Raw genomic sequence first — 57,671 nt, forward strand, 5'->3', positions numbered from 1 at the left:
ATCGAACACCAAATGAACTTAATGTATGAAACATTAGATATCCATCAGGATAACCTACCTTTAAAATCATCTTTAAATATATATCAAAAAAATGCCCTGAGGATAGATTGGAATGAAATTTTAAAACCTTCAAATGATGTTTATATATTGGGGAATCCTCCATTTGTAGGTAAACAAGAGCAAAATAATGAACAAAAAGATGATATGAATATTGTTTTCAGAGGATATGACAAAATAGGAACTTTGGATTATGTTTCAGCTTGGTATAAAAAAGCTTTGGATTATATTATTGGTACTGAAATTGAATGTGCTTTTGTTTCAACAAATAGTATCTGTCAAGGTGAGCAACCACCAATACTCTGGAGAATTCTTCAAGAAAATGGCATTATAATTAATTTTGCGCATCAGTCATTTAAATGGAGTAATGAAGCAAAAAATAATGCTGGTGTAAATGTAGTAATAATTGGTTTTAGCATGTTTGAATCTAATAAAAAAGAATTATTTACTTATGAGACTTTGAATTCTTCACCTAAATGTAATACTGTAAAAAATATTAATTGTTATTTAGTAGATTTTGATGATGTGATTATAGATAAAAGGAATAAACCATTATGCAACGTTCCTCCAATGGTTTTAGGTAGTATTCCAAGAGATGGTGGAAATTTAATTCTGAGTTCTAAAGAAAAAGAAGAATTAATTCAAAATGAACCATTGTCTAAAAAGTATGTTAAACGTCTAATAAGCACTAAAGAATATTTAAATAATGAAAAAAGATATTGTTTATGGTTAGTAGATGCTTTGCCTAGTGATTTAAAAAGCATGCCTACTGTTTTAGATAGAATTAATAAGGTTAAAGAATTTAGATTGAATAGTACTCGTGAACAAACTCGAAAATTAGCAGCATATCCTAGCAAATTTGCTGAAATAAGACAACCTAAAACAGATTATATCTTAATTCCTCTTACTACATCCGAAAATAGAGAATATTTACCAATTGGTTTTGTTGATAAGAATATTATTGCAAATAATTCTGCTTCATTTATAGAATCTGATGATAAATTTCTGTTTGGAGTAATAACCTCAAAGATGCATATGGTATGGATGGAATATGTTTGTGGTAGATTAGAAAGTAGATATAGATATTCAAACACATTAGTTTATAATAATTTTCCATTTCCGCATGAAGTTTCTGAGAAAGAAAAAAATAATGTTAAAAAACAGGTTGATAATATTTTAAATATTAGAAATTTTTATTCAGAAGAAACATTGGCTGATTTATATGATCCCATTTTAATGCCTGATGATTTAAAAAAAGCTCATCATGAATTAGATATTCTTATTGATAAATTATATCGAAAAAAACCTTTTTTAGATAATAATGAAAGGATGGTATTTTTATTAAAAGAATATCTTAGATTATCATAAAAATTTATATTCTTTTCATAACAGAATATTAACCAATTAACAATATTGTTAAAGGTTGATTAAATTGACTGATAATTCATTTAAAATTTTAGATAATAAAAACAATTTTGTTTTTAAAGAACTTGAAAACTCTATTAAAAAGGGTTCTAAACTATCAGTCATTTCTGCTTATTTTTCTATGTATGCGTATGATTATCTAAAAAAAAATTTGGATAAAATTGACAATATGCGCTTTATTTACACCAAACCTAGTTTTTTAAGAGACAATATTAAAGAATCAAGAGAATATTATATTGATAACAACAGTATTTTTGGTAATGAGTATGAAATTAAGCTTAGAAATGAAATGACTCAAGGATCAATTTCTAAAGAATGTGCTGAATGGATAAAAAATAAAGTTGACATTAAGTCTTTTAAGATTCCAAATGAAGCACAACCTCGTATGATTTGTGTTGATAATGGAAATGATTCAAGTATTGCTATTAATGGTAGTGTTGATTTTACTACTGCGGGTTTGGGAATCACTGATTCAAATAGGCAAGATATGAACCAATGTGCTTTTGGTCAAGCATTCACACAAATGTCTTCTATGACTTTTGAAGCTTTTTGGAACAATAGTGAACTTTTAGAAGATGTTAAAGATGAAGTTTTAGCTCAGATGCAAACTATGCATAAGGAAAATCCTGCAGAGTTCATTTACTTTTTATCCCTTTATAATATCTTTTCAAATGATTTGGATTCTCTGGATGAAGATAAAATCGTCCGTAAAGGCAATGATTTAAAAGATTCTCAGATTTGGAATAAATTATATAAATTCCAAAAAGATGCTGTAATTGGTATAATTGATAAAATTGAAAAATATAATGGCTGCATACTTGCTGATAGCGTTGGTTTGGGTAAGACTTTCACTGCACTTGCAGTAATTAAATATTATGAGTCAAGAAACGATAGGGTTTTAGTTTTAACACCTAAAAAATTAAGCGATAATTGGATTATATATACGCAAAATGATATGAGAAATATCTTTTTGGATGACAGGTTCAATTATGATGTTTTAAATCATACTGATTTGAGCCGTGAGGGAGGTTTATCAAATGGGATTAACCTTTCAACAATCAATTGGGGGAACTATGATTTAGTTGTTATTGATGAATCTCATAACTTTAGAAACAATCCTTCATTTAAAGGTCGCATTACTCGTTATCAAAAATTAATGAATGAAATTATTAAAGGAGGGCATAAAACACGTGTTTTAATGTTATCTGCAACTCCAGTTAACAATAAGATGAATGATATTAAAAATCAGATTAGTTTCATTACTGAAGATGATGACAATGCTTTAGTTGATGTGGGAATTAAAAGTATTTCTGAAACATTAAGAAAAGCGCAAGGTTCATTTAATCAGTGGACAAAACTTCCAGAGATTGAAAGAACGGGTGCTAGTTTTGTTGATTTAGTTGATTTGGAATATTTCAAATTACTGGATACATTAACAATTGCACGTTCTAGACGCCATATTGAAAAGTATTATGATTTATCTGAAATTGGTCATTTTCCCGAAAGAAAAACTCCAATTAATATTAAATCTGACATAGATTTAAAAGGGGAATTTCCTTCAATAGGTGACATTAACAAAGAAATTTCAAGACTAAAATTAGCAATTTATACTCCAATGAATTATATTGATGATGATGAAACATTGAAAAAATATGAGGATAAATATTCTACAATTGGTAAAGGTGGAGCTGTTTTTAAGCAAAGTGCAAAAGATAATGCGCTAGTTGGACTAATGACAATAAATCTCTTAAAAAGGATGGAAAGTTCGATTGAATCATTTAGGCTCACAACTAAAAAATTATTAGATAACATTAATAATATATTGGATAAGATTGATGATGTAAACTTTGATCCGAATATTGATATTGATTTGATTGACCCTGATGAAGATGAATACGAAAACTTGTTATTTGGTAAAAAAAGAAAGATTTTACTTCAAGATATGGATTTAGTTCAATGGAAACAGCATTTAAATATGGATAAGGAAAAACTTCAACATTTGCTTGATGAGTCTAAAGTGATTACTCCTGATAGAGATGCTAAATTAAGAGATTTAAAAGATAGAATTTCTCAAAAAATTACAAATCCAATAAATTCTGACAATAAAAAAGTTGTTGTATTTACTGCATTTGCTGATACTGCAGAATATTTATATGAAAATATCCATAAATGGGCATTAACTGAGTTTAATGTACATTCTGCATTGATAACAGGTAAAGGTACAAATCAGACAACATTAAAATCTGTAAAAAACAAACAAGACTTAAATGATTTATTGACTAATTTTTCACCTATTTCTAAGGAACGTTATAAAATTAATCCTAAGGCAACTGATGAAATTAATCTTTTGATTTGTACTGATTGTATTTCTGAAGGTCAAAACTTGCAGGACTGTGATTATTTAATTAATTATGACATCCATTGGAATCCTGTAAGAATTATTCAAAGATTTGGAAGGATTGATAGGATTGGATCTAAAAATGATGAAATTCAATTAGTTAACTTCTGGCCTAATTTGGAATTGAATGATTATATTAACCTTGAAGCAAGAGTAAAAGATCGTATGATTATGGTTGATGTATCTGCTACGGGTGAGGAAAACCCCATTAGTAAAAATCAAACAATGAATGATTTGGAATACCGTAAGAAACAATTAGAAGAATTGCAAGATAGAGTTCTTGATTTAGAGGATATTTCAAATTCTATTTCGATTACTGATTTAACATTCAACGATTTTAAAACTGAACTTATGGATTACATGAATGAACATTTGGAGGAACTTGAAAAAGCTCCTGCAGGTATTTACTCTATTGTTAATATTCCTGAAGATTTAAAAGATGAAATTGAACCCGGAGTTATATTTTTACTTAAACAAGTTTCAGGTTCAACGGAATCACATGAAAAAAATCCTTTAACTCCTTATTATTTGGTTTATATTAGTGAATTGGGTGAAGTTAAATTTTCATATATTCATTCTAAAAAGGTTTTAGATAATTATCAAAAATTATGTGTTGGTAAAAAAGGAATTTTTCCTGATTTAATTCAAAAATTTAATGAAAAAACTAATGATGGTAAGGATATGAAAAAATATTCAGAGCTTCTGGTAGAAACTATTGAAGATATTTTAGGTAAAAAACAAGATGTTGGTATTGATAGTTTATTTAGTGGAGAAGATTTCACTACTTTAGAAAAAATGGATATTGATGGTTTGGATGAATTTGAGTTAATAACTTTTTTAATTATGAATTAGGGGTTTTAAATGTCAAATAATAGAGAAATTCTTTTCAATGATTTTTTAAATATTTCTGATGAATTTTTAATTGATTCATATATTTCTAAAGAAAAATTTTATAATTTTGGTTCATTAAATTCATCTGATAAAAAACTTTTTAAAAATTATGTTCGCCAAGTAAAATGGTGTTATAGGTTTCATAATAGTAATATAAATATTCAACCTTATTTTGATGATAAAAAAAGATATGGTGAAGTAGAAGTTTGTAATATTATTCTAAAGGATGAAAATATTTCAAAATCTGCTAATGAAGATAAATTTTTTAATGAAGATAAAAAAATTGATAAAATAGTTGAAATAGTCTTAAGACTGATTACTTTTCCTCAAATTCTAGTTGTTCAATATCGGTCAATGATTAGAATATTTACTTCGCATATAACTGTAAATTTAGTAGATTCTAAAAAAAGAACTTTGGATAAGATAGTTTCTACTAATAATTGGATTGATACAAAAAATATAAATGATTTAGAATATACACTATTTAATAACATTCAAATTGAAAATTTGAATCATGAAAATTTTTATGAATTTTATAATAGTTTTATTGATAATGTTATTAAATACAATGCTTCATTAATGGTTGGGGAGGAAGTTGAATTACCTGTAGATGAACTTAAAGAAATAAATGATAGAATTGAAATTTTAAATAAAGAAATAAAATCTTTGAGAATTGATTTAAAAAATGCAACACAACCTCGTGATGAATCGAGGATAAATAACGATATACGAATTAGAAGAATTGAAATTAGAAATTTACAAAAAAAGTTAGAGGAATAGTATGAAATTAAATGGTGAAAGTTTTGATTTTGTTGAGGATAATATTCAAAAATTAAAGGATTTGTTTCCGGAAATTGTCACTGGGGATAATGAAATAAATTTTGATTATTTGAGAGATTTGTTAGTTAAATCTGATGAAACTGTAATTGATGATGGTGAAGAGCATTATAATTTTACTTGGTGGGGTAAAAAAGAAGCTAAACGTGTTGCTAAAGAAACTATTACTAAAACTTTAAGACCTTCTATTAAAGATAGTAAAAATTGGGATTCAACTGAAAATATCTATATTGAAGGAGATAACCTTGATGCTTTAAAAATTCTTTTAAAATCTTATCGTAATAGAATTAAAATGATTTATATTGATCCACCATATAATACAGGTCATGATTTTGTTTATAAAGATAATCTTCATGAAACAACTAAAGAACATCTTGAAAGCACGGGCCAGTTAAATGAGGAAGGATTTTTATTTGAAAATGCTAAAACGGATGGTAAATTCCATTCTAACTGGTTAAATATGATGTATCCAAGGTTGATTTTAGCTAAAAAACTTTTAACTGATGATGGAGTTATTTTTATTAGTATAGATGATAATGAAGTTGTAAACTTAAGGAAAATTTGTGATGAAATTTTTGGTGAAGAAAATTTTATTAATTGTATTGCTGTTAAAATGAGTGAACCTTCAGGCGTTAAGATGCAACATGAGAACTATAGATTTCCAAAAATTAAAGAATATTTATTATTATATTCTAAAAATAATTTTTCAGGATTTGTTAAAATTGATAAATATTTTGTAAAAGAGTGGGATAAAGAAAATAATTTAATTTTAAGAAATTTTTCTAAAGACGATAGAGATGTTCTTAAAGAAATAGAAAATAAATCTGAAAAAACTGATGAAGATTTACAAATAGTTCAGAAAATATTCAATAAAGTAAAAGTTGAAACTATTACAAATTTCATCAAAAAAGAAAATATTAAAAAAGAAAATCTAAATGATTGGAAATTTGATAATAGTTATAGAATTTTTAAAACAGCAGGTTCATCTAGCTTATTTAATTTAGTTAAAACATTTGATGAGATTCCAAATTCAGATTTGGCCGTAGCTAAATCCCCTAATGGGGTTATGTTTTATTACATTACTAAATTTAATCGTAACACAAAACAGCCTCGTTTACAAGTAATTTTTGCTGATGAAAATATGTATAAAAATCCGTGTGATTTTTGGCAAGATATTAAAACCACAGGGGGTATTGCTTTAGAGGGTGGAGTAAAATTTACGAATGGAAAAAAACCATTGAAATTATTAAAGAGAGCTATTTCTATGACTACTGAGAAGGATGACATAATTTTAGATTTCTTTGCGGGTTCTTCTTCAACAGCCCATGCAGTTATGGATCTTAATAACTCTGATTCTAATAAACGTAGATTTATTATGATGCAATTAAATTCAGATTTAGTCAAGTCTTTTAATGAAGCTACGGATTCGAATACCAAAAAAAGTTTAAAAGAATCTATTGATTTTCTAAAAGAAATTAATAAACCATTGATTTTATCAGAATTAGGTAAAGAACGTATTAGAAGATCTGGAGATAAGATTGTTGAAGAAACAGGAAATAAAGATTTAGATATTGGTTTTAAAGTGTTTAAGGTTGATGAGTCTAATTTTATTCCTTGGAATTCTGATTTAAATTCAGATACTATTGAACAAGCGATTATATCTACTGGTAATGAGTTAGTTGAAGGTAGATCTGAATTAGATTTTATCTATGAATTATTATTAAAGAGGAATTTGGATTTAAATTGTCCAATTGATGAAAAAGAGGTAAATGGTCATAAAGTTTATGTTGTGGATAATGGTGGTTTATTAGTTTGTTTAGAATCAAATATTGATGAAACTATAGCCTCTGATTTAATAGACCTTAAAGATGAATTATTCATTGAAAAATCCGAAGTAATTTTAAGAGATAAAGCCTTAAATGACACATCATCAATAAACATTTACGAAAAATTAAAAACAAACAACATAGACTTCAACACAATTTAGGAGGTCTAGGTATGGAAATTAAATTTAAAGATAAATTACAATATCAAACTGATGCTGTCGATTCTGTTATTCGATTATTTGAAGGACAACCTAAAATTCCTTCTGAAATTTCTATTACTAGTCGAAAGTTAGTTTCTCCAATTAAAGGTACTGGAAATTTATTTGAAATAAGCATTCCAGAAATTAAAGATAACTTTTTTCAAATTCAAGAAGATAATGGGTTGGTTGTTAATGATGATTTAGAATCTTTAGATTTCACTGTTGAAATGGAAACAGGTACTGGAAAAACATATGTTTATTTAAGAACAATTTTAGAACTAAATAAACAATATGGGTTTTCTAAATTTGTCATTGTTGTTCCTAGTGTAGCTATTCGTGAGGGTGTTAAAAAGACTATTGATATAACTAGAAAACATTTTTCACAATTATATAAGAATCCGAGTTATACAGATTTTGTTTTTAACTCAGATAAAATGTCAGAGCTTAAAAATTTTATGGAAGATGACAATATTCAAATAATGATTATTACGATTCAATCATTTAATCGGGAATCAAATAAAATACGTCAAGAATGTGAAAATGGAGTAATACCATTTAATTATATTACTAAAACTAATCCTATTGTGATTATTGATGAGCCCCAATCCACATCAAGCACTCCAAAGCAAAAAGAAGCAATTGCTGATTTGAACCCATTATTTACTTTACAGTATTCTGCAACTCCTAAAGATACAACTAATTTAATTTATAGATTAAATGCTGTTGATGCATATAACAAACATTTAGTGAAAAAAATTGAAGTTGATTCATTTGATGCTGCAGATTATCAGGGAAAACCGTATGTTCATTTAAATGAAGTAAAACAAAATAAGCAAGGTGTACGTAGTGCTAATATTACTTTTGTTAAAAAATCAGACACTGGTTTAAATACAGCTAATCAGAATGTTAAAATTGGAGATGATTTAAGTGTAAAAAAACTGTCTAATAATTCTAGTTATGATGATGGTTATGTTGTGGAAGATATTAGTGTTAGAGAAGGTGAAGAGAGGATAATTTTTGAAAATGGTAATGCTGTTTATTTAAATCAAAGTATAAATGATATTAATCAAGAGGGAATTAGAAAAGCCCAAATTGAAGCAACTATCAGAGAACACTTAAAAAAAGAAAGAAAATATGCAAAGAAAAATATTAAAGTTTTAAGTTTGTTTTTCATTGATAAAGTTGAGAATTATCGTTTTTATGATGAAGAAGGATCTCATAAAGGAAAATATGCTCGTTGGTTTGAAGAATATTATAATAAAATTATTAAAGAAGATGGATTTAGTGATTTACCTAAATATATTTTAGATATGGCTCCTGAGGAAGTTCATGATGGTTATTTTTCCATTGACAAGAAAAAATGGACCAACACTAGTGGTGAAACTACAAAAGATGATAGTACATATGAAAAAATTATGAAAGATAAAGAAAAATTATTGAATCCTAAAGATAATTTAAGGTTTATTTTTTCACATTCTGCTTTAAAAGAAGGTTGGGATAATCCAAATGTTTTCCAGATTTGTACATTCATTGAAACACAATCAGATTTATCTAAACGACAGAAAATTGGTCGTGGATTAAGATTATGTGTAGATGGTGATGGAAATAGGGTAGATGAATCTTATGGAGATGAATTTGAAGATATTAATCGTTTAACCGTTCTTGCAAATGAAAGTTTTGAAAATTTTTCAAAATCACTTCAAAAAGAAATGATTAATGATGGAATTGAATTTAATTATGTTAAAATTGAAGATTTTATAAATATTCCATTCATGGATAAAAATGGTAATGATAAAACTACTGAAAGGTACCATGCAGAATTAATTTGGGGGCAATTATTTAATGATGGCTTAATTCTTAAAGATGGTCATTTAACTAAAAAATGGGACAAAGCCATAAAAGAAAATAAGGTTATATTGCCAAAAAAAGTATTGGATACTATAGAACCTCAAATGCAAGGATCTTTTAAACTTTCAATAATTGATAAAGTTAATAGTAAATCCGCTAAAAATTACATTAAAAATAAAAAGGATAGAATAACAGTTACATTAGATAAAGATAAAATTGAATCTAGTGAATTTAATAATTTATGGGATAAAATTAAATATCAATCAACTTATTCAGTAAAATTAAATACTGAAATATTGATTGAAGAATGTGTAGAAGATATGGGTTTAGAATTAAAACATATTCAAAAACCTAAAATTCATCATGTAACAGGAGATATTGAAATCAATAAAGATGGAGTTAAAGGAATCACCAGAACTGATCGTCAAAAATTTATCGATGTTGAAAGTAATGAGATTCCGAATATTGTTAAAGATTTGCATGATGCAACCCATTTAACTAAAGCCACAATCATTGAAATATTACTGAGAAGTAATTCTCGTAATGATACATTTGAAAAATTATTGATTAATCCAACTGAATTTTATAATATTACTGTTGATATTATAAAAAGGAATTTGAATCAGGTTATTATTAAAAATATAGAATATGAAAAAATTGATGGTCAAAATTATGATTCTACAGATTTTAAACCTTCTTTCGATGAATGGGTTAAAGATAATGATTTTGCAGCTAGTAAATTAGTTAAAGCAACTAAGTCTGTTTATGATTATGTTAAATGCGATTCTAATTTTGAATTTGAATTTGCTCAAGATTTGGAAGAAAAAGAGGATATTGAATTCTTTATTAAATTACCAAATTGGTTTAAAATTAAAACTCCTGGAGGTTATTATAATCCTGATTGGGCATTAACAACTAATATTGATGGAAAAAAAGAAACATATTTTGTTATTGAAACTAAAGGAACTTCTCATGTTGATCAATTACCTGAACCTCAAGCCAATAAAGTTAAATGTGGATTTAAACATTTTGAGTTAATAGAAGAGTTAACATATGATGTATGTGTTGATTATAAAGAATTTTCTGAAAGATATCTTATAGAATAATAAATTTATTTAGTGGAAAACACTTTGAGTTAATAGAAGAGTTAACATATGATGTATGTATAGATTATGATGAATTCACATACACATATTCATGAAAACCTAGTATATTATGAAAAATCAAATTGAAAAAATTAACAAATTATATGAAAAAGCTTATGAGGATTTAGAAAATAATAATTTAAATCAAGTAAGTAAGTTTGTACAAGATTTAGAAAAATATGATGTAATTAATTCTAAAGTTTGTTTAAGTTGTTTATATATTGATTTAGGGGCTGTTAAAGGAGATGAAAAATTAATAATTAAGGGTATTTCTTTAATTGAAAATAATTTTGATAAAATGATGAAAATAATAACTCTTTCATCATTATATTTTAATTTAGCTAATGGTTATTCAACATATTATTCTTTAACAAAAAATAAACTTTTTAACAATGAGAACATTATTATTAAAACTAAAAAATTATACAAAAAAGCTTTTGAACATTGTAAAAATCAGGATTTGGCAGTTGAAATTTTAGTTAACTTTGGAAATTTTTATAATTATTTTGGGAGACATATTGAGGCATTAGAATTATATGAAGCTGCTTTAAAATTAAATTCAACTCATGGTATGGCTTTATTAAATAAAGGTCAAAGTTTAATAGAATATAGGAACTTAATGAATCATGATTCTCCAATGTTATTGGAAGTATATAATTGTTTCAAAGATGCATTAAATGATTCAAATTTAACTTATCAAGGTAAGATATCTGCTGAAAGGTCATTCAAATTTTTGAAGATTATAATAATCCATCTTTATTAGCTAAAAAAAGAAAATCAAAATTGAACATAAATCTTAATTATACAGATTTAGAAAGTTTATCAAATATTTTTTGTTACAACAACAAGTTATATCTGAATTTATGTAATTTCTGTCAAGAATGTGAAAATTCTATTGGTGATACAATTGCTATTAGAAGAATGACTACACCAATTAAAAACGAAGAAATTCAAAATGATTTATTTTTAGTATTGTCCTCATATTTAAATCAAATTAAAATGGATTTTATATCTGCAAGGTTAAATTTAATTTTATATCACTATAAAGAATTAGATTTAAAATTTGTTAATAATAATGTCACAATTATTGATTCACTTGATAATGAATTACATAATATTCATATCCAATTAGTTAAAAATTCATTTAAAAGTTTTTATGATATTTTAGATAAGATTGCATTTTTTATAAATGAATATTATGATTTAGGTATAAATCAGAAGCAGATTGATTTTAAGAGAATATGGTATACGAAGAAACGTTTACGGGAAGATTTAGATTTTAATAATAATGGATTAAAAGCATTATTTGATATTCATGAAGATATTTTATATGGAGATGAAAAAAAATTCAGTGATATTCGTAATGCATTAACACATAGAGTATTAAAAATAAAATTAGTATCAGATGATGAAAAAGAGGTTATGACTGAAGAAGAATTATACAATACGACAATTGAGTTAGCAAAACTTGTTAGGAATGGAATAATTTATCTAATGGCTATGGTAGATATTGAAGAATCAAAAAATGATAATTTAAATGCATTTCCAAGGTTTGCAAAAGAAATTCCTAATGAATTAAAATAGTTATTTTATAATATTTTAAATATCTTTAAAACCAATATATGCACATGCCAATCTACAACATTAATGATAACAAATTAACCCAAATCAAAAAAGTCAATTTCAAAAACGAAAGAGAACTTCAAAGACTAACTGAAAATAACCTTGAAGAACTTTTCAATCTTAAATTCATTGAATCTGAATTTCAAGTGGACAATTTAAGAATTGACACGTTAGCATACAGTGAAGAAACAAATTCTTTTGTAATAATAGAGTATAAAAACACTAAAAATTTCAGTGTAATAGATCAAGGTTATAGCTATTTGGCTCTTCTTTTAAATAATAAAGCGGAGTTTGTCTTAAAATATAACCAAGTTCTCAACGAAAACGCAGGAAAAGAGGACTTTGACTTTTCACAAACTCGTGTAATGTTTATTGCACCATCATACACTACATACCAATTAAAATCTGTTGAATTTTCTGATATTCCATTTGAATTATGGAAAGTTTCAAAATTTTCAAATAATACGGTTTTATTCAACCAGATTAATAATTCTCAAGCTGTTGCTTCAATTAGCCAAATTTCAACTGGGGATAAAAAACAATCAATCACCAAAGAAATAAAAAAATACTCCGAAGAGGATTTATTTGAAAATAAAGACAGTATTGAATTATATACTACTCTAAAAGAACGTATTCTTACGGAATTTGAGGACATTGAGATTGTTATAACTAAATTATATGCTGTTTTTAAGGTTAACAAAAAAATCATTGCAAGCGTCACTCCACTTTCCAAATCTCTAAAAATGCATGTTAATGCTAAAAGATTAGACGATTATAAAAATTTATGTAAAGATGTTTCTAACATTGGTCATTGGGGTGTTGGCGATTATGAACTCAAATTACAATCAGAAAAGGATTTTGATTATTTTTTAGAATTGTTTAGTCAATCTTATGAAGAAAAGTTATGATTAAGGTGAAATAATGACAAACATGTGGATGGTAAGAGCTGGCCCAGACTCTTTTTTAATAGATGAATTTTTAAAAAATAATATTGTAGCTATTGGTTGGGATTTAGGTGATTTATCTGATAAATCAGATGATGAAATTAAAGATTTATTCAAAAAGAAATATAAAAAATTACATGCAATTAAACAAGTTTTACATTTTAAAAATGATATTAACATTGATGATTATGTAATTTCATTTAATAATAAAACCAAAACTTATTTTATAGGTAAAATCACTTCTGATTATTATAGATCTGAAATTATCACCCAAACTGATTCATCTGGTGACAATTACTTTGATAATCGAAACGTTGAATGGTTATGGGAGATTCAAAGAGATTCTTTAAAAAAACCAACACAAAAAGCTGTTGGTGAAAATAATACTGTTTTTAATATTAATGATGCAGCAAAAAAAGATATTTTAAAAGTTTTCAATGAAAATAAGGATACAATTGAAAAATCAGCTTGTATAATTAGAAAATATCTAGATGAGCATAATTTAGGTGATTTCACAAATAATAATGTTTATGATGTATGTGCTAAATTTAGAAAGCTGTTTGGTCCTGATGTTTTAGAAAAACTTGAGGGGGCAGATGTTTTAAATTATATATTTTTACATGATAATGATAAAAGTACTTTATGTTATAATTTAGAGTATAATGAGGAATTTAATCGAGGTGGAATTGGAGGAGGTTTTGCAACTAAATATTCATTGTATAAAACTAAAGAAACACGTGAATGGAAAGCAGGTGCATCAAAATCACAAAAAATTGTCAGTGAAAGTGAAGCAATTGAAATTGCATCTAAAATAAGAGATGCTATTGTTAATGGTGCTAAACATATTGAAAATGCTAAATTAGATTCAATTAGTGATTATATCAAACTGGAAAAAGATTTAATAAATATTTTTAAGAATTGCATTGTCAATCCTACTAATAATTGGATTCATAAATATTATGTTCTAATTTTTCCAGATAAGTTCCCTGAAGTTCATGGAGGGGATATGAGAAAATATACTCTTCGTAAATTTCGAATTAATCCAGTAAATGGTTATTATGCTAATGATGGTCAGTTTTATCAATTGGCTAATGAATCAGGCATTAAGATTTATTCATTATTTAGTGAAGAGATTATGAGTTTATTTTTTGAAGGTGGTGTTTGGACTAAAATTGAAGATGGAAAACTTGTCGAGTTAAAGGACTGTGTAAAATCTATATTTCCTAAAGTAAAAAGAAACGTTATATATTTTGGAGCTCCAGGAACAGGTAAGTCTTACAATCTAAATCAGGATAAAAATAATCTTTTAGAAAAATATCCTGGTAATTATGAAAGAGTAACTTTCCATCCTGACTACTCATATGCTAATTTTGTTGGAACTTATAAACCTGTACCTGAAAACGAATCAATTACATACAAATACGTTCCAGGCCCATTCATGAGAATGCTTAAAAAAGCAATTCAGAAACCTTCTGAACCGTATATATTAGTTATCGAAGAAATCAACAGAGCAAATGTCGCAGCAGTCTTTGGAGAAGTATTCCAATTATTGGATAGGGATGAAAACAACGAATCAATGTATCCGATTGATACATCAGAAGACATGAAATCATATATTAACCAAGATAAAATCAAAATACCTCAAAACTTATTCATCTGGGCAACAATGAACTCAGCAGATCAAGGTGTTTTCCCAATGGATACTGCTTTCAAGAGAAGATGGGACTTTAACTATTTCAGCATCAACAACGATGAAGATTTAATTGAAGATATTAATGTCACGTTAAACGATATTAACATCAATTGGAACACCCTCAGAAAAGCAATAAACGATGAATTATTATCATACAAAATCAATGAAGATAAACTTATGGGGCCGTTCTTTGCATTTTATGAATTCAAGGATAAAGAACTTCCAGTTGATACTTTCAAAGATATATTCAAAAATAAAATTATCATGTATTTGTTTGAGGATGCTGCAAGAGCAAAACGTAACGACTTGTTCAGTGGTGCAAAAACAAGTAATTATGTAACCTATTCTCAAATCTGTGAAAAATTCGACAAGGACGGAATTGAAATATTCTGCGACAGCATAAAATCTAAATTCATAAGTGATGATGAATGAATACTAAATACATTCAAGAGCTAAAGCATTACTCCAAAGCTGAAATTCTTGAAATTATTGACGAAAAGTCATTTGACAAGCTTTTGAAATATGCAATTATCACTAAAGATGAATGCAGCTTTCAATTCAAATTCGTTGGAGTAATCATTATTGATGAAGTTGTCCTAAACTGTTATCCCAAATACATTCCAAATAAAGACAACATTGAAGATGATTTTAAACAAACGGTTAGAGTCATTAAGAAATACAACTCTTTAAATGAGGAAATTGACTATCAAAATGAGAATTTAGAGGATATTTCATTTAATCTGCTGTCAATGATGGTATTTTTCCTTGAAGATTATTTTGAAAATGGAGTATACACTAACATTCAAAATATTTTAGAAATTAATGGTAATGGTGAAATCGACTGGAACCGTACTGTTAACTACACAGACCCAATTATAAAAGACAACAAGCCATATTACATTAACTTTCACACTAAATATAAAATCAATGATTTATTTGACTATTTCAGATTATTGCATGAATATGTTATAACTGATTGCTCTAGAAGATTAGAAAAAGCAGGTTTAATTGATTTGTTTGACCTAACTCCAGTTGAGATATCCCCCCACGAACAGGATGATTTTGGTGAAATTACACAAATCTTAGAAAATCTTGAAAAAGAGTTAAATGTAGAGTTTATGACTCGAAAACGAAAGCTTTTAAGGTCAATGCATTCATATCTAGCAGGTAAAAACTCATTTTCAAATGAGAATTATTTAACAGTTTTTGGTACTGATTCTTATCATGTAATCTGGGAAGATATATGTAAAAGAATTTTCAGAGATCAGTTGGATAAGCCGTTAAGGGAATTATTTGAGGATTCTCATTCCAGTAAAAAACTAATTGATTTTATTAAAAAACCTGTTTGGCATTTAACTGAAGGGGACTTCAAAGTTGATACATTTAGGCCTGATTTGATTACATTTTGGAATGATTACTTTGTCATATTTGATGCTAAATATTATAAATTGAAGATTTCTGAAAAGTTGGAAAAGCAGCCTGGTTTGAGCGATATTACAAAACAATATTTATATGAATTAGCTTACAGGGATTTTATTAAGAAATATAAATTTAAAGGTGTTAAAAATGCTTTTTTAATGCCTACATATGATTCTAAAGTTGAAAATAAAGGATATGTTGAAATTGGAATACTTCATGATTTAGGTTTGGAAAATATTCAAGTAATCATGCTTCCAGCTAGAAAGTTAAATAGATTTTATTTGGAAAATAAGAAAATGAAGATTTCTAATATTAATCTTGAATAAATTAACTGAAAAAAGCTTCAAAATAACAAATGTAAGTTATTACATGGTTGAATAGTGGTGTGATTGGGAAATCTAGAGGTTTTAGGAAATTAATACTTATTTTTTCAAAAAAAGGAATCTATGGATTAATTTAAATATTTAATTAGTAATTTTTTTAAAGAATAATTAACATAATTTAGAAACATATTATGTTTCGGTGAGTTAATGTCAAATAGAATATGTCCTAATTGTTATTTTAAAAATGAGTCATCTAGTTCTTTTTGTCAAGAATGTGGTGCGTCTCTTATTTTATCTAACTATATTAATTCAAAAAAAGTGGATAAAAATTTCATGGATAAATTTAAATCAATTTTTGGAAAAAGAAGAATTGATAATATTAACTCTGAAATCGATGAATTTATACATTTAGCATATGATTTACATAGTTTTGATGAAGATTTAATTAGTTTAAATTCAGGTAAATATGATAAAGAAAAATTTAAAAACAAATACTCATCAGTTCTGAAATTAGATGATTTTAAGTATATAGATGAAATCAATAAAGACGAAGATTTAAATAAAAAATTATTACAGCTCAAAAAAATTAAATCATTTATCAATGATTTTGATGTTAAAACTGAGAAATCAGAAAAATTACTTAAAGATATTGATTTAAAAATTAATGAAATTAATTCATTTAATGAAGATTTAAATCAATTATTATCTTCAGATGTTTCATTAAATAGTATTCATAAAAATAAATTAAAATTGAACTATAAATCTCTTTTTGATTTTTTTGATTCCGATAAAATAAAACAGTTGAATATTGATTCAAAAAAACAAATCGATGATTTTTTATATTCATATAATACTATTAATCATACTTTTAAATTACATAATCAAGAATTAAAGAAAAAACGACATGAAAAATTTATCAAAGAAAGTGATGATAAAATTAAAGAATTTTATCAAAAAATTGACAGTTTAAAGAAATCCAATAATTATATCTCAATTGAGATTATCGATGAATTAAAATTAGAATTTAAACCATATCATGATGCATGGAACGATGATGAGTTGTCAAAATTAAATTCTTCAAAAAAACAAAGTGTTAAAAAATTTATAAAGGATTATGATAATTTAAATTCAATAATTGATGAAATCAATGAAACAATTGGAATAAAAATTCTTGAAGATAAATTATACGAAAGATTAGATGAAGTAAATCAATTTAATGAGGAAATAATTAACTTAATCAATTCTAAGTTTTATATTACTTATTTACAAAAAGATGATTTAAAAGATAGATACAGGGATTTATTTAATCTAACAAAAAAGGTTAGAAATAAAACAGATTTAAATAAGGATTATGAAGAGTTTTTTAATTATTACAAAAATTTAGGGCATAAAATAAGATCTATTAATAATAAATATGTAAAAAATGAGTTAAAAGAACATAAAGAGTTTTTTGATGATATTGATGGAAAAAGTTTAGATAAAAAACAAAGAGTTGCAGTTGTAACCAATGAACAGAATTCACAAATCATTGCAGGTGCAGGTTGTGGAAAAACTTTAACTGTAAATGCTAAAGTTAGATATTTAATTGAGAAAAAAGGAATTAAACCTGATGAAATTTTATGTTTATCATATTCTCGAGCATCTGTGGGAGATTTAGTTGAAAAACTACCCGATGGAATTGAAATTAAAACTTTTCATAAACTTGGAGGCAGTATTTTAGAAGATAATGATAAACCTTCAAGACCAGATGATGATGCATTAAAGAATTATATTAATGATTATTTTGCCGAAAAAGTAATAAATAATGAAAAATTGTGCAAAGATATTTTTGAATTTTATTCTTATTATTTCTACAGTTCTATTAAGGATGAAGATGTTACAACTATTGGTGAAGTTTATGATATTGAAGAAGCAAGAGATTTTAGAACTTTAAAAGAGTTGTACGGTGGAGAAAATGAAAAATGGGATTTAAGAAATAAACGTGTTAAAAGTTTAGAAGAATTAATAATTTCTAATTATTTATTTGCTCATCAAATAGATTATGAATATGAAAAAGTATTTGAATGTGATAATAAATATTTCAAAGAACAAAAAGAATTTATTTTTAATTTAATCTTTAACAGTTTTAAAGAAATTAAGAATTATTCTGATATTCCAAATTCATTAATAGAAAATTTACTTGATTTATGTGAAATTGAAGAGCATATAGAAATCAAAAATCATGTTCCAGATTTTTACCTTAGAGAAAATGATATCTATTTAGAACATTTTGGTGTTGATAGAAACTGTGATGCAAAATGGTTAGATAAAAAAGATGCTGAAAAATATAAAAAAGGAATTTTTTGGAAAAGAGAGTTACATGCAAAATATGGATTGAAATTAATTGAAACTTATTCTTATTATATGTCTGAAAATAGATTGTTACCACGGCTTGAAGAAAAACTTAAACAAGCTGGTGTTGAAGTTAAAGAAATTGATTATCAATACTTAATTTCAAAGATTGTTGAAAAAAATAAAGTTAATAGATACACTAAATTCATTGATTTAATAAAAACATTCATTGGTTTATTTAAAGGTAATGATTATACAATTGATAAGTTTGAAGTTTGGAGAGCGCAAAATAATGAAAATGAAGATGAATTTGATAAAAAAAGGACAGAATTATTCCTCAATATTATTGAAGATATTTATATTGGTTATGAAAATCATTTAAAAGAGATAAAAAAGATTGATTTTAATGATATGATTAATAATGCTACAAAGGAAGTTAAAAAGGGCAATTTAAAAAATAATTACAAATATATAATCGTTGATGAATATCAAGATACTTCTTATACTAGATATAATCTACTTAAAGCAATACAAGACAAAACAAATGCCAAAGTCTGTGTTGTTGGTGATGATTGGCAGTCTATTTACAGATTCACTGGTTGTGATATTGAATTATTTACAAAATTCGAAAATTATTTCAAAAATCCTAAAAAATTAAATATTGAAACAACTTACAGAAATAGTCAGGAATTAATTGATATTTCTGGTAGATTCATAATGAAAAACTCAAATCAAAGTAAAAAATCATTAGAATCTAAAAAATCATCTACCCATAAACCAATTAAAATTGCCTATTACAAAAAGTATAGTAAAGAAGATAAGATTAAAACAATGGAATTAATTGTTGATACAATTGCTCAAAAATCTAATAATATTCTTATTTTAGGAAGAAATAAATTCGATATAAAAGATTTTATTGATGCAAAATTATTTAAAAGAACAAATGATGAATTTAGATTAATATATAAAAAGAATAAAGATTTAAACATTCGATTCTTAACAGTCCATAAATCTAAAGGTTTGGAAGAGGATAATGTAATATTAATTAATCTAGAAAATAGCATTGTTGGTTTTCCAAATCAAATGGCTGATGATCCATTAATGAAATTTGTTATTAAAACAAGTGATCAGTATGAATATGCTGAAGAGCGAAGATTGTTTTATGTAGCACTTACAAGAACAAAGAATAATACTTATTTACTGTCTCCAGATACTGATAAATCAGAATTCATTTTAGAATTGGAAGAAAATTTATCTGATTTAGATATTTTATCAGAAGAAAATTCTTTTGATGATAGTTTAGATGATATTGATGAATTCATGAAAGATAAAAGAGTTCATTCATTTAAAACCGGATTAAAATGCCCTTTATGTAAAACAGGTGATGTGGATTTAATTTTCTTCAATGATGGTTCTCAAACAATAGCAAAATATTTTAGTTGTTCTCATAGACAATGTAGTTGGCGTGGCGGTAATTATTATGCGGATATGAGTCTTATAGATGAAATAGAAATATGTCCTAAATGTGGTAAAATAATGCAAGTATATAATGGAAGATATGGTCCTTATTTCAGATGTCCTAGCAAATGCAAAACCCCTAAGATTAAAGGTGATAAATTAAAAAGAATTACAGAAATTTTAAATAAAGATGTTGAATTTGAAAAATTTAAAAGTAAATTAAATTGCCCTAAATGTGGTGAAGGTAAAGTTACACTTCAGATTAATCCAAATAATAATCAAAAGAGTTTCACATGTTCTAATGATGGGTGTGATTTTGATGGTGGATTTACAAATATTAATAAATCAAAATTAAATGAAATTAAAGCCTGCCCAGAATGTGGTGGAATTTTAGTTTTAAGAAAAGGAAGATACGGTGAATTTTACAGTTGTAACAGCGTTAAATGTAACTATACTGATAACATTAATGACATCAAATCTAAAATTGATAACTTTGAAGAAATAAAAACGGATTTAAAATGTCCTGAATGTAGTAATGGAACCATAATAATTAAAATTAATAAAAAAACAAAACAAGGAAATATCACATGTTCAAACTGCAATTTAAATGCTGGAAGCTTTGATAAAACCGGTAAAATTGATTCGATTGAATATTGTAAAGCACCAGGTTGTAATGGAATTACCTATTTAAGAGATGGTCGCTTTGGCGAATTTAGAACATGTAGTAACTATTTTAAAACAAAATGTAATGGAAAGGGGCAAAGCAAAACAAAATATTCAAAACAAGAAAAAACATCATTCAAAACAAATAATGATAATTATAAAAAAGAAAATAACATCCCTAAACCGAAAACAGATAATTTTGAAGAAATTAAAACGGATTTAAAATGTCCTGAATGTAAAGTGGGTAAAGTAATTATTAAAAAGAATAAAAAAACCAAACAGGGAAAAGTTGCTTGTTCAATTTGTAGTTGGGATGGTGGAAGTTTTGATAAAACAGGTAAAGTTGATTCTATAGAGTATTGTAAAGCTGAAGGTTGTAATGGAGTTACATATTTAAGAGAAGGAAAATTTGGTGAATTTAGAACCTGCAGTAATTACTTTAAAACAAAATGTAATGGAAAAGGAGAAAGAAAAACAGAATATTCAAGAAAAGAAAAACCTCCATCAAAATGGAAAAAAATTGACACAGATTTATTCTGCCCATTATGCAGTACTGGAGATGTTATTTTACTAAAAAATAAAGAAACTGGACGAGGATTTTTTAAATGCACAAATGATAATTGCGATTGGAATGGGGGTTCATTTAATCAATCAGAAGATTTGTTATATACATTAGATTTTTGTCCTGAATTTATGTGTGATGGATTGACATATGAAGTTGAAGGAAAATATGGTCCATTTAGAGTTTGTACAAATTTCTCAAAAACTGGTTGTAAAGCTGGTAGAAAGTGAAAATATGATGATTGACCCTAAAACGTTTAGAAAAAGTCTAGAAAATGAAAGTTTAGACACTATTATTAAAGAGCGAGATAAATTAATTCGTGAAATTCGTAGATTTGAGAAAAATAAAATTCCTCAAGAAGATTATACGATGGATCCTAGTCCAGAAGTCATTTATCTGTGCAATCAAGAATATTTAGCAGAGTTATGTTATTTAATTAATGAAAAGAGAAGAAAGTTGGATAAATTTTAGTTAATATAGTATAATGGATTTTTTGGGTGTATTTTAATGTATAAGTTAAAAAAGAGTTATCTGATTTGAATATTAAGATTAACAGATTATAAAATTAAATCAAAAAATCAGAAAACGAAGCTCAAGACAAATGTCAATCAATTAAAAAATGAACTTGCTCAAATTAAAAAGACAAACGGATAATATTCATTGAAAATTGATTTTGATTCAGTTCAAATGTGCAGTAGAAAAGAAGAGAATCTTAAATTTTTGATAATTAAATAGGGGAATAAATGTTCTTTACTAAAGAAAAATGTATTAATAAAATTAAACCAAATACAAAAAACAAACTCCATAAAAGAAGCATCAGTGCCGGCCAATGTTAGTTATGGTACTGTTGAAAATTGATATGGTTGAGAATCCAAAGGTTTTGGCGAGGAAAATACCTATTTTTTTCAAAGGATTAATTGAATTAATAATTAAAAATAATTTTCAGAATGCTTATTTTTTCATAAATGTAAGATTATAAATAATTACGAATCAATAATTAATATTATATTATTTCAATATGGTGTGAATATGATTATCAAGCTAAATGATGTAGGTCCAATCAGCAATGCAAACATTGACATTTCCAAAATCAATGTGGTCGGCGGTGTCAACTCAAGCGGTAAATCAATGATATCAAAACTGTTGTACTGTTATTTCAAATCTCAAAACGAAGATGAATCTTTCGAATACCTTATGGACAGCGAAGGATTAGATAAAGATTTAGATGTCACTTTTGAAGGAAATCTAAACCTTCAAGAGGTCTTTTACATAGATAACATCTCGATACTGGATTTAAAGGATTTGGATATCCTAAGGGTTGACCATATTATTCACATCAAGGAAGCCTTAGAGGAAAGCAATGAGACAAAGGAATCTGAAAACATTGATATAATCCAAAATATCATTAAGGAGAATTGCTTAAGCACAACTTCATCTGGAATAAAAGAAATCGGAATAATAGAACTACTTTTAAAAAACAACAGATTAAAGGAGAACTCCTTTTTAATCATTGATGAACCGGAAAGCAGCCTTCATCCTGAATGGGAAATAAGATTTGCAGAAATCCTTGTTTTACTAGTCAAAGATTTAAACGTCCATATATATCTAAACTCCCATAGTCCAATGTTTATCGAGGCGATTTCACTATATTCACAGTATTATGATTTATTGAAAGACACTAAATTCTATCTCACCCAAAAAACGACAGATGACAAATTCTATTTCAAAAAGATAAACCCCAAAAACATGGGTGAAGTCTATGAAAACCTTACAAAACCTTACGACGAACTTGACAAATTAAAAGCAAAAATATTGTTCAAGGAGTAGAAAAATGCCATTGACTAAAGAGGAAGCCCAATTCGTTGAATTTCTAGGATCATTTCCTCAATTCTATAAAAAAGCCCATGAAATTGCCCAAAGCTCCAAAGGAGTTTCAATTCTTCCAATGGAAAACGGCGAAAATGAGTTCAAGATGTATGCTCTGGATGATATCTGCCATTCTTGTCAAATCTTTAAGGAAAACGGATTGAGAATCACTCCAAAGACCACCGACGCCATATGGTATAAAAAGGAAAAGGACAATTTCTTCATTTTCCTGATTGAATTCAAGGGTGATTTTCTCTGCAAGGCCTCAACAAAATGCACTCTCGTTGAAGCTGTAGACAACCTGAAAGTCAAAAACGAAAGGCTGAATGACGAACTTGAACATGAACTCTTTTTACTGGATAAGGTCTTATCAAAATACTCAGACAAGATGCTCAACGGCCTTGCCCATAAACCTCTGGAAACCGTAACAATAGCCTTGCCGTTAATATATGAGGAATACTACCAAAAAAATAAGCAGAATGTTGAGTTTTTAGATATCAGAGAATTTCTTCAAAACTCAAGAATAGTCTACAGGGTCGTTTCGATATCAGACAAATACGAACCTAACCGCCAAAGGTCAAGAGGCAGATCCTATAGATGTTCCAACATGATTCCATCCATATGTAAAAGATTAGCAGAAGAAAGGCACGACCATGAACTGGATGCATCATATGAATCAAGCCTGCAGACATATCACAGAAGATACGAAAGGGCAGGAATTGTCTATAGTGCTGGCTTTGTAGATAACATTGCATTTAACAATTTCATTGAAAATTATTTGAAATAGAAATAGTTTATATTCAGGGGGTTTGTCTGAACCTTCTATTTTTTTTTGAATATTTATGCAACAATCAAAGCTGCACTTCTAGCAAACAGATAATTATTTTTTTTAACAAAATCAACAAAACCTTATATGCATTGAAACCATAACTTAAACTGGAGGAACAACATTGAAATTTAATAAAATATCCTTATTAATCATATTTCTATTGTTTGTCTCTGTCGGTTTTGTCGGTGCCGCTGATGCAAATCAGACTGACATTGACGATTCAGGCATGCTTTCTGATGCTGAAGTCAAATCATATTCCGATTTGACTTACGAAATTTCACAGTCAGAAAACGTCCTGGACCTGACCGACGACTATGAGTTCATGGAAGGCGACGAACCCTATGTTGATGTGACCCAGGATGACGGACATAGCATGACCATAAACGGAAACGGCCATGTGATTGACGGGAAGAATGGTGCAGGAGCCTTCAGATTTACAAACGGCTCAGTTTATATAAGAAACCTTACGTTTACAAACTGCGCAGATTCTCCACTCATGTTTAGGAACTGCGAATTGATTACAGAGAATGTAACCTTTGAAAACAATTCAAACAATCAAAGCGCAGGTGCGGTATTCGCATTCCATAGCGACTATTACAGCTTCAATGACAGGTTCATAGACAATTATGCCCCTGATGGCTCAGCAATCCTTTCCGTGTACAGCAAAGTCTCAGTTGACGATTCCTTGTTCATCAATGAGGAGCCGATTCGCTGGTCCCTCATCAAGGGATCCGATTCCATATTCACTGTCGCCAACTGCGTTTTTGCCAATCTCACTTCAAGATATGCAACTGCAGTCTATAACGACGGCGGAAAGAACTACATCAAAAACACAAGATTTGTTAACCTGTATGCAGATGCCACCGGCGGTGCTCTTGCCTTCAAGGGTTGCGAATACACAAACATTGAGAACTGCGAATTCATCAACGTCACCGCTTCCAAAAACGGCGGAGCGGTATATGCCGACGTCAACAGCGTAGGATATTTTCCGGATGGGTTTACCTTCATCAACCGGACACTCTTTGAGGATTGCAAATCCGAATTCGGAGGTGCCGTTCTGCAGCTTGGAGGCAATCTCGCAATCGCTGATTCAACCTTCCTCAACTGCACTGCGGATTATAGCGGAGGAGGCGTTTACGCATCAAATGCAAGCGTGGCTTTGGAGAATGCCAATTTCACAGGAAATAAGGCATTGTTCTTGATTGGCGGAGCGATGCTTGTCGATGACTGTAATGTTGAAATCAATATCTCCCATTTCGAGGATAACTCAGCGGATTATGGTGGGGCAATCTATGCCTATGACGCCTATTTTGAAGTGGAAGGTTCAGAATTCCTGAATAACGGCGAAGCCATCCATGGGGTCTTTTTAAAGGACGGCTCATACTACAAAAATATCACTGTTGCCAAAAAGAATCCCGATACCTTCGATTTGGATAATCTTGACTACGTTTATGTTTCAGACCTTCCGGGTAATGAAATCATCCTCAATCCGATTGAAATCACAGGAAGCGTCACTGACCCCCACTTTGACTTGAGGGATTTCAATGCCGTAACTCCCGTCAAGAATCAGGGATCTAATGGGGCCTGCTGGGCATTCGGCGCAAACGCCGCTGTCGAATCGGCGTTCCTTATTGCCACAAACATGACACTGGACCTTTCGGAAAACAATGTTCAGAATACTGTTCTCAAGTATTCCATTTATGGAAATCCGTATACTTCCGAAGAGGGAAACCTCGCTATGGGCCTTGCCTACTATCTAAGCTGGCTTGGAATCGTGGATGCCGAATATGATACATATGACGAGCTTGGAAAGATTTCTCCAATTCTCTTCACTCCAAACTGCTATCATATTCAAGATGTGGCATTTGTCGATACCAAGAATCGGTATGCAGTCAAGGAGGCCCTAATCAATTACGGAGCATTGACAGTATTCGTCAATGGGGCAGACCCGAATTCAGTATTCTTCAATCCCGAAACCAATGCGGTGTACTGCAATAACGCATCCATGGGAAATCATTTGGTGGCCGTTGTTGGCTGGGACGATGCATTCCCAAAGGAATCTTTCAGAATAACCCCGCCGGGTGACGGCGCATGGATATGCAAGAACAGCTGGGGCGAAGACTGGGGAGATGAGGGATACTTCTACCTTTCATACTATGATGACGTCATTAAGATACAGAATGCTGTCGGATACATCATAAACAATACGGATGTCTATGAGATGGCATATGAGTATGACATTGCAGGCTTCGAAGGATTTTTAGCAAATTACACAAGGATTCTCAACTATACCAATGAATATGAATCCATCGGCGATGACTGGATATCAGCCGTCGGAACATACTTCGATGATGAATGCACAGACTATTCCATATATGTTGCCGTCAACGGCAATGTGCTCTACTCCCAGAGCGGAAAACCATCATATATGGGATACCATACCATAGTCCTTGACAAGGCAATCAGCATCAAGGAAGGTGACATCTTCTCCGTAACTGTCGAGGCGAATGCCGTGCCTTTCCTTCAGTACACCAGGCTTCACTTGGAAAACGCAACATCATATGTAAGCATGGATGGTAAGGTTGACGATCTTATCTCAAGGGGTATTGTGGCCTGCATAAAGGTCTACACCATGAGCGAGTCATTCATTACTGAGGATATGCAGAAATACTACTCCGAAGACAAGCCCTTTGTCGTGGATGTCGGCAAAAGCGATGCAAGCGTCACTGTCATGGTCGGCGAACACGTCCTGACCGCTAAAAGCGGTGCTGATGGAATCGCCATATTCAAACTGCCTCTGCTTGAGCCTGGAGTCTATGCAATCGAAACGGTCTATAAAGGCAAATGCGTCATAAACACCCTTACCGTATTGCCAGACAATAGCACAGGCAATCGCACAGACGATGATGAAGATGAAGAAGATGATGACAACGATGGCGGCAATCATCCGGCTGCAGGCAAAAAGTGGAGAATGCCTGATAGATTCGGCTCAAAAGCTGCCGGACATGCATACACGCTATACCGCGCATCCGACATGAAGCTTATTTGCCACTCAAACTTTGTCATACTGAAGAATCTGATTGATCTGTTTGACTTCAACCTGACAAATGGGCATCTGAAGGTTTGGATTGACGGCATCCTTGTCTTTGAAGGCGATGTCGGAGATGACCTCTTTAAGGTAATCTTTGAAATCATCGAAAAGTTCCTGGGAAAACATGAAATGACCGTAGAGTTCACAGACAGCAATGGAAAAACACAAACTTTAAACGAAACAATAATAATTGAATAGGCTTTCAATTATTGTTTCCTATTTTTTTAATCCGAGGATTTGACACAAAGAAAAAATTTTTGCACCACACTACAAATTGCATTCATTTCACAAAATTGCCTTTATAATAAAATATTGATTTTAATACGTTATTTTCAATATTAACGAACTTAAAAACGTTAAATTTATATTTAAGGAAATCAGATATATCATTGTACTTTTTCCATCGGAAAAATTCGGATTTTATACGAATTAGAGAGAGCAAGGTGATAATTTGGTGACAAAATTGGATCTTTTTAGGAAAAGAATGGAACCCGCAAAAGAAATATATACAAAAGAATTAATTGATTTTGCAAAAAAATATGATGCTTTAGGTGAAATGACATTAAAGGAAATGCCTGATATTGACACCCAGGAATATGTCTACTGTTTTGAAAAGGTTAACGGGACACCTCAAGAGGAATTGGACAGGATTCTTTTGGAAATATGTGGTCATATGGATGAATTTTCAAGAGTCAACAATATTGAGAATTTTAACAGAACAGTAAATATTTGGTTATAGGAGGCATATATATGGATATTAGAAAATACCCTCAATTTCAGTTATATCTGCTGACCTTAAAGCTTTTAAGGTTTAAAAGTCGATTGATTCCAGATGATTGTGATGACAGATGCATAAATTCTACAATAATCAATAGGGCTTATTTCAGTTCTTATCTGTTTTGCGAATTATGGCTTGATGATGTTATGAATTTCAGACCCATACCAATAAATGAATTCAAGTCAAAAGAAGAAAGAATCAGTGAGCATGTTCAAGTTAGAAATGCTTTAAAGGATTTTGGCAAAAATATTATAGGGTATAAATTGTCAAAATTATCAGAATTAAGAAAAAAAGCTGATTATGAACCCTACACTGATTTAACACCAACTGATGTATCCGATGCAATAAACCACATGGAACAGATCTTTAACCATCTCACTTTTGAATAAACTATTTTTTTTAAAAAACTCTTGTTTTCATGTTGCCGTCAAAATTCACTTTGACATTACTTTTCAAATGCTCTCACTAAAATTGTATTTATATGCGATTTCATATATGATAGTGTAATGACAGGCTGGCAATATAGCGACTACTCAAGATTAAATCCAAAAGCACAGAAGCATTTTCCGTTCACCAATCCTAGAGATGGCCAGCTTGAAACAGTATCGGAAATTCTTGAAGCGATTGACAGTGGCTATAAGTATATTGTCCTTGAAGCCGGAACCGGAACCGGCAAGTCTGCAATAGCCGCAACGTTGGCTTCGATTTGCGAGTCATCTTACATTTTAACCATCACCAAGCAGCTCCAGGACCAGTACCTGAGGGACTTCAACAATATGCAGGTCGTCAAGGGCAGGCAGAACTTTAACTGCCTCAAATACAAGAATACGCTTGCCCCAAAGCCATGCAGCGAAGGCAAGTGCATAACAGAAGGCCATGACTGCAAATATTCACTTAAGAACAGGACAAATGAGATAACAGAAGACAATACCTGTCCCTATTATTACCAGAAGTATCTGGCCTTAAACTCAAAATCAGTAATCTCAAACTATCCATATTTATTTCTGGAGCTCAACTATGTCAAGGACTTTCAAAAAAGAGACTTATTAATCTGTGATGAGGCCCACAACCTCGAGGCCATGCTGATGGACCAGCTGACTCTGGAGTTTTCCAAAGCCGATCTGGAAGAATACCTGAAATTCGACTTGACAGAAGAGCTGATTGAGGAGCTCAACACCCAAAGCTACACCAGATGGATGAGATTCATCAACAAGGTCAGGGACGAATACGCTAAGGAGCTTGAAAAGCTGGAATCTCTGGAAAGGGAGGAGCTTGCAGAAAAGATTTCCTTCATAAGACATCAGATAAACGACTGCAGGCGATTCATCGACCATATTGTAATCGATCCGAAAACATGGATTTTCGACTGGGACGATTCAACCGAAACAGCCCAGTTCAAGCCGCTGAAGGTAAACCATTATGCAAAGGATACATTGTTCAAGTATGCGGATGTTGTGCTTTTCATGAGCGCCACAATCCTTGACGATGAGCTTTTTGCCAAATGGCTTGGAATTGATAGTGATGAGATATATTCAATAAGGCGAAAAAGCCCATTCGACATCAAAAGGAATCCGATTATTACTTATGAGGGCCATAATCTTTCAAGGAACTTCATCAAAGGCAATGCTCCCAAAACCATCAGGACAGTAAATGAGATACTGGAAAATCACAAGGATGAGAAGGGAATCATACATACAGTCAGCAGCAGATGCATGGATTATATATTGGAAAATCTTGACAATCCAAGGCTGATTGGGCATGACTCTAAAAACAGGCAGGAACGGCTTAAAACATTCATCGATTCGGCTGAACCCCTTGTGCTGGTCTCACCGTCCATGGGAGAAGGGGTGGATCTTCCAGGCAACCTGTGCAGATTTCAGATAATCTACAAGATTCCATATCCAGACTGGGGTGACAAGCAGATTTATGAAAGGTCTAGCATAGACCTTGAATGGTATGACTTCAAGACCTGTTTAAGTTTAGTCCAAACCCACGGAAGGGGAATGAGGGATGATGACGATTATTGCACTACATATGTCATCGACAGCCGCTTTACCTCATACATCAGAAGCAATAGGGCAAACAAGTTCCTGCCGGATACATTTAAAGAAGCAATTGAGGAATATGCGGTTGACCAGAAAGAAAAGCAAAAGCTGATGGAAATCGGCGATGCCTACATCGAAAGCGGCGAGTATGAAAAGGGATTCTATTTCTTCAGAAGATTGTTAAAAAACGATTTGTTCATAAATGACGACTATCCGTATCTGAATCTAACAAAGGTATATCATGAATCCCAATTATACGAACAGGAAATCCAGATTATCATGCAGTTTCTGAATTCAGGAATTGAATCCAATAATATTGATTACTTTAAAAAGAGATTGGATGAGCTTTCAAGTATGGGTTATTTCTAATAATGGGTTTTGTGATGATTTAGATGGCTTTTAATTTTAATTAACTTTGGTTTTGTGTTTTGTTTCAATTTCGATTTCACATTCGACATTGTTTTTCAATATTGCTCTTTGTGTTTTATGTCTGGATGTTTTGGGGCTAGGTTAGTGTGTCCTTTATTATTTAAATGATTTGTTATTTTATTTGTTATCAATTTTCTAAGCTTAACTGATTATCATAATTGAAAATAAAAATTAATGATAAAAGTATCTTATAGAATACTTTTTTACTAAATTATAATAAAAAGTATTATATATAATACTAATCTAATAATTATATAAGAAAAGTATTTTATAAAAGACAATTTTTGGAGCTGATAATATGGTCGAGCGAAAACTGTACATGGACAAGATTAACAGTTTCATGAATCGGGACATCATAAAAGTGATAACCGGTATAAGGCGTTGCGGAAAATCATATTTCTTCAAGTTGATAATAGATGAATTAATAGATGGTGGAGTCGATGAAGAAAATATATTATTGATAGATTTGGAGCTTCCGGAATATAACAGAATCAAATTAAACACTCAGCTTGACGATATCGTATTGGAATATATCAATGACCATGAGGGTAGGGCATACCTGTTTTTCGATGAAATCCAGAATGTTGAAGACTGGGAGATTTCAATAAACAGTTATTTCAAACTGCCTAACGTGGAAATCTTCATCACAGGATCAAATTCCAAACTGCTGTCAAGCGAATTATCAACTTATCTGACTGGAAGATATGTTTCAATAGACATGTATCCGTTCTCATTCATTGAATTTTTGGATTACAAAAATGAACTGAACGAAAAACCGATAATTGCAAACGAATTGAAGAGCGAGATTGAAAACTATTTTGAAGAGTATAGGGCATATGGTGGATTGCCTATAGTTATTGCTTTAAAAAACCATAAGGAAATAATATTGGATGATTTATATTCGTCAATCCTGCTACATGATATTGTAGAGCGCCATGATATAAGAAATGTCGGATTGTTCAATAGGATTGTAAAGTTTTTAATAGAAAACATCGGCAATTTGATTTCAGCCCATTCCATATATGCATATCTAAAGCATGAACTGCCAGGCATTTCAAAAACAACTATATACAATTATCTGGATTATCTTGAGGAGGCATATGTATTGTCAAAGGTAACCCGTGAAGATCTAATTGGCAAAAGGGAAATCACTGGCTCTGAAAAATATTATCTGATGGATTTGGGCTTTTACAAATCACAATTGGAGGAAAAGCAGCAGAATACTGGTCATGTTTTAGAAAATATCGTATATTTGGAATTGCTCAGACAGGACTATAAGGTTACCATTGGAAAGGTAAATGACTCTGAAATCGATTTCGTCTGCAGAAAAAACAATAGGAAAATATACGTGCAGGTCTGCTATCTCATAAATGAGGATGAAGACATAATCAAACGTGAATTCAAACCGCTGTCAAAAATTAAGGACAACTATCCGAAATACGTATTGAGCATGGACAAATCAGACTATTCTCGTGACGGAATTGAACATATAAACATCATACAGTTCCTGAAGAATCCCGATTGCCTGACAAATTAAACACAACTTATTTATCCTAAATCAAAAAATATATAATTAGAAAAATATAAGGTATCTTCTATGTTAGAGTGGACTGTTTGTAAAAATTGCGGAAAGATCTTGGACAACTCCCAAAACACTTGCTCAAGCTGCAACAGTGATGTCGATAAGATTCATATGGACTATCTGGCCGGTTATATGACCAATCTGAACTTCCTTGTGAAAACTTTAGGCATATTCACGCCATACTGCGATTCCATCAGGGACCTTGAGAATGTCACTTTGGAAAGCCTGATAGTCGATGACCTGTTCAAATACTTTGCCTATCTTGGATTGGGCGACGACAAGATAACTGACAACGAACTGGAGTTCATAAACTCACTTCTCGATACCAGCTTCACAAAGGAGGACCTCCTATCCCTAACTGATTTGAAAATCTCAAGGGAAATGCCCCTGTCATTCAAATGCCTCCATGAGCTTGACCTGTGCGGAGTGAACTTCGACATGACTGAGCTCAACACCGCAAATGAGCTCTACAACTGCTATAAGGTATTCGGAAAGTTCTTTATCACAGTCGACAACGAGCTCAACGAGGATGTCTTCAACCTCTACAATGACTACATTGCCAACCTGGAAAAACTGCTCGAAAAGGAAAATGTTGACTTGAAACCAATCCAGCTTCTAGACATAAAAGGCATTGAAGAAACCGGAAAATTGGAGGAAACCCAGCAATCCGGCTCATTGGATGAATATTTAGAAGAGCTGAACAAACTGGTAGGTCTTGAAAAGGTCAAAAAGGATGTCAATTCCTTAATCAATCTAGTTCAAATCAGAAAGCTCAGGGAGGAGCGCGGAATCAAACAGCCTGCAATGAGTCTCCATTTGGTCTTCAGCGGAAACCCTGGAACAGGTAAGACTACAGTAGCACGTTTACTGGCTAAAATCTATCATGCAATAGGTTTGCTCTCAAAAGGCCATCTAATAGAAACCGACAGATCAGGTTTAGTCGGAGGCTATGTCGGACAGACCGCAATAAAGACCCAGGAAGTCATCCAGTCCGCACTGGGAGGGATACTCTTCATAGACGAAGCATATTCATTAACATCCAAAAGCGACAACGACTACGGCGCCGAAGCGGTAGATACCTTACTTAAAGCAATGGAAGATCATCGTGACGATTTGATTGTCATCGTGGCGGGCTATCCTGCACTCATGGAGAAGTTTTTGTACTCAAATCCAGGATTGGAGTCCAGATTCAACAAGTTCATCTATTTCGAGGACTACAACGACGATGAACTCTATAACATATTCTGGCTGATGTGCGAGGAATCCAACCTAACTTTGGACGGTCCAGCCGATAAGTATATAAAGGACTACTTTAAAATGTTATATGAAAATAGGTCAAAAAACTTTGCTAACGGAAGAGCAGTTCGAAACCTATTTGAGGAGGTACTAACTAATCAGGCAAACAGATTAGCTCCTAAAAGCAATATAACAGATGAAGAATTAAATACGTTAACATACGAAGATTTTCTGGTTGATGAAAATGACTAACAAAATTTGTAATAATTGCGGAAATATAGTAAACAGCCGTTCGAACCATTGCCCAAAGTGCAGATCAACCTCATTTCGAAATGTATATGAGATTACAAAACCAAACAACAGTTTAACTTATAAATTATTTTATGATTATCAAGACAGTTACTTTATCATATCAAAATCAAAGGTGGCTGCAGTTCTGGCATTCCTTTTGGTCCTGACACTTGGACCGGGGAATATTGGAATATGGCTCTTCGCTTTGATAAGCGCAGGCTTGGTGTATGTAGCAGGAAATGCAGTCCATGACCTCATCGCAAGCAAGAGGATGTCAAGAGCAGTCATTGAAAACAGCAATTATGGATTAATGAGCGATTTAAAGCACTTGTTCTTCTACTGGCAGGACAAGACCACAGGAGAATACACATTCTCTAAAACAAAATCATTAACCGTATTGGTGTTCCTATTGTTTGCGTCATTCGGCGGGATATTCAGCCTTTCAGGCGTTTTCTATCTTGGACTATTCGGCCTTTCAGTTGCAACACCGACATTCCTTATAGGATATGCAATCCATAGGCTCACAACATCCGATCCTATCGGCGAACTTCTGGGAAATACCAAACAGGTAGGCGCCAAAAAGGAAGTCAAGGTCAAATCCAGTGAAAAGGAGTTCGACCAGTACAGGACAAGGCTCAACGAACTTAAGGCCATGTACGAAATCAAGGAAACCAATGCCAGAAAGCTCATAGAAGAGCGCTTTGCACCTCCACAGCTGACCTATGACAGGTTCATCGCAAACGTGGACAACTCAACAAAGGTCTTCAATGAAAATGCAAATGCGGTTTCAGGCATTCTTGAATTGGGATCAGACGACAATCCTGAAATCAGGAAGGAAGTCACTTCAAGAATGGGCGTCCTCGAGTCACTTGTCGTGAAGATGGATGAGCTCATCGACGAGCTTATTGTCAACATGAGCAAGGAAGACAAGAAGGAGAAGAATCCTACAGGATTCATGCACAGCATGGACCATCTCATCAATTCGGTGAAGGATTACAAGAATTAATGGTTTTAAATCAATATCAAATTGAAGAAGCAGATTCTGCAATCGACCAGGATATTGATTTGCCCAATTATTTGAGCTAATTTAAGCCAATTATTGGGCTTGTTCTTAAATTTTTAAATTCAAAAATAAATTCTTATTTTATTATTTTTTAATATATATTAACTTTATATGATATTTGAAGCTTTTACAATCGACTTTTGAAATAAATGATGATTTTATGATGATAAATTGCTTTCAAATGATATATTTAAATAAATTCAAACCAAAGGTATTAACATGATTAAAAAGATTCTGATTGCAGCGCTTGCATTGCTCATATTGATGAACGCAGTCAGCGCCATAGACTCGTCAAACTGGACGACTGCGGAAGTCGGATATGAAACATTCAAGATACCTCCGAAGTACAGCGAAAATCCATACGAAAGCGATTTCAACTCATATTGGTATGATGAGGATGACATCGATACCTTTACGGTCAGATATGTAAATCCTAATATGATGAGCCTATACGGTTATTTTACAGAAAAGTACCCTCAAAAGAAAGTGACCGTTGCAGGCCATGATGCGGTTCACTTCACCTATGAGGATGGAAAGGACGATACAAACAATTCGATTCTATGGTTTTCGGCAGGCGAGGAATTCTACTACATCAACTGGATCGGCCACAACATCACTCCGACAATAAAGGAAGTGGTCAAAAGCTGCTCAAAATCGGACTATAGTCACAAGGAGTTCTATGACATATTGAATGAGGAATATCAAAACTATAAGATAGTCGATGCAATCGAATCCCAAAGAGTAGATTATCCAAGTGACGATTCATCCCACACTTTCGTATCAGTCGGAACAAACGGCGTTGGCGTCGGCAAAATATTCTAGGTGGCAAAATGAGCGATGAGATTCCAATCAAAATCAAGCCTAAAACAAAATCCAGGAAAAAACCCCTAATCAAGGGAACTCTCAAGTTCACAAAGGGCCTTGTAGAGGATACCGCAGGCATCATATTCCACGAAAAGGATGAAACTCCATTTCCCCAAAAGGGATATGAGGAGTCCTTGACATATATCAGAGAGCATAAGAAGTCCAAGGTCGAATTTCCTGTAGACTCAAAATCAAAGGACAAGCTGTCCAAGATGCTTTCTCCAGATTTCGTCGGAAGTGCAGGAGGACTCATCGGAGCTGCCGCAACCGTCGGATTAATCGGTTCGACACTTGGAACAGGCCTTCTAATTGCTGGTGCCGGAGCACTTATCGGAAGCGTAATGACCAACAGTTCCGATGAGCTATCATGGGTTGCCTCTGAACTGGTGATTCTTAGTGAGGAGCTTGTTATTTCTGGCAGATTCACCCTTCACTTTGATGAAATCAAGTATGTAAGCGTTGACAGGAGCACTTCAAACGAGCTGGTAGTCCTCACCTTAAAGGACAAGGCACTGGCCTTCAGGACATATAATGCAAAGGCACTGAAGACGGTCATTAATGAGGCAATGGATAATTATTATAACAACAATAGACAAACTAGAATCAATGACTAACCACAAACACCTGCGTACCGTTATCGAAGACATATATTCAAACGGCAACATATTGACTGAAGAGCTTACATTAAGGCTGATTAACGAATTCAGATATTCCAACCTCTACATTCCGGCCAAAAGGGAAAACGGCACACTGAACTTCATCATTTATGAGGATGAAGAGGATAAGATAACACCATTATTCACCGATTTGGATGAGTTTAGGAAGTTCTACAAATCAGATGCAGACATTCAGGTCCTGCAGAACTCATTTGAGCTCTATCAGAATATCCTAAAGACTACTGACATTGAAGGATACATTCTTAATCCGTCATCAGAAAAATATCTGTTTAAAAAAGAATTCATTCTGGCGATTACAAACATCCCAAAGACCAATTTCTACACAACAAATCCCTACACCGAAGAGGAACTGATTGGCCTAAAGTATTCCATAGACAATGAGAAGCTGGAAAGGTTCATTGAAAACCCCAATAACATAGGAGATATCGAGAATCTCTTTGAGCACATGACAAACTCAACGCTGCTGATGCTCATGCTAAGCGATCTTGATATTAAAGGAGATAGCTCATTGATTTCACTTAAAAAGACAGGTCCGATTGCACAGATGCATATGGACAGGGTCGGCGGAATCTATGCAACTCTTTTTACCTCAGATGAGAAAATGACTGCCATTAGAACGGATAAGCACAAATACTCACAGATTGTAAATCTTGCAACCCTCGTCAATTTCGTGTTGTGCGAGGATCTGGACGGCATAGTCCTGAATCCGGAATCCGACAATGTGCTGATTACAAGATATAATCTTCTTAAATATTCGCTGGGTTTTGAGAAATATGCAAATGACGAAAGGCTGTCCGAGTCAATGTATTACATGTTCAATCTAAAATTATAATAATAAAAAAATCAATACTATTAATCATGTCTGAACTGTCCGAACTTATTGAAATTGCAAGAAACATTGAAAGGCAGAATGATGAAATAATTCGCCTTTTGAAAAAAATAGCTGATGGAAGCGAAGCCGAAAAACCCGAAGATGATTCCGTGATAAATCTGACTCCCGATTTTGGAGACCTTATCCTGTCCTATAAGGATGCTCTTGAAGATGAAGATTCCACTGAAGACTTCGAGCTTGACGAATCATTCAGGATAGGTTCCCTTCTCGACAATGAAATTGATGTCGGCGAAGTGTATTTCATAGAGGGAACAGACATATTCAAATTATCCATCAATAATAATGAAACTACAGTTGATAATATAACAGGTGACGGTGAACCTACATCATTTGCTTTACAGGAACTGATAGCAAATGAATCCATCAAAAATAATGAGAGTTTGAGGGACGGTACAGTAATACTCGGCAGCGAACATTGCCAAAATTTGCCCGAAGTAATGAAAATATGTGTTGAACAGGGCGCACAAATGGTATACATACCGCTCTTTGCATCAGCACAGCTTGTTGGATCACCACATAACCTGATTAATTATGTGAGAATGGATTTCTTTAAAAATGACGATCATTTGATTGAAAAATTATTTTAGGAAGGTTTTAGAATGTCAAAATTTTGTCCATCATGTGGAGAACAGTTAGCGGACAACGCTAAATTTTGTAAGAATTGCGGAATGAACTTGGAAACACAACAGCAAACTCAGCAGACAACCGGTACACAGCAGACAATGCCGCCTTATGAAGTCCAAAAGGTTGAAGAAGACCATAAGATAGCCATCATTATAGGATATGTCTTTGCTATTCTGATTCCTATAATCGGAGTCTTTATTGGAGTTTACCTGGTGACAAGAAAGGATTCCGAAAAGGCATCCCTACATGGTAAGATCATAATAGCCTTATCAGCAGTGATATGGTTCATATCATTCAAGCTAATGGGATACTAAGTGTTTCAAATGTTCAATGACCTATCAGGATACCTGCAGGTTGACAAGCCAAAGAAAAAAGCGATAGATGACTTGCTGGCTCCATTGCTAAGTGAGTATTCCGTATTGCGAAGTCCTAGAATGGAGGACATTCTTCGCGAGAAGGCATTGGGGGATACCTGTGACTATTGTTATGATGAAGAGGCTCCATCACTAAAGGCTTTGACAAAATACTGCCCGCAGTGCCACAGGGAATATCCTGAAGAGGAAAACTTCTGTTTCGATTGCCTTGTCAAGCTGAAGCACATATCCGATATCATAGATGTCTGCGATATAGAAACCCATCCCAAATTCACCTTTGCTGGATTAAACGATTTCCAGGCATTCGAAGAGATATTCACACCTGAAAACATTGAGCTTGTAAAGAATTCCAGATTAAGGGTTAAGGACTATGATGGAATCATCAAAGACATCAAAAGGACTGCATTTCTGGAGTTCGACAGATTGGTAAAGTCAAATGAGCTTGTCCTTGACTACCTGGACATTTCAGACAAGGTGCTTCTCTTTTCAAAATCATTTGTGGAGGTCGGCTACAAGTCATTCGGCCAGGAGCTTGGAACATTCACCTTCGATAAGATTGAGATTGATGACAGGCAGATGTCATCCCTTCAGATTACTACCCTTATTCACGAGCTGTCACACTTTCTTTTAAAGGAAATCCTCTCAATTGTACTATGTAAAATCCTCGACTGCAGCAAGAACTCCTCAATCGATGCCATCGCAACATTCATACTCATATACTCACCGCTGAACAGGCTGATTGACGAATATTCCGCCCACAGCGTCGAGGGAAGGTTTACCGTATACGGCTATCAGGACTACTCCTCATTTATTGAAATTCAAAACTCCCTGGAAGGCGAAATGGACAGAGATGAGATTGAGATTGCAAAGTCTATCGGAAATACCTTTTCGCTGTCCATCAAGGAAATCCTTGAATCATATATAGATAATGATTTAAGAAAGGAAATCAAGGATCTGTTCATGATGCAGACCCGTGAATCACCGAATTATCGTATGCTGGCCATGGAAAACTGCAACAAGCTGAAGGGCAGGGGATTCATGCAGGCAATCTGGCTTATCTTAAGCGAGGGCTTTGAGGTTGCAAGCCTCAACATCGAAAAGTTGGAAGAATATAAGAAAAATTTTTAAGTCCAAAAACATAATTACTATTATGAACATTCAAGAAAGGATTTTAAAACTGAACTACGAACATACAGGAAAAAGTGTTGCAATCAACGAATTGCTATTGACCATCGTTTCAAAATATCATCTCTTTGAGCCATGCCTATATCTTTCAGAAGACGAAAACTGGATTGATGTGGCAATCATCTCACTTGAAAGCGAAGAGTTCTCACAATCAATGTCCATTCTCAAAAAGGAGATTACCGCTTTCGGCGTATTCAACAAGAAGGATATTGAAATCGCTGTTCCTCAAGTCGGAGAATCCACTGAGGATTTATATCAATGATGAAGGAAGTCATCATTGATTCTGATTTCAGCATTGACGACATCACATCCAGAATCACGAACATCATGTCTAAGTGGTCCATCCACTTTCTAGACATAAACGGCCCTAATTGGATTATATTTGACTACGATATGAACATCAAATACGTATTCATCTTCAACGTTGACTTTGATGATTTAGACACCCGTATAAAGCTTGAAGATTTGAAGCTGAATGTAATACACCACATAGAATCCCTCAAAGACGAAACCACATACAGGGATAATCTAATCAGTGCAGTGTTTCTGACTAAAAAAAGAAAAAAAGAAAAGAATTAATGATTAATTCTTGTATTGTAGTATCTCACACCATCAGCATCATAAGTATACCATCTGTTCACTTCATCATCATACTTTTCGCCGATTACAGGCACATATGAATCAGATTGAGGATCATATACCTTATAGGTTGTATTGTTTCCTGTATTGTTGGTGACATTTTCACGAGGTGAGTTGTCGCCGACTACAGTAGTGTTGTTAGTGTCGTTTGCGTTGATGGTGCCAATATCAATAAAATCTGTTGTGTTATTGTCTTCGGTTGTAACGTTTAAAAGATTCAAGTCACCGTCATGGGAGGTGAATGTATAAACCCCAACCGCTACAAGGGCAATAACGAGAATTGCGATTGCAATCAAAATTATATTTGTAGTTTTCATAGTTCAACACCTTTATACTATTATATATTTGACAAACTAGTATTTAATCGCTTATGTCATAGTCATCGATTATATAGTAGTCGAATTCGGGATGCCTTGATTTGATTTTTGATAGGATTTCATCCTTTACCCTTTCGCGGTCCGCATCAAAATCAACGATTATGTCGAAAGTGGCAATCTTTGCATCCTCATTTACAATGAATCCGTGTACTTCAATGACCTCCTCATACTGTGAAGCGATTTCATACAAATCATCGCGGATATCCCTGTATTCATCGTTTCTTGCATATATTCCTATTGTCAGAATGATTGAGAATTCATCATAGATTTTATATGCCAGATTTCGTGTCATTGTATGTATTTCATGGGCAGTCAAGTCATCATCAACCTCAATGTGGACTGAGCCCTGCATGTCCTCAGGCCCGTAGTTGTGCAATGACAGGTCATATGCCCCATAGATTCCAGGAACCTCACAGATTGACTCCTTTATCTTGCGGGATAAATCTGCATCAACCCTTGCGCCGATCATGCTGTCAAGGGTTTCCCTCAGCATGTCGATGCTCGCCTTTATGATTACAAGGGAAATGATGACACCCAATATTCCCTCAAGGGAAATGTGGAAGAATATGGATATTATAGCTGCAATCAGTGTGGAAAGGGAGAGTATCGCATCAAAAAACGCATCGCTTCCGGATGCCACAAGTGCCTGTGAGTTAATCCTTTCCCCGACTCCCTTGACGTATCTTCCAAGAAGGAACTTGACTATTACCGCAACGGCAATGATAATCAGGGAAATGGTCGTATATGATGTAACGTCGGGATTGAATATCTTTGGCCATGACTCCATGAGCGCGGTGATTCCGGCCCACAGGACAATTGCTGCAATGATTACAGATGAGAAGTATTCTATACGGCCGTATCCATATGGATGGTCCTTGTCGGGGGCCTTTCCAGCAAGCTTTGTGCCTATAATTGTAATTATGGATGACAGCGCATCGGTCAGGTTGTTGACCGCATCCAATGTGATTGCTATTGAGTTTACGAGTATTCCAATTGTTGCCTTGAACGCCACAAGAATGAGATTGACAACAATGCCTATTATGCTTGTCTTGACTATTGTATCCTGCCTTGTCATAATAATGAATTTTGTTTAGGGCTTCTAATAAATTTTTATATTTGAAATATAATATCCATAATTAATGGTGATAATTATGTCAGTATACGATTTTGAAGTTAAGGACGGCGACGGAAATACCGTTTCACTTGCAGACTACACAGGCAAAGTATTGTTGATTGTCAATTCCGCAACCGAATGCGGTTTCACTCCCCAATATACGGAATTGAATGAAATCTACAATGAATTCAAGGATGATGGCTTTGAAATCCTTGATTTTCCATGCAATCAGTTTGGAGGCCAAGCCCCGGGCACAGCCGAAGAGATTAGAGAGGTTTGCCGTTCAAAATGGCTGGTTCCATACACAATCTTTGATAAGATTGACGTGAACGGCGAGAACGCCGAGCCGCTATATGAATATCTAAAAAAGGAACAGCCATTCAAGGACATCACAGGCAACGACGCAGAAAAGCTCAAGTCTGTATTGAAATCCATTGATAGTAACTACATGGACAATGACGACATCAAATGGAATTTCACCAAGTTTCTGGTCGACCGCGAAGGCAATGTCTGTCAAAGGTTCGAGCCGACCGAAGATTTGGATGATGTAAAGGAGGCCATCAGGGCCCTTTTATAATTTTTTTTAATTATATCCTTCAATTCTGTTTTATATTTTCTAATTTTTATTGAACATCATATATTTTAAACATAGGAACATCTTAATTTTTTTTTAAATGAAACAACAACAATCATATCATACATTATATGATATTTAATAAACAATTGATAAATTGTATATTTGTCTCTATTTTTTCAAAATATTGTTTTTTTTAATATAATGTAATTATGTTCATATTTATTGAAAAATTAATAAATTATTTTTAATATTACCATAGAATATTTTAATTTTATTTATTAAATTAGTGAAATAAGTATATATATGACAAGTAAGATAAATTATACATAATTTATTAATAATCATTGAGGATAATATGAAGTCGGTTAAAAATTTAAAGAAATTCATGCTTGTTTTTACAATATTCCTAACATTGCTCATATCAATTGGATCGGTTTGTGCCAGCGATGATAATTCAGGCAATGAGACATTGGAAATCAATCCAGATGCATACATATCACAAGAACTCACAATTGATGATTCACCGATTTCTTATAACGAAATTCTATCTGATTCAAATGAATCAAACGGTACTGAAAATTCAACTAATGGAAACGAATCAAATGAATCCGGCACTCCGGAAAATAACTTCACAGGAAACACCAGTGATGAAAATGATTCCCAAATCATCGAGGCGCCTAAGTTAATAAAACTGCAATACTATCCAAGCGGCAACAATTACTATGCAAAGTTCTGCTGGAATTCCACTAATGGAAGCACATATGAAGTCCTAAGGAAAGATGCGGAAGACTTTGAGGTTATCTCTACAGTCACTGCAGATTCTAAGGAAATGGCCTATTTCGATAGGATAACAGATAACTGTTCATATGCATATTCAGTAAGGGAAGTAATTGAAAAGAATGACAGTGAAAGAATATATGGTCCTTATGATGCTGAAGGCTTGAGATTGCTTGCAAGCCCTGATGTTGCTGTTGATTTTCAAAATCTGATGGCTAACGTTACTTGGGGAAATATTGAAAATGCCACCAATTACCGCATATTCAGAAAGATGGGGCGTGATGGAAGCTTTAAATGTATTGCTGTTGTAGATGCAAATCAAAGCAGCTATGTCGATTATTACTATAAATCCGCAAATGAATTGTCAAAGATACTCAATAGTAAAACTTTCTGCGATCCAAGTTTTAACAACCTGTTTTATACGGTTCGTGCATGCTGCATAAGAAATGACAGCAGCATAAATTATGGCCTGTACCTGAAGGATGGTGATTTCAATCTGGAAGCTCCTACAATAGTTTCCCTCAATAACACTACAATAAAATGGGGCAGAGTGCCTACGGCCGATGGTTATAATGTGCTTAAAAAGGTTGAAGACAACTGGCAGATAATAGGTCAGGCAAATCAAAAAGGTTCCACTACACTTTCAATGCCCATTGACGAGATAGACAATGCTTCCTATTATTCCGTGCAGGCTTACGCTATTAAAAACGGTGAAATGCAGTACAGCAGATTTGATGAAGGATTTAGCCTGATGAACTATTCTGAAGATAATTCCAAATATCGAATATTATATTTTGGAGACAGCATCACATATGGTTCACCGTATAAGTCACCGGCAAGCAGACATATATTCTCAATACCTTACAGAATAGCTCAATTGCTTGGATGCGCCTATTACAATCCTTCAATACCGGGTTCAACATACCATGACCTGGGACAGATTGATGGAGTGAATATTGAAAATACAAAATATTACAGATACCGTATCTGCAGAGAGGTTGTCGACCAGATTGCAATCGGCGAACTTCCAGGAAACTGGGAAGACCTTGATACTGCAGAAAACAGTGAAGGAGTGACAAACACACGCATAGATGATTACAATATTGTCGTTTTGGCGGCAGGAACCAATGATTATATTGACAATACGGAATTCGGGCCTGAAGACAGCAATGATACAATAACATTCAATGGCGCGTTCAATCATATAATGGAAAAAATTGAAAATGCCAGTAAAATGCGTGTTGACGGGGGAGAATCACCGATTAAGGTAGTCTTCATTGACCTGTATTATTCAGATCGTACATATTCTCCTAAAATAAGGCAAAACAGGGACATCACTCCCAATAAGATTGGCCTGACATTGAATGATTATCAAAATGAACTGAACAAACAATACCTCAAATGGCTGAACAAAAGCGAATATCTGATATTCTATAAAGTTGATACAAGAAGCTACGATATAGTAAATGAAGAGAACTGCCCATATACATCATCAGACAGCTTGCATTTCTCAAAGTATACCTATGGACAATACGGAAATGCATTTGCAAAATACTTCCTGGAAAATGTCTTTCAGGACAAATTTAAGACAAACTTTTCATTTGAAGGCTTTACAATGAACTACGGTGACGGAAGTCTTTTGAATTTCACTTTAGTAGATTATAACGGTGTTCCTGTCTCTGGAGTTACAGTCAAGGTTGACAATGGCGTCAAGACCTCAAGGTATCATACGGATGCTCAAGGTACTGTAAGCATTCCTGTCAATCTAGCACCTGGAGAATACAACTGCACAATCAGCTTTGATGGAAACAGGATATATAATCCATGCAACATTACTAAAACAGTTATCGTAAATAAGGCCAACTCAATTTTCAATGCTTCAAATGTAGTTATTGCCTATAACGGCAATGTATCTGCAAAACTAACTGATGAGGATTGCAATGCAATATCAGGAGTTACCGTTAAGGTTTACAATGGAATAAAGACCTTAAGGTACCATACTGATGGAGAGGGCATTGCCAATATTCCTGTTGGCCTGATGCCTGGTGAATACAACTATACATTTTCCTTTGATGGAAACAGATTCTATAATCCATGCAACATCACAATAGCCGTTAATGTTGAAAAAGCCGCAACAGTCATTGAAGCCAAAAATCTGAACATCACTTATAATTCAGGGACTGCTTTGAATTTCACTTTAACCGATTGCAATGGTGCTCCTGTCTCTGGAGTTACCGTCAAGGTTGACAATGGAATGAAGACCTTAAGGTACCATACAGGCAATGACGGAATTGCAACTGCTCCGATCAATGCTAAACCTGGCGAATACGCCTACACTCTTAGTTTTGATGGAAATAAGATTTACAAAGCTTCCAACATTACAGTAAACGTTACTGTAAATAAGGTTGAGACTGTAATTGATGTGGATAATCTTAATGTTACCTACAGCAATGGGAATCTAACTGCAAGACTATCAGATGCTTATGGAAAGATATTGTCTGGCGTTACTGTTAAAGTCGACAATGGAATTAAGACCTTAAGATATCACACAGATGAAAATGGATTTCTCAATGCCCCAATCAACTCAAAACCGGGAAAATACAGCTACACAATCAGCTATGACGGTAATGGCATTTACAAAGCTTCCAACATTACAGTAAACGTTACAGTAAACAAGATTCCAACTATATTGGAGGCTTCAGATATCAATATTACCTACAAAAATGGCAATCTAACTGCAATGCTGACTGATTTCTATGGAAATGCCATATCAGGTGCTACAATTAAGTTCAACAATTCACTAAATGTCTATAGGTATCGCACAGACAGTGACGGAATCGCAATTGCACCTATCAAAGCAAAACCTGGACAATACTTCTATGAAATCAGTTTTGATGGAAACGGGATTTATGCACCCTCAAGCATAACAAGGTCTGTTGTTGTAAACTGAATTATAAATTCTTATGGTGACAATTCCAATATTGTCACTATTCTTCTGTTTTTCTATGCTAATTTTAAATAGCATTTGTTATATAATAGTTAACATATGACAACTGCAGCAATTTCAAATAGAATCAACAGGTTTGACAACCTCAAGGGCTTAGCAATCATATTGGTTGTTGTAGGCCACCTGATCTATTTGAAAAAGACACAGGAAATCGATCTCATCCGCAACTTCATCTATATAATACATATGCCGATATTCTTCTTTGTATCAGGATATTTCTCAAAGATTGATGAAGACCAACCCATCAAGTCCTTCAAAAGGCTGATGATTCCTTTCATGCTGTTCTGCATTTTATATTGGCTGTTTCAGAAATATGTGCTTCTTGGACATCCCAGAACATTATTCATTAATCCGGGCTACGGATTGTGGTTTCTGATTTCACTGTTCTTCATGAAAATGCTGCTGCCGGTAATGGACAAATTGAGATATCCTGTGCTGACATCTTTTGTTTTGGCGATTGCAATAGGATTTATCGACTGCAATTTCCTGGGAATCTCAAGGACATTCGTCTATATGCCTATTTTTCTCATCGGATTCTACTATAAGGATTATGCTTCAGGATTTTCAAAAAAATATGGCTCAATATATTCAATCTTATGCAATAGAAAGGTAATACTGATACTGGCCGCCTTGACTGTTTTGGCATTGGTCATCTGCGCAAATGCCTTTTCGATAAATCTCATTTGCCTCAAATACCCTTATCATGGATTTGATTTATATGAGATGCTATCAAGGGCCATAATAATATGCCTTGGAATCATATCCACCTTAATTCTAAATCAGCTTATGACAAACAAAGACATATTCCTGACAAAATTCGGTAAAAACTCTATGAGCGTATATATTTTCCATCTCTTTACACTCAAAATTCTTTTGGATATCCTCAAGCCATATTACGCAATTCATCCCGCAATGGCATTGATTTCAGTATTTGCCATATCATTAATTATCGTTTTTGTCCTCTCAAGAGACTTTGTCACAACATTTTTGAATATTGTTGTCGATGAAATATTCAATTTATTCTTTAAAGGTTCTTATGCCAGTTAGCAGTATGATGGTGATGTATTGCATATGCCTGAAAAGGTGAAAAACAATAAATGTTGATTATGAAGTGCAATAAAATTGTTTTGGGTGAATTATTGGAACTGACTAATGAATGGCCTTAAACTATAACAATTAATAACTATTAAATCAATAGATATAATTAAAGGTGTTTAAATGTATAAGAAAATTTTACTCCCAACTGATGGGTCTGGTTATGCAGACCAGGAGATAGATAGGGTAACCAAATTAATTTCTGATGATGGAGAAATCATTGTCCTGTCCGTTGCAGGGAAATTGACTTCAAGTGCATTCCAAAGCAGAAGGAATGTCAAGGAAGTTAATGCGGGAATGCTTAAGGAAGCAAAGGAAAACGTTGCCAAAATGAAGGAAAAATTCCCTGAAGGCTATAACGTTAGGACTATGGTAAAGACAGGTTTTCCAGCTGAAACCATTAATGAGGTTGCCGAAAAGGAAGGTGTCGAGTTAATTGTAATCTCATCTTCAGGAAAAAGCGGACTCCACAAGTTCATTATTGGTAGTGTCGCTGAAAAGGTTCTAAAGACTGCGGAAATCGATGTCCTATTGGTCCACAACAACTGAATTATCAGGAGTGAGCTAGATGGATACGGATAGGGATATAAAAAAGATAGCTCTTATAGCCTTTATAGCAATCATTGTTGTTTCTATTCTGGCTGTAGGATACATTTCCATGAACACAGCCCATACCAGAGTTGCAATCACATGCAATGAGACCATAAAGAATGGGGATTATATCACCGTTCAGCTTAAGGATGACTACAGGAATGTCATTCCCGATCAGGTCATCGATTTGAAGATTCTGGATGATTCAGGTTGGGCATACAAGTACAATGTAACAACAGATGAGCTTGGCCGAGGGTATATACAGGTTCTTGGATTGGAAAACGGAAACTATACTGTTCATGCAAACTTCAATGGGACACTGTTCCTAAAAGAGTCACACAGCAATTTTGCATTTGCAGTGGATGATGGATATTCATATTAAGGACTAATCCATCCCTTTTACTTTTTTTGTGATAAGATGGGCTTTAAGGACAAATTCAGGAATTTGAATGAATGCAGAATCAATTCTGCCATCTATGATGCTTATTATAATAAGGATATTAACGAAAAGATCGTTTATGTCGAATCCAGAAACGGTTTTGATTTTGCAGGAAACATGTTCAGAATCGTTGAAGAGCTGTCAACTGGAGATTACGGTGACTTCAGGATATATGTATTCGCACACAGCCACGTAAAGCCTAAAATCGAAGATTTCATGAAAAGCCATAACCTGAAGATATATGAAATCATCACCTCACCGGATAGGGCTTCAGAGATTTTGCACACCGCCAAATACATATTTACTGATTCAGGAATCAGATACAAATACGTAAAAAAGCCAGGCCAGATTTTTGTAAATACATGGCATGGAACAATAATGAAGCTGATGGGCATTGACAACAACCATGAAAGGCTTACAATGGGAATAATTCAGCGTTCACTTCTTTTTTCAGACTATTTGATCTTTCCAAGCGATTATCTCAAAGAAAGATTGCTGAATTCCTTCATGCTTGATGGGATATATCCCGGTAAGATGCTGCTTGAAGGATATCCAAGAAACAGTGTCTTTTTGGATGATGGACGAAGGGATGAACTCAAAAATGAATTCGGCCTGCAGGACTTTGAAATCTTCATCTACATGCCTACCTTCAAGGGCCTTGTGGATGACAGGAAAAATGAAAAGCAGAAGGATGATGTAGATAAATTCTTAGGGGAAATTGATGAAAACCTTAAGGACAGCCAGATTCTCTTTGCCAAACTGCATCCATATAACACACAAAAAATCGACTTTTCAAGATTCGACCATATAAAACCTTTCCCCAACGGATTTGAAATCTATGATATAGTTAATATGGCCGACTGTCTGATTACTGACTATTCAAGCGTCTTCTTTGACTTTGCAAATACCAGAAGAAAGATTATCATCTTCAACTATGATGAAGAGGAATATCTGAAGGATCGCGGACTGTATTTCCCTCTATCAGACCTGCCGTTTCCAAAGGTTCAAAGCGTAAGCGATCTGATGAGCGAAATGAACAGCCCTAAAGATTATGATGATACAGAATTTATTGAAAAGTTCTGTCAATATGAGCGAATGGAGGCGGCCAAATATATATGCGAGGCCATTTTCAAGAACGATAATTCCTCCCAATTGGAGATGATTGAAAACGGCAAGCCTAATGTCCTGCTTTATGCCGGAGACTTTTCAGATAAGGGCACCGTTGACTCTTTAAATGGATTTGTTGAAAGGATTGACACCACAAGGTATAATCTATTTGTTTCATTCTGCCCTTGGATGAAAAACATAAAGGAAAATCCGCAAGACATTTTCAAAGACATCCCACAGAATATCGGATTTTTGCCTTTCAGCTATAACCTGATGCCTACAGTAAGGGAAAAACTGAAATACAATCAATTGTCCGGCAATAGCCAATATGACGATTCCCTGAAAAGATTCTTCAAAAGGACATTCGAACAGCAGTATGGTAATTTGAAATTTGAACATATAATCGATTTTGATGCCGATGATTTGGAACGGGCCCTGATATTCGACAATGCCTGCGATAGCTTCCATCTGTTTTCCAAATCAGAATCAAAAGTCGAAGGCATAATAGATGAGGATTGCATCATAAGGGATTTGGATGCACTATCTAAACTGCTATAAATCTATTTTTTAAACCAATATTCCGAAATGATGAAAAAATTATAAATCATTCAAGTTATTAATAAATTTTCTCCATTTTTTAATACATTATACAATCCAAAGATAAATACATAAATATATAAAAAAATAAAACTTATAATTGTAGAAAAAAATTCTACATATAGTTATAACTATTTGGTGTTTTAAATGAATAAAAAGATAGGTTTTATTTTAGCTTTGGTAGTAATATCATTGATGATGGTATCTACCGTAAGCGCAGGTTTATTTGACTTTATGGGTGGTGACGATGCAAACGCAACCGCTAACGATGAAGACACCTTCATTGTAGGTTTCGATGCTGAATTCCCTCCATATGGATATAAAGACGACAGTGGAAACTATGTTGGTTTCGACTTAGACTTAGCGAAAGAGGTTTGTGAAAGAAACAATTGGACATTCCAAGCACAACCAATCGATTGGGATGCAAAAGATGCTGAATTAGACTCCGGTTCTATCGACTGTATTTGGAACGGATTCACCATCAACGGAAGAGAAGACGACTACACCTGGTCTGAACCATACATCGACAACAAACAAGTTGTAGTTGTAAAATCAGATTCAGGCATTAAAACTTTAGAAGACTTAGCTGGCAAAACTGTTGAAACACAAAAAGACTCTTCAGCTTTAGCTTCACTCCAAGGTGACAACAAAACTTTAGCTGATACCTTTGAAACTTTAACCGAAGTGGCTGACTATAACACCGCATTCATGGACTTGGAATCAGGTGCATGTGATGCTGTAGCTATCGATATCGGTGTAGCACAATACCAAATTTCATCAAAAGATAATCCTACCGATTACCTTATCATAGGTCAATCAATCTCATCTGAACAATATGGTGTTGGATTCAAAAAAGGTAACGACGCTTTAAAAGACCAAGTACAAGAAACTTTAGATGAAATGTTTAAAGACGGAACCGTTGTTAAAATCGCTCAAAACTACAGTGATTCCGGTGTTCCAGGATCTTTAATCCTTAAATAAACTGATTAGTGCGAGGGGAGAATTGGACTTATGATTTTAAGTAATGTAATTTCGCAATTGCTTGGAGGTATGGTTACCTCAATTGAAATATTCTTGCTTACATTGCTCTTCTCTCTTCCTCTCGGTTTGTTGATAGCCGGAGGAAGAATGAGCAGTTTCACACCTATCAGATGGTTGATGAAGATTTATATTTCAATAATGAGGGGTACACCATTGATGTTGCAGTTAATCGTTGTGTTCTTTGCTCCGTATTATGTGTTCGGTATCAACCTTTCAGCGGACTATAGGTTTGTTGCAGTTATCATTGCATTTACAATGAACTATGCGGCTTATTTTGCTGAAATCTACAGAGGGGGAATTGAAGCTATTCCTAAAGGACAATATGAAGCGGCTCAAGTTTTAGGATACAGCAGACTGGAAACATTCTTTACAATTATTCTGCCTCAAGTATTCAAGATAATTCTTCCTTCAGTAACTAATGAAGTAATCACTCTTGTAAAGGATACTTCTCTTTCATTCGTTATTGCAATTCCGGAAATGTTTACAGTGGCCAAGCAAATTGCAGCAGCGGACGCATCAATTGCAGCATTGCTCGTTGCTGGTTTATTCTACTACATATTCAATATACTTGTTGCATTTGCCATGGAACACTTAGAAAATAGAATGAGTTATTATGATTAGAGGGGTATTATGAGTCTGCTTGAAATTAAGAATCTTAAGAAAAGCTTTGGAGACAATGTTGTTCTAAAAGACATTTCACTTAAGGTTGAAAAGGGTGAAGTATTGTCAATCATTGGTCCGTCAGGATCAGGAAAATCAACATTGCTCAGATGCATTACAGGTCTTGAAGAGGAAGACAGCGGAATAATCGACTTTGACGGAACTTTCGGTTTGGTTTTCCAGAATTTCAACTTGTTTCCGCATCATTCCGTAATGAAAAATATTGCAAATGCTCCTTTAAAGGTTCAAAAAAGGGAAAAAAGCGAAGTTTATGCTCATGCCCGTGACTTGCTTAAGAAGATGGGCCTGGAGGATAAGGAAAACGCTTATCCTTGCGAACTGTCAGGGGGCCAACAGCAAAGGGTTTCAATTGCAAGAGCCCTTGCGATGAATCCGGATATCCTATTCTTTGACGAGCCTACCTCAGCGCTTGACCCGGAACTCACAGGAGAAATCCTTACAGTCATTAAGCAGCTGGCTGCTGAGCACATGACCATGGTTATCGTTACCCACGAGATGAATTTTGCTCGAAACGTATCAGATACAATCATATTCATGGACGGTGGTGTGATTGTGGAGGAAGGTTCACCTGAAGAGGTATTTTCATCCGACAATCAAAGAATGAAGGAATTTTTAGGAAAATTCAACGATTAAATTTTTAATTTAATCCTATCTTTTTTTATTTGTTTTTAGAAATTTATTTTAATTATTATCGATATAGTCATTACTATATCTGGTGATTATATTGAGTGAAGCTGATAAGTTAATTATTTCTTTCAAGTTTCCGCCTGATAGCGACATCAGCGGAATCGTTGTTGCCAAAAGGATTATCAATGATAATTCAAAAGTCGATGTGCTGCACAATCATGTTGATGATGAATCCCTGAATTTCGAAAAGCTTGATGATCTAATAAATGAAAGGCTGGAGACATATGTCGATTCGAAAAGGGACTCTGTTGAATGCATATTTAATTTCAAAAATCAGGGATTGGATTTGATTGGAAATAGACAATACCGCGAAATCTACAGCAGGTCATGGTACATGTCAAACCACTATCTGGCCCTTGAATACAAATTCATGCATCCCGATGTGGTCTGGACTGCTGAATTTTCAGACCCTATCTTGAGAAACATGCAGGGAAACATCAAAGATTACAGGTCTGCACAGCTCGATAATCAGGAATATATCGACAGATTCAATGCCAAAATTGAAAAGCTCAATTTCAAGACACTGGAAAATCCTGCAAACACATTCCACATTGCCGAGTATATGACGTTCCTCTTTGCGGATACTATCATTTTCACCAATGCCAATCAGAGGGACATGATGCTGGAACCCTATGATGATGAGATAAAACAACTGGTTATCAATAAATCACAGATTATTCCTCATCCGACATTAAGCGAAGAGTACTATCACCTGAAGGAAAGCGACCTTCAATTAAGCGATGATGACATCAATATAGCATACTTCGGCACATTTTACTATACATTGAGGCATTTCGAACCACTGTTCTATGCATATGAGTCTCTCAATCACAAATTCAAGGACAGAATAAAGTTTCACATATTCCTCAACAGCGATGAATTCATAAACGTTCTTATTGGCGAACTGGACTTTAAAGACAATATCATCATAAGAAAGCCTTTGGAATATCTCGAATTCCTCAATGCAACAACCAGATTTGACATACTGCTCATCAATGATACTATAACCGAAGGCAGGTTCGCTGTCAATCCATATCTTCCGTCCAAGCTGTCAGACTGCAAAGGTTCCCTAAAAGACATGTGGATAATATATGAAGAGGACTCCACATTGTCGAAAGCGGAGGCAAAATACAAATCATCCATATATGACTATAATCAGTCACGGAAAGTTCTGGTTGATATCCTAAAGGATTACGGATATGAGGATGAGGATTGTGGCTTTGATGATGGATATTTTGAAAAGAGAATAACCGATTTAAATGGAATTGTTAAGAAAGAGTTTGATGAAAAGAACAGACTCAAAGCCCAGAACTCCAGATTGAAAAGGAAAATCAAAAAGCTCAAAGCCGAAAATGAAGAGATATTGTCTTCAAACAGCTGGAAAATCACCAAACCCCTCAGGAGTCTTAAAAAAAGATAGGTTAAAATATGGCAAAGGTTTCTATTATCCTAACGGCATTCAATGAAGAGAAATATATTGGAAAGGCTATAGAAAGCATTCTGGCTCAGACATTTGAAGATCTGGAGCTGATTGTTGTAAATGACGGATCCACCGACCGTACTCTAGACATCATAAACGGCTTTGATGATAGTAGAATTAAACTCATCAGCCAGGAAAACCGCGGTCCAGGAGCCTCAAGAAATAGGGCCCTGAAAATTGCCCAGGGCGAATATGTGATGTATCTTGACGGGGATGACTGGTACAGTCCGAATGCCGTTGAAGTTGCATATCATGAAGCCAAAGGCAGAGACACTGATTTTACCTTTTATCAAATGATTAACTATGACGACAAGACCGGAAAGATTTACGAAAACGACTGGTTCAACCTGACCATCTTTGATGAAAGCTTTGAAAACACCGTTTTCAAGGCAAGCGACTATGAAGGCTCAATCTTTGACATGTCCGTTGGAGTATGCCAGAAGATATACAATACCTCATTTTTAAGGCGCATCGATGCGAAGTTTCCGGAAGGAATATTCTTTGAGGACATGCCGTTCTTCTATTATGTCCTTCTTAAGGCAGAAAGGATTTCAATAATAAAAAGGCATCTCTACTACAGAAGAAAGCATGATGCATCAATAACCCATGTCGTTGACTGCAAGTTCCTCGATACCGTGCCTGCGGGCCAGGAACTTATGAGAATTTTCATTGAAAATGGATGGTATGATGCATACAAATTTGACCTGCTTGCATACAAAATCAATGGTCCTCGGTTTGCTTTAAGGGACATTGAAGAAAACTGCAAGATTCCTCTTTATGAGTTGATTAAAAAGGACTATCTTTCAATTAAACAAAGTAAATATTATCAGGACTTCCTTGAAAACCTTGGCCCTGTCAAGAAAAAGTTTTTTCAGGACATAATCAGTTCAAAGGACTATGATGACTTCATCACATTGAACCAGGCATAATCATCGCCGGCATATATGCTGACCAATATGCAGGTCATTGAAATTGCTATATACACAACAACCACCGCCAATGGGCAGTACATCAAAAAGAATATGAGTCCAAGAATCTCGAATGCCACGAACAGCATTTTTTTGTTTAGGACATTGATGTAGGACAATATGCCCAATACTATCGGAGTGAATATGACTGCAAGAATAAGCCATATGCATTCGAGCAATGGTGTCAAAGGAACAACATCGAATCTGAAGAGCCAGATGTATAGATACATCTCAAGAACTGTCAGGAAAAATCCCTGAACACCGCCTGCAACGGCCTGGGCCATTGTATGCTTTTCAAGGGTGACGCGTGACCAGATAAGAATAGGATATAGAATTCCAAAGAGTGCGCCGATCGGTCCCAAAAGCAATATCAAAGCGCCAACCGGACCTGAAAGGCCAGTTGTGTGAACGCTTATCTTCCATTTGAAGGTGATTAAAAGCACAACGCCTGTGTTGACAGCATAGCATAAAAGCAGTGCGGTAAGAAAATGGTCAATGCCCAAAAACAGAGACACCAGAAATCCGATGAAATATGAGACGATTCCAACTATCAACGGGGTGAAGCGGTCCTCCCTATTTGAAATGTCGCTGTCGGTATCAAGCTTTTTAACCCAATGAAGTATGATTGCCATAGGCAAAACTGATGCAAAAACAAGTGAAATGAGTTCCAAAGCAATAAATTTGTAGAAGTCAAAAGCGCCGTTTTCAAATGACAATATCAGACAGATAATCAAAAATAATGGAATGCACAGAATCGGCGGATTTGTGAACGTTGATATCGCTTTGGCTATCTTCAATCTTTCCATGATAATACTATATGAAGTTATCCTATATAATTGAACTAGTTTTTTATACTACCCACGACTATATAACAAACATGGAGTTCATTCTGGATAACAAGAAATATTCGATTTTGAATCACGAATTGTTTGTCAATTATCTTATGGTCGATAACTATTTCAGACACAATTATTGCAAATATGACTATGACATCAGATTTGATTTCATTGAACCTATTTTAGAAAAGGACAAGGTGGAATTTGAAGATATCCTGAAAGGAACGGAGGTTCTTGAGGAGATGCTTGAAAAAGGCGAAATCAGTTTCCCTCCAAACGGGGTGAAGATAGACCAGCTCTCCAAAGAGGAGTTCAATATATCTTATCAGAACCTTATTTTCGAAAATATCAGAATAGGAGAGGCAATACCATTCCTGATTGCCTTAAACTCTCTTGTAACATATAAGCCAATAATTACGCTGGACCAAATCAGCGAGGAGCTTGAATATTTCATAGATAAATTCAGGTCATATAATGAAAATATTTAATATTGTTAATAACATATTATTAAGTAACTATTATTCTTAAAGGTGATATTTGAAATGAACTGTCCAAATTGTAATAGTGAAAACAGCGATTCCGCAAAATTCTGCAAAAAATGTGGAACTCCACTTAAAAAGAAGACAATTGACCATCAGAACATGATCAATTCAATCAATAATAAGAAGACAGACTCAGATAATACTACAAAATACATCATTATCGCTTTGGCCATTATTGCGATTGCCCTTGCCGGCGTATTTGCATATGTCGGATTTGCAAACAATAATCATAGTGATGATAATTCTCAAATTCCACTGGAAAACAATGCACAAGTGCCTAACAATGATTCACAAGCATCACAGGCCAGCCAGACTACTCAATCTAGCCAGCCGGCACAATCAAGTTCGGTTCCCGCAAAGAGCAGCATGGAAATAGGTGGCGGTTCCTTCTCAACAGGCAGCAGTTTGTCTGACAAGACATATGCAAGCATTTATGTCGGACCTGAACATTCCGGAGAAAACATAAAAATCCAAATTAAATACTCCAGAGACGGATCCAGCCTGAACAAGGGAAACATGGTTCCAAAAACAGTTGATTCATCAGGATACATTAATGTAAGAAGTGCCGATGCATATAAGTATTATCCGGATTTTGCAACAATAAAGATTTTTGATACATCAGGCAACCTATTGGATACTCAAAGCGTTTCCTTAAGTCCTGAAAGCGGTACTCAATACTTCTGATTGAGTATTCCTTTTTTCTTTTTTTATAAAAACTATTTAACTTATAAACTGTATAACTTATTATATATTTCAGGTGAGCTGATGAACATAACGATAATAGGAACTTCCAATGTTGGCCTTGTAACTGGCGCTTGTTTTTCAAAGATGGGAAACAAGGTTTATTGTGTAGACATTATTGAAGAGAAGATTGAAAACCTGAAGAACAATATTCTGCCGATTTTCGAGCCGCAGCTTGACGGCATTGTTGAAATATCACAGGAACGCGGAGATTTGATATTCACAACCGACATCAAGGAAGCTCTAGATAATACCGACATCATCTTCATTACGGTAGGGACTCCTATGGCAGATGACGGCAGCGCAAATCTGGACTATGTATTCGATGCTGCAAGGGATATTGCAAACAATATAACCCATGACTCACTTGTTGTAGTAAAATCAACAGTTCCAGTCGGGACATGTTTTGAAGTTAAAGAGGAAATCGAATCCATATTGAATGAAAATGATTCTGACGTAAAAATCCGCATTGCATCAAATCCAGAATTCCTAAAGGAAGGAAGCGCCGTAAACGACTGCCTGCATCCTGACCGCATAGTAATAGGGGCCGAAGAGGATGAAGTCTTTGAGATAATGAGAGATCTATATTCATCATTTGTACTGAATCATGAAAGATTCATCTTTATGGATATCAAATCATCTGAAATGACCAAATATGTGGCAAATGCAATGCTTGCAACCAAAATCTCATTCATGAATGAGATATCCAACATTTGTGAAGCTACAGGCGCTAATATCCAGAATGTAAGAATAGGCATAGGGTCAGATAAAAGAATAGGATATGACTTCATCTATGCGGGATGCGGATATGGGGGCAGCTGCTTGCCGAAAGATGTTCAGGCACTCATCAACACTGCAAAATGCAATGGCTATGAACCTAAAATCATTTCGAATGTTGAAATCGTA

The 57,671-nt window shown here is 33.5% G+C and carries 46 protein-coding genes (1 of these 46 running past the window's edge); 43 read left to right on the forward strand and 3 right to left on the reverse strand.

Features of this window, described 5'->3' with window-relative positions; all coding sequences use genetic code 11:
• The 29 genes from ACJMLD_RS02860 to ACJMLD_RS03000 form a co-directional block, all read left to right on the forward strand.
• On the forward strand, positions 1-1,425 hold a 1,425-nt coding region (locus tag ACJMLD_RS02860; RefSeq protein WP_405267786.1), incomplete at its 5' end, for a type IIL restriction-modification enzyme MmeI.
• A gap of 64 nt (positions 1,426-1,489) precedes the next feature.
• On the forward strand, positions 1,490-4,732 hold the full coding sequence (locus ACJMLD_RS02865) for a helicase-related protein (protein WP_405267788.1): 3,243 nt from the start codon (positions 1,490-1,492) through the stop codon (positions 4,730-4,732).
• Positions 4,733-4,741: 9 nt separating this feature from the next.
• Complete coding sequence (locus tag ACJMLD_RS02870; RefSeq protein WP_405267790.1) at positions 4,742-5,551, forward strand: DUF4391 domain-containing protein; 810 nt, start codon at positions 4,742-4,744, stop codon at positions 5,549-5,551.
• Between the two features lies 1 nt (position 5,552).
• Positions 5,553-7,595, forward strand: coding sequence for a site-specific DNA-methyltransferase (locus ACJMLD_RS02875; protein ID WP_405267792.1), 2,043 nt, complete (start codon positions 5,553-5,555; stop codon positions 7,593-7,595).
• Between the two features lie 11 nt (positions 7,596-7,606).
• Positions 7,607-10,588 carry a DEAD/DEAH box helicase family protein gene (locus tag ACJMLD_RS02880; RefSeq protein WP_405267794.1) on the forward strand — a complete coding sequence of 994 codons (2,982 nt, stop codon included), beginning with the start codon at positions 7,607-7,609 and terminating at the stop codon, positions 10,586-10,588.
• Between the two features lie 109 nt (positions 10,589-10,697).
• The gene (locus ACJMLD_RS02885; RefSeq protein ID WP_405267796.1) at positions 10,698-11,390 is read left to right on the forward strand and encodes a hypothetical protein; all 693 of its coding nucleotides are present in this window, start codon (positions 10,698-10,700) and stop codon (positions 11,388-11,390) included.
• Between the two features lie 158 nt (positions 11,391-11,548).
• Positions 11,549-12,211 (forward strand): LA2681 family HEPN domain-containing protein, encoded by a 663-nt coding sequence (locus ACJMLD_RS02890; RefSeq protein WP_405267797.1) that lies wholly within the window; start codon positions 11,549-11,551, stop codon positions 12,209-12,211.
• Positions 12,212-12,255: 44 nt separating this feature from the next.
• Entirely contained in the window at positions 12,256-13,158 is a 903-nt protein-coding gene (locus tag ACJMLD_RS02895) for a DUF5655 domain-containing protein (protein ID WP_405267799.1), read from the forward strand.
• Between the two features lie 13 nt (positions 13,159-13,171).
• Positions 13,172-15,319: an AAA family ATPase gene (locus ACJMLD_RS02900; protein ID WP_405267801.1), complete on the forward strand. Its 2,148-nt coding sequence runs from the start codon at positions 13,172-13,174 to the stop codon at positions 15,317-15,319.
• Positions 15,316-16,632, forward strand: coding sequence for an LlaJI family restriction endonuclease (locus ACJMLD_RS02905; RefSeq protein ID WP_405267803.1), 1,317 nt, complete (start codon positions 15,316-15,318; stop codon positions 16,630-16,632). The genes ACJMLD_RS02900 and ACJMLD_RS02905 overlap by 4 nt, the downstream gene beginning before the upstream one ends.
• A 204-nt stretch (positions 16,633-16,836) precedes the next feature.
• Positions 16,837-21,873 (forward strand): UvrD-helicase domain-containing protein, encoded by a 5,037-nt coding sequence (locus tag ACJMLD_RS02910; RefSeq protein WP_405267805.1) that lies wholly within the window; start codon positions 16,837-16,839, stop codon positions 21,871-21,873.
• Positions 21,874-21,877: 4 nt separating this feature from the next.
• Entirely contained in the window at positions 21,878-22,114 is a 237-nt protein-coding gene (locus tag ACJMLD_RS02915; RefSeq protein ID WP_405267807.1) for a hypothetical protein, read from the forward strand.
• 558 nt (positions 22,115-22,672) lie between these two features.
• Positions 22,673-23,470, forward strand: a complete 798-nt coding sequence (locus ACJMLD_RS02920; protein ID WP_405267809.1) for an AAA family ATPase — start codon at positions 22,673-22,675, stop codon at positions 23,468-23,470.
• A gap of 4 nt (positions 23,471-23,474) precedes the next feature.
• Positions 23,475-24,296: a hypothetical protein gene (locus ACJMLD_RS02925; protein ID WP_405267810.1), complete on the forward strand. Its 822-nt coding sequence runs from the start codon at positions 23,475-23,477 to the stop codon at positions 24,294-24,296.
• A gap of 163 nt (positions 24,297-24,459) precedes the next feature.
• Positions 24,460-27,627 (forward strand): C1 family peptidase, encoded by a 3,168-nt coding sequence (locus ACJMLD_RS02930; protein WP_405267812.1) that lies wholly within the window; start codon positions 24,460-24,462, stop codon positions 27,625-27,627.
• Between the two features lie 256 nt (positions 27,628-27,883).
• On the forward strand, positions 27,884-28,168 hold the full coding sequence (locus ACJMLD_RS02935; RefSeq protein WP_405267814.1) for a hypothetical protein: 285 nt from the start codon (positions 27,884-27,886) through the stop codon (positions 28,166-28,168).
• 11 nt (positions 28,169-28,179) lie between these two features.
• Positions 28,180-28,596, forward strand: coding sequence for a hypothetical protein (locus ACJMLD_RS02940; protein WP_405267816.1), 417 nt, complete (start codon positions 28,180-28,182; stop codon positions 28,594-28,596).
• A gap of 117 nt (positions 28,597-28,713) precedes the next feature.
• Complete coding sequence (locus tag ACJMLD_RS02945) at positions 28,714-30,621, forward strand: helicase C-terminal domain-containing protein (RefSeq protein WP_405267818.1); 1,908 nt, start codon at positions 28,714-28,716, stop codon at positions 30,619-30,621.
• A gap of 358 nt (positions 30,622-30,979) precedes the next feature.
• Entirely contained in the window at positions 30,980-32,218 is a 1,239-nt protein-coding gene (locus ACJMLD_RS02950; protein ID WP_405267820.1) for an ATP-binding protein, read from the forward strand.
• A gap of 60 nt (positions 32,219-32,278) precedes the next feature.
• Complete coding sequence (locus ACJMLD_RS02955; RefSeq protein ID WP_405267822.1) at positions 32,279-33,751, forward strand: AAA family ATPase; 1,473 nt, start codon at positions 32,279-32,281, stop codon at positions 33,749-33,751.
• Positions 33,744-34,796, forward strand: coding sequence for a hypothetical protein (locus ACJMLD_RS02960; protein ID WP_405267824.1), 1,053 nt, complete (start codon positions 33,744-33,746; stop codon positions 34,794-34,796). Before ACJMLD_RS02955 ends, ACJMLD_RS02960 begins: the two co-directional genes overlap by 8 nt.
• A gap of 276 nt (positions 34,797-35,072) precedes the next feature.
• On the forward strand, positions 35,073-35,675 hold the full coding sequence (locus tag ACJMLD_RS02965) for a hypothetical protein (RefSeq protein ID WP_405267826.1): 603 nt from the start codon (positions 35,073-35,075) through the stop codon (positions 35,673-35,675).
• 8 nt (positions 35,676-35,683) lie between these two features.
• Complete coding sequence (locus ACJMLD_RS02970; RefSeq protein WP_405267828.1) at positions 35,684-36,331, forward strand: glycine zipper family protein; 648 nt, start codon at positions 35,684-35,686, stop codon at positions 36,329-36,331.
• Entirely contained in the window at positions 36,324-37,226 is a 903-nt protein-coding gene (locus ACJMLD_RS02975; RefSeq protein ID WP_405267830.1) for an SseB family protein, read from the forward strand. The genes ACJMLD_RS02970 and ACJMLD_RS02975 overlap by 8 nt, the downstream gene beginning before the upstream one ends.
• 26 nt (positions 37,227-37,252) lie before the next feature.
• The gene (locus ACJMLD_RS02980; protein WP_405267832.1) at positions 37,253-37,873 is read left to right on the forward strand and encodes a hypothetical protein; all 621 of its coding nucleotides are present in this window, start codon (positions 37,253-37,255) and stop codon (positions 37,871-37,873) included.
• Positions 37,874-37,885: 12 nt separating this feature from the next.
• Complete coding sequence (locus tag ACJMLD_RS02985) at positions 37,886-38,224, forward strand: zinc-ribbon domain-containing protein (RefSeq protein ID WP_405267834.1); 339 nt, start codon at positions 37,886-37,888, stop codon at positions 38,222-38,224.
• Between the two features lie 9 nt (positions 38,225-38,233).
• The gene (locus ACJMLD_RS02990; protein WP_405267835.1) at positions 38,234-39,412 is read left to right on the forward strand and encodes a hypothetical protein; all 1,179 of its coding nucleotides are present in this window, start codon (positions 38,234-38,236) and stop codon (positions 39,410-39,412) included.
• Positions 39,413-39,434: 22 nt separating this feature from the next.
• Positions 39,435-39,731, forward strand: coding sequence for a hypothetical protein (locus tag ACJMLD_RS02995; protein WP_405267837.1), 297 nt, complete (start codon positions 39,435-39,437; stop codon positions 39,729-39,731).
• A complete protein-coding gene (locus tag ACJMLD_RS03000; RefSeq protein ID WP_405267839.1) occupies positions 39,728-40,048 on the forward strand; it encodes a hypothetical protein in 321 nt (106 codons plus the stop codon). The genes ACJMLD_RS02995 and ACJMLD_RS03000 overlap by 4 nt, the downstream gene beginning before the upstream one ends.
• Here the strand turns inward: ACJMLD_RS03000 and ACJMLD_RS03005 are convergent.
• Positions 40,045-40,425 (reverse strand): hypothetical protein, encoded by a 381-nt coding sequence (locus ACJMLD_RS03005; RefSeq protein ID WP_405267841.1) that lies wholly within the window; start codon positions 40,423-40,425, stop codon positions 40,045-40,047. The genes ACJMLD_RS03000 and ACJMLD_RS03005 overlap by 4 nt on opposite strands.
• A gap of 43 nt (positions 40,426-40,468) precedes the next feature.
• Entirely contained in the window at positions 40,469-41,560 is a 1,092-nt protein-coding gene (locus tag ACJMLD_RS03010; protein ID WP_405267843.1) for a cation diffusion facilitator family transporter, read from the reverse strand.
• A gap of 76 nt (positions 41,561-41,636) precedes the next feature.
• On the opposite strand from ACJMLD_RS03010, the gene ACJMLD_RS03015 reads away from it, so the two are divergent.
• The 11 genes from ACJMLD_RS03015 to ACJMLD_RS03065 all read left to right on the forward strand — a co-directional run bounded on the left by ACJMLD_RS03015 (position 41,637) and on the right by ACJMLD_RS03065 (position 54,607).
• On the forward strand, positions 41,637-42,176 hold the full coding sequence (locus tag ACJMLD_RS03015) for a glutathione peroxidase (RefSeq protein WP_405267845.1): 540 nt from the start codon (positions 41,637-41,639) through the stop codon (positions 42,174-42,176).
• 355 nt (positions 42,177-42,531) lie between these two features.
• Complete coding sequence (locus ACJMLD_RS03020) at positions 42,532-45,903, forward strand: collagen binding domain-containing protein (protein ID WP_405267847.1); 3,372 nt, start codon at positions 42,532-42,534, stop codon at positions 45,901-45,903.
• A 96-nt stretch (positions 45,904-45,999) separates the two neighbouring features.
• Positions 46,000-47,007, forward strand: coding sequence for an acyltransferase family protein (locus ACJMLD_RS03025; protein WP_405267848.1), 1,008 nt, complete (start codon positions 46,000-46,002; stop codon positions 47,005-47,007).
• Between the two features lie 171 nt (positions 47,008-47,178).
• Complete coding sequence (locus tag ACJMLD_RS03030) at positions 47,179-47,604, forward strand: universal stress protein (RefSeq protein WP_405267849.1); 426 nt, start codon at positions 47,179-47,181, stop codon at positions 47,602-47,604.
• Positions 47,605-47,623: 19 nt separating this feature from the next.
• Positions 47,624-48,028: a hypothetical protein gene (locus tag ACJMLD_RS03035; RefSeq protein ID WP_405267850.1), complete on the forward strand. Its 405-nt coding sequence runs from the start codon at positions 47,624-47,626 to the stop codon at positions 48,026-48,028.
• 36 nt (positions 48,029-48,064) lie between these two features.
• Positions 48,065-49,750 (forward strand): CDP-glycerol glycerophosphotransferase family protein, encoded by a 1,686-nt coding sequence (locus ACJMLD_RS03040; RefSeq protein WP_405267851.1) that lies wholly within the window; start codon positions 48,065-48,067, stop codon positions 49,748-49,750.
• Between the two features lie 186 nt (positions 49,751-49,936).
• Positions 49,937-50,770 (forward strand): amino acid ABC transporter substrate-binding protein, encoded by an 834-nt coding sequence (locus ACJMLD_RS03045; RefSeq protein WP_405267852.1) that lies wholly within the window; start codon positions 49,937-49,939, stop codon positions 50,768-50,770.
• A 30-nt stretch (positions 50,771-50,800) separates the two neighbouring features.
• Complete coding sequence (locus tag ACJMLD_RS03050; protein WP_405267854.1) at positions 50,801-51,451, forward strand: amino acid ABC transporter permease; 651 nt, start codon at positions 50,801-50,803, stop codon at positions 51,449-51,451.
• Positions 51,452-51,460: 9 nt separating this feature from the next.
• Positions 51,461-52,144, forward strand: coding sequence for an amino acid ABC transporter ATP-binding protein (locus ACJMLD_RS03055; RefSeq protein WP_405267856.1), 684 nt, complete (start codon positions 51,461-51,463; stop codon positions 52,142-52,144).
• A 91-nt stretch (positions 52,145-52,235) separates the two neighbouring features.
• The gene (locus ACJMLD_RS03060; RefSeq protein WP_405267858.1) at positions 52,236-53,618 is read left to right on the forward strand and encodes a hypothetical protein; all 1,383 of its coding nucleotides are present in this window, start codon (positions 52,236-52,238) and stop codon (positions 53,616-53,618) included.
• A gap of 8 nt (positions 53,619-53,626) precedes the next feature.
• Positions 53,627-54,607, forward strand: coding sequence for a glycosyltransferase family 2 protein (locus ACJMLD_RS03065; protein WP_405267860.1), 981 nt, complete (start codon positions 53,627-53,629; stop codon positions 54,605-54,607).
• On the opposite strand, the gene ACJMLD_RS03070 is transcribed toward ACJMLD_RS03065, so the two are convergent.
• Positions 54,574-55,452 (reverse strand): hypothetical protein, encoded by an 879-nt coding sequence (locus ACJMLD_RS03070; RefSeq protein WP_405267862.1) that lies wholly within the window; start codon positions 55,450-55,452, stop codon positions 54,574-54,576. The genes ACJMLD_RS03065 and ACJMLD_RS03070 overlap by 34 nt on opposite strands.
• Before the next feature lie 71 nt (positions 55,453-55,523).
• On the opposite strand from ACJMLD_RS03070, the gene ACJMLD_RS03075 reads away from it, so the two are divergent.
• From ACJMLD_RS03075 to ACJMLD_RS03085, 3 genes are all read left to right on the forward strand, one after another.
• Positions 55,524-55,970, forward strand: coding sequence for a hypothetical protein (locus ACJMLD_RS03075; RefSeq protein ID WP_405267864.1), 447 nt, complete (start codon positions 55,524-55,526; stop codon positions 55,968-55,970).
• Positions 55,971-56,024: 54 nt separating this feature from the next.
• Positions 56,025-56,708 (forward strand): zinc ribbon domain-containing protein, encoded by a 684-nt coding sequence (locus ACJMLD_RS03080; protein WP_405267866.1) that lies wholly within the window; start codon positions 56,025-56,027, stop codon positions 56,706-56,708.
• Between the two features lie 81 nt (positions 56,709-56,789).
• Positions 56,790-57,671: the 5' portion of a UDP-glucose dehydrogenase family protein gene (locus tag ACJMLD_RS03085; RefSeq protein ID WP_405267868.1), read on the forward strand. 441 nt of this gene lie beyond the right edge of the window; the window shows 882 of its 1,323 coding nt (coding positions 1-882); it begins with the start codon at positions 56,790-56,792; its stop codon lies beyond the right edge, outside the window.

This window comes from Methanobrevibacter sp., assembly GCF_045112895.1.
In the GTDB taxonomy this organism is placed as follows: domain Archaea; phylum Methanobacteriota; class Methanobacteria; order Methanobacteriales; family Methanobacteriaceae; genus Methanocatella.

Excerpts from the sequence above, each read along its gene's own strand:
- ACJMLD_RS02945 (WP_405267818.1), top strand. The coding sequence starts at position 28,714 with ATGACAGGCTGGCAATATAGCGACTACTCAAGATTAAATCCAAAAGCA.
- ACJMLD_RS03015 (WP_405267845.1), top strand. The coding sequence starts at position 41,637 with ATGTCAGTATACGATTTTGAAGTTAAGGACGGCGACGGAAATACCGTT.
- ACJMLD_RS03040 (WP_405267851.1), top strand. The coding sequence starts at position 48,065 with ATGGGCTTTAAGGACAAATTCAGGAATTTGAATGAATGCAGAATCAAT.
- ACJMLD_RS02980 (WP_405267832.1), top strand. The coding sequence starts at position 37,253 with ATGTCTGAACTGTCCGAACTTATTGAAATTGCAAGAAACATTGAAAGG.
- ACJMLD_RS03000 (WP_405267839.1), top strand. The coding sequence starts at position 39,728 with ATGATGAAGGAAGTCATCATTGATTCTGATTTCAGCATTGACGACATC.
- ACJMLD_RS03075 (WP_405267864.1), top strand. The coding sequence starts at position 55,524 with ATGGAGTTCATTCTGGATAACAAGAAATATTCGATTTTGAATCACGAA.
- ACJMLD_RS02910 (WP_405267805.1), top strand. The coding sequence starts at position 16,837 with ATGTCAAATAGAATATGTCCTAATTGTTATTTTAAAAATGAGTCATCT.
- ACJMLD_RS02975 (WP_405267830.1), top strand. The coding sequence starts at position 36,324 with ATGACTAACCACAAACACCTGCGTACCGTTATCGAAGACATATATTCA.
- ACJMLD_RS03025 (WP_405267848.1), top strand. The coding sequence starts at position 46,000 with ATGACAACTGCAGCAATTTCAAATAGAATCAACAGGTTTGACAACCTC.
- ACJMLD_RS02915 (WP_405267807.1), top strand. The coding sequence starts at position 21,878 with ATGATGATTGACCCTAAAACGTTTAGAAAAAGTCTAGAAAATGAAAGT.
- ACJMLD_RS03055 (WP_405267856.1), top strand. The coding sequence starts at position 51,461 with ATGAGTCTGCTTGAAATTAAGAATCTTAAGAAAAGCTTTGGAGACAAT.
- ACJMLD_RS02875 (WP_405267792.1), top strand. The coding sequence starts at position 5,553 with ATGAAATTAAATGGTGAAAGTTTTGATTTTGTTGAGGATAATATTCAA.
- ACJMLD_RS02890 (WP_405267797.1), top strand. The coding sequence starts at position 11,549 with ATGACTACACCAATTAAAAACGAAGAAATTCAAAATGATTTATTTTTA.
- ACJMLD_RS03035 (WP_405267850.1), top strand. The coding sequence starts at position 47,624 with ATGGATACGGATAGGGATATAAAAAAGATAGCTCTTATAGCCTTTATA.
- ACJMLD_RS02995 (WP_405267837.1), top strand. The coding sequence starts at position 39,435 with ATGAACATTCAAGAAAGGATTTTAAAACTGAACTACGAACATACAGGA.
- ACJMLD_RS02920 (WP_405267809.1), top strand. The coding sequence starts at position 22,673 with ATGATTATCAAGCTAAATGATGTAGGTCCAATCAGCAATGCAAACATT.
- ACJMLD_RS02990 (WP_405267835.1), top strand. The coding sequence starts at position 38,234 with ATGTTCAATGACCTATCAGGATACCTGCAGGTTGACAAGCCAAAGAAA.
- ACJMLD_RS02985 (WP_405267834.1), top strand. The coding sequence starts at position 37,886 with ATGTCAAAATTTTGTCCATCATGTGGAGAACAGTTAGCGGACAACGCT.
- ACJMLD_RS02960 (WP_405267824.1), top strand. The coding sequence starts at position 33,744 with ATGACTAACAAAATTTGTAATAATTGCGGAAATATAGTAAACAGCCGT.
- ACJMLD_RS02905 (WP_405267803.1), top strand. The coding sequence starts at position 15,316 with ATGAATACTAAATACATTCAAGAGCTAAAGCATTACTCCAAAGCTGAA.
- ACJMLD_RS03010 (WP_405267843.1), bottom strand. The coding sequence starts at position 41,560 with ATGACAAGGCAGGATACAATAGTCAAGACAAGCATAATAGGCATTGTT.
- ACJMLD_RS02970 (WP_405267828.1), top strand. The coding sequence starts at position 35,684 with ATGAGCGATGAGATTCCAATCAAAATCAAGCCTAAAACAAAATCCAGG.
- ACJMLD_RS02965 (WP_405267826.1), top strand. The coding sequence starts at position 35,073 with ATGATTAAAAAGATTCTGATTGCAGCGCTTGCATTGCTCATATTGATG.
- ACJMLD_RS02870 (WP_405267790.1), top strand. The coding sequence starts at position 4,742 with ATGTCAAATAATAGAGAAATTCTTTTCAATGATTTTTTAAATATTTCT.
- ACJMLD_RS03080 (WP_405267866.1), top strand. The coding sequence starts at position 56,025 with ATGAACTGTCCAAATTGTAATAGTGAAAACAGCGATTCCGCAAAATTC.
- ACJMLD_RS02950 (WP_405267820.1), top strand. The coding sequence starts at position 30,980 with ATGGTCGAGCGAAAACTGTACATGGACAAGATTAACAGTTTCATGAAT.
- ACJMLD_RS03045 (WP_405267852.1), top strand. The coding sequence starts at position 49,937 with ATGAATAAAAAGATAGGTTTTATTTTAGCTTTGGTAGTAATATCATTG.
- ACJMLD_RS03020 (WP_405267847.1), top strand. The coding sequence starts at position 42,532 with ATGAAGTCGGTTAAAAATTTAAAGAAATTCATGCTTGTTTTTACAATA.
- ACJMLD_RS02940 (WP_405267816.1), top strand. The coding sequence starts at position 28,180 with ATGGATATTAGAAAATACCCTCAATTTCAGTTATATCTGCTGACCTTA.
- ACJMLD_RS03065 (WP_405267860.1), top strand. The coding sequence starts at position 53,627 with ATGGCAAAGGTTTCTATTATCCTAACGGCATTCAATGAAGAGAAATAT.
- ACJMLD_RS03005 (WP_405267841.1), bottom strand. The coding sequence starts at position 40,425 with ATGAAAACTACAAATATAATTTTGATTGCAATCGCAATTCTCGTTATT.
- ACJMLD_RS02885 (WP_405267796.1), top strand. The coding sequence starts at position 10,698 with ATGAAAAATCAAATTGAAAAAATTAACAAATTATATGAAAAAGCTTAT.
- ACJMLD_RS02955 (WP_405267822.1), top strand. The coding sequence starts at position 32,279 with ATGTTAGAGTGGACTGTTTGTAAAAATTGCGGAAAGATCTTGGACAAC.
- ACJMLD_RS02900 (WP_405267801.1), top strand. The coding sequence starts at position 13,172 with ATGACAAACATGTGGATGGTAAGAGCTGGCCCAGACTCTTTTTTAATA.
- ACJMLD_RS03070 (WP_405267862.1), bottom strand. The coding sequence starts at position 55,452 with ATGGAAAGATTGAAGATAGCCAAAGCGATATCAACGTTCACAAATCCG.
- ACJMLD_RS03050 (WP_405267854.1), top strand. The coding sequence starts at position 50,801 with ATGATTTTAAGTAATGTAATTTCGCAATTGCTTGGAGGTATGGTTACC.
- ACJMLD_RS02880 (WP_405267794.1), top strand. The coding sequence starts at position 7,607 with ATGGAAATTAAATTTAAAGATAAATTACAATATCAAACTGATGCTGTC.
- ACJMLD_RS03030 (WP_405267849.1), top strand. The coding sequence starts at position 47,179 with ATGTATAAGAAAATTTTACTCCCAACTGATGGGTCTGGTTATGCAGAC.
- ACJMLD_RS02895 (WP_405267799.1), top strand. The coding sequence starts at position 12,256 with ATGCCAATCTACAACATTAATGATAACAAATTAACCCAAATCAAAAAA.
- ACJMLD_RS02925 (WP_405267810.1), top strand. The coding sequence starts at position 23,475 with ATGCCATTGACTAAAGAGGAAGCCCAATTCGTTGAATTTCTAGGATCA.